Origin of the sequence: Streptomyces kronopolitis (assembly GCF_050953795.1) — a bacterium.
Classification (GTDB): domain Bacteria; phylum Actinomycetota; class Actinomycetes; order Streptomycetales; family Streptomycetaceae; genus Streptomyces; species Streptomyces kronopolitis_A.
Map to the genome: position 1 here is coordinate 6,728,781 of NZ_CP191850.1, position 56,627 is coordinate 6,785,407.

Sequence of the window (56,627 nt, forward strand, 5' to 3'; positions counted from 1 at the left end):
ACCCCGACTGGCTGACCGTGGTGACCGCGGCCGAACGCATCGTGGACGCCGCGACCGCCTGCGCGGTACGCCTCGACCACGGCGCCCACCGTCCGCCGACGGCCGAGGCCGAGCGGCTGTGCCTGGCGCTGTCGGCGATGGCGGACGCCCTGGAGGATCCGCGCCGCCCGTCCGGCACCGGTCTGCCGGGCGCGGCGCTGCGGCCGGTCCCGGACTGCGCCACGCTCACGGACGTGGCGGCGGAACTGGAGCGCATCCGCGGGTACGCCGGCGCCGGCTGAACCGTCGGCGTACGGCCCGGCAGCGGCGGGCACCCCCGCCGCTGCCGGTGAGCCTCAGCGGCCGCCGCGCTCCTTGCCCAGCAGCCCGGCCCGCCGCAGGGCGTCCGCCATCGCGTCGTTGGCGGGCGCGGCGTCCCGGCCGCCCCGCCGATCGCCGCCCCGCCGGTCGCCGCCGCGCCGGCCGTCGCCGCCCTGCCGCTGCCGCGGGGCACCGCCCCGGCCGCTTTCCCGGCCGCCGTCGCGCGGTCCGCGGCCGCCGCCCGTGCCGCCGCCGCGGCGCTCGCCGCCACCGGCCGGCTTGCCGTCCTTGCCGTGCTCGTCCTCCAGCCGCAGCGTCAGCGAGATCCGCTTGCGGGGAATGTCGACATCGAGCACCTTGACGCGCACGATGTCGCCCGGCTTCACCACGTCCCGCGGGTCCTTGACGAAGGTCTTCGACATCGCAGAGACGTGGACCAGGCCGTCCTGGTGGACACCGACGTCCACGAACGCCCCGAAGGCGGCGACATTGGTCACCACGCCCTCCAGGATCATCCCCGGCTGCAGATCGCCGATCTTCTCCACGCCCTCCTTGAAGGCCGCGGTCTTGAACCCCGGACGCGGGTCGCGGCCCGGCTTCTCCAGCTCCTGGAGGATGTCGCCGACCGTCGGCAGACCGAAGGAGTCGTCGACGAAGTCGGCGGCCTTCAGGCCGCGCAGCACCGTGGTGTTGCCGATCAGCGAGCCGACCTCGGTGCCCGCCGACTTCACCATCCGCCGCACCACCGGGTACGCCTCCGGGTGCACGCTGGACGCGTCCAGCGGGTCGTCGCCGCCCCGGATCCGCAGGAAACCCGCGCACTGCTCGTACGCCTTCGGGCCGAGCCGCGCCACGTCCTTGAGGGCCTTGCGGGAGCGGAACGGGCCGTTGCCGTCCCGGTGCGCGACGATGTTCTCGGCGAGCCCGGAGCCGATGCCCGACACGCGGGACAACAACGGCGCGGAGGCGGTGTTGACGTCCACCCCGACGCCGTTGACACAGTCCTCGACGACCGCGTCGAGCGAGCGCGACAGCTTCACCTCGGACAGGTCGTGCTGGTATTGGCCCACCCCGATCGACTTCGGGTCGATCTTGACCAGCTCGGCCAGCGGGTCCTGGAGGCGCCGGGCGATGGACACCGCGCCGCGCAGCGAGACATCCAGCTCGGGCAGCTCCTGGGAGGCGAACGCCGAGGCGGAGTACACCGAGGCACCCGCCTCGGAGACCATCACCTTCGTCAGCTTCAGTTCCGGCTGCGCGGCGATCAGATCGGCCGCCAGCTTGTCGGTCTCGCGCGAGGCGGTGCCGTTGCCGATCGCGATCAGCTCGACGTCGTGCGCGCGGGCCAGCTTCGCCAGCGTGGCCAGCGAGGCGTCCCACTTCTGCTGCGGCACATGGGGGTAGATGGTCTCCGTGGCGGCCACCTTGCCGGTCGCGTCCACCACGGCGACCTTCACGCCCGTACGGAAACCGGGGTCCAGGCCCATCGTGGCGCGCGTCCCGGCGGGCGCCGCCAGCAGCAGATCGCGCAGGTTCGACGCGAAGACCCGCACCGCCTCGTCCTCGGCGGCCTGCCGCAGCCGCAGCCGCAGATCGATCCCCAGGTGCACCTGCACCCGGGTGCGCCAGGCCCAGCGGACGGTGTCCTGCAGCCACTTGTCACCGGGCCGGCCCCGGTCGGTGATCCCGAAGCGGTGCGCGATGGACTGCTCGTAGGAGCTGGGGCCTTCGGTGACCACCGCCGGGTCCTCCGGCTCCAGGGTGAGGTCGAGGACCTCCTCCTTCTCGCCGCGGAACATCGCCAGCACCCGGTGCGAGGGCAGCGCGGTGAACGGCTCGGCGAAGTCGAAGTAGTCGGCGAACTTCGCGCCGGCCTCCTCCTTGCCCGCACGCACCTTCGCCGCGACCCGCCCGCGCGACCACATCCGCTCGCGCAGCTCGCCGATCAGATCCGCGTCCTCGCCGAACCGCTCGGTCAGGACGGCCCGCGCGCCCTCCAGGGCGGCGGCCGCGTCGGCGACGCCCTTGTCCGCGTCCACGAACGCCGCGGCGGCCGCGGCCGGTTCCGCCGACGGATCGGCCAGCAGCCCGTCGGCGAGCGGCTCCAGGCCCGCCTCCCGGGCGATCTGCGCCTTGGTACGCCGCTTGGGCTTGAACGGGAGGTAGATGTCCTCCAGGCGCGCCTTGGAATCGGCGCCGCGGATCTGCGCCTCCAGGGCCTCGTCCAGCTTGCCCTGGGACCGTACGGACTCCAGGATCGCGGCCCGCCGCTCCTCCAGCTCCCGCAGATAGCGCAGCCGTTCCTCGAGCGCGCGCAGCTGCGCGTCGTCGAGCATCTCGGTGGCTTCCTTGCGGTAGCGCGCGATGAACGGGACGGTCGAGCCGCCGTCGAGCAGTTCGACCGCGGACCTCACCTGCCGCTCCTTGACGCCGAGCTCCCCGGCGATCCTCGCTTCGATGGACCCGAGGGCCCCGATGGGCTCAGTGGATGCCGTCACGTTGATCCTGACCTGCCTTCCAGCGCTTGCATGAGCCTGCATTGTGCCGGGTGGCGGGCCGCACTGTCGTGCCGCCCAGCCGACGGGGAGTGTCCCCGGAGTTCCCCGGCCGCCCGCGGCCCGCGGGCGGCGTCGCGGCCGCTCACCGGGGCCGGGGGTGTGCGTGCGGCCGCGCACACCCCCGCCCGGAAGGCCGGATCCGCCACCTCCCAGGGGCCGTTGCTCCCCGGAGCGCCCCCGGTCGCCGGCTACTTGCCGAACAGCGCGGCCGGGAACGCCCCGGCCTCCATGACGGCGGTGGTGAAGCCGGTGGCGAGCTCGGTGAGCCGGGCCACGCCCTCGGCGCCCAGGTGCGCGTACGGTGCCTGGTCCAGCCGGTCCGTCGCGCGCTCCAGGTCCTTGCGCAGCTGCACCCCGGCCCCGGTCAACTCGCCCTCGGCGTCCAGCAGCCCGCGGTCGCGCAGCCGCTCCTGCGCGGCCCGCCAGTCCTCCTCCGACCAGCCACGGGTCGCCATGACGCCCTGGTAGCTCATCCCGCGGCCGCTGGCGGTGTGCGTGACCAGCGCCTCCAGGCCGTCGAGCCCGGCGTCCAGCAGCGCGGACAGATGGCCGTCGCCGCGGTGTTCGCGCAGCAGCGTCGCGGCGTGCCAGTAGGCCAGGTGTGGGGCGTCGGGCACCGGCAGGTCGGCGTGCGCGGCGTACAGCGGCCGGGCCTGCCGGGAGCAGCCCTCGGCGGCGCGCAGCGCAAGCTCCGCGGCCTCGGCCATCTCCGGGGAGGCGACGGCCTCCGGGCCGAGCAGCCGGCGCAGCGCGGCGTCCGCGGCGCGCAGCCGGGCGTCCAGCACCGCCTGCGGCGTGGTGACCGTCCAGACCTGCGGGACGTGCGTGGCGACGAGGTCGTGCTTGAAGTTGTAGAAGGTCGCCGTGACGGTGCCGGGGCCCACCGCGCCCATGGCCGCGCCACGACAGGCGAAGTAGCCGGCGCTGCGGTTCTCGACGCCGGCCTTCGCCAGCTCCTCGCCGAGCTCCGGCGCGAAGTAGTGCGTGGAGTGGAACGGGTTGACGGCGTTGTGGCAGGTACGGCCGGCCTGCTCGGGCAGTGCGCTGGAAGTGGTCATGGAGGCAGGCTACCGACCGGTGGGTATGGAGCAAGAGCCCGGGGGGCCAGAACCGGCCGCACCCTCCGGTTCCGGTCCGGTGGTGGCAGGAAAGGTGGGAAATCCGTCATTGCTGCCGTCCGCCGGGCCGGCCAGGATGGAGGCATGGAACAGCGCGAGGTACTCGTGATCCTCTTCGACGGTGTCCAGGCGCTCGACGTCTGCGGGCCCGTCGAGGTCTTCCACGGGGCGTCCCCGGGAGAGCCGGCCGCCTACCGGATCCGCACCGCCGCACTCGACGCCGCCCCGGTCCGCACCACCAGCGGGCTCACGCTCGTCCCCGACCGCACGCTCGACGAAGCCGGGGTGCCGCACACCCTGCTGGTACCCGGCGGCCAGGGCACCCGCGACCCCGACCCGCGGCTGATCGACTGGCTGCGCCGCAACGCCCCCCGCGCCCGGCGGAAGGTCTCGGTGTGCAGCGGAGCGCTGCTGCTGGCCGAGGCCGGGCTGCTGGACGGCCGCCGCGCGACCACCCACTGGATGCTCTGCGACACCCTCGCCCGCCGGTACCCCGCCGTGCACGTCGAACCGGAGCCGATCTACGTACGGGACGGCGACGTGGCCACCTCCGCCGGCGTGACGGCGGGCATCGACCTCGCGCTGGCACTGGTGGAGGAGGACCTCGGCCGGGACCTCGCGCTGGCCGTCGCCCGGCAGCTGGTCGTCTTCCTGCGCCGGCCGGGCAACCAGACCCAGTTCAGCGCCCAGCTCGGCGTCCAGCTCGCCGAGCGGCGGCCGCTGCGCGACCTCCAGCAGTGGATCACCGAGCACCCGGCGGCGGATCTCTCCGTCGAGGCCCTCGCTGACCGCGCGAGCCTGTCCCCGCGGCACTTCGCCCGCGCGTTCCGCGACGAGGTCGGGATGCCGCCGGGGCGCTATGTCGACCGGGTCCGGCTGGAGGCCGCCCGCCGGCGCCTGGAGGACTCCGCCGACGGCATCGCGCAGGTCTCCCGCCACTGCGGCTACGGCACCCCCGAAGCCATGCGCCGAGCCTTCCTCCGCGCCCTGGACACCTCCCCGGCCGAATACCGCCGCCGGTTCCGGCCGTCCGCGCCGCCGGTGGCCGCGGTCTGACCCCCGCCGGCCCCGGGACCCACCGGGCCGGCGCCGCCCCTACCGACAGGACCCCGCCATGCAGCTCGCGATCCTCCTCTTCGACCGGTTCACCTCCCTGGACGCCGTCGGCCCCTACGACACCCTCAGCCGGCTGCCCGGCGCCGAGGCGGTCTTCGTCGGCGAACGCACCGGCCCCTACCGCAACGAGACCGGCTCGCTGGCGCTGGTCGCCGACGCCGCGCTGGAGGAGGTCACCGCGCCGGACATCCTCGTCGTGCCCGGCGGACCGGGGCAGACCGCGCAGATGGCCGACGGCCCGCTGCACGAGTGGATCCGTGCCGTGGACGCCACCACCACCTGGACCACCTCGGTGTGCACCGGCTCGCTGATCCTCGGTGCCGCGGGCCTGCTCAGGGGGCGCCGGGCCACCTCGCACTGGCTCGCGCTGGACCAGCTCCCGGCGCTGGGCGCCGAGCCGACCGGGGAGCGGGTGGTCTTCGACGGCAAGTACGTGACGGCCGCCGGTGTCTCCTCCGGCATCGACATGGGGCTGGCGCTGGCCGGCCGGATCGCCGGGGACGCCGTGGCCCAGATGATCCAGCTCGGCATCGAGTACGACCCGCAGCCGCCCTACGACGCGGGCTCCCCGGACAAGGCCCCGGCCGAGGTCACCGCGGCGCTGCGGGAGCGCAGCCGGTTCCTGCTGGCGGGGGAGGGGTGAGGGTCCCCACCCCGGCCCCGGCCCCCGTCGCTCCCGGCCCGCTCAGCCCGCGGGCCAGGTGAAGCGCGGCGCCCGGCGCTCCAGGAAAGCGGCGGCTCCCTCCGTGATGTCGCCGCTCGCCCGGGCCTGCGCGGCCCAGTGGGCACCGCGCTCCTCGGCCTCGGCCGGCGGCACGTCCCAGGTGCCGTTGGCCAGCTCCTTCGCCGCGGTCTGCGTCAGCAGCGACCGGCTCGCCAGGACGGCCGAGAACTCCGCCACCCGCTTGCCCAGCTCGCCCTCGGCCAGCACCTCGTCCACCAGCCCGGTGCGCAGCGCCCGCGCACAGTCGATCAACTCCCCGGAGAACAGCAGGTACTTGGCGGTCGAGAGCCCGACCAGCCGGACCAGCCGCCGGGTGGCGGACGCCGGATAGGCCACCCCCAGCTTGGCCGGCGTCACCCCGAACTGCGCGCCCTCCTCCGCGAAGCGCAGATCGCAGGCGGCCGCCAACTGGGCGCCGCCGCCCACGCAGTAGCCGCGTATCGCCGCCAGCGTCGGACCGGGGAACGCCGCGAGCGCCTCCTCCGCCGCCACCGCCAGCCCCTGCGACTCACCGGCCGCCTCCCGCAGCGCCCCGATGTCCGCCCCCGCGCAGAACGTCCCGCCCTCCCCGGTCAGCACCAGTGACCGTACGGAGCTGTCGCCCGCCAGCCGCTCCAGCAGCGGCGGCAGCTCCCGCCACATCGCCACCGTCATGGCATTCCGCTTGCCGGTGTTGCTGATCGTGACGGTCGCGGTGCCGTCGCTGACATGCGTCTTCAGAGCGGGTTCCATGCCTGGATGGTAGAGCGCCCGCCGCGGGCCCGGTTGGATAGCATCGGCGGCCTGATGTCAGCCACTCTCGTCGCCAAAGACCTCGCCGCCGGCCACGGCGAGCGCGTCCTGTTCTCCGGTCTCGACCTGGTCATCGCCCCCGGCGATGTGGTCGGCCTCGTCGGCGCCAACGGCGCGGGCAAGTCCACCCTGCTGCGCCTGCTGGCCGGCCTGGACACCCCGGAGGACGGCAAGCTCGCACTCAGCCCGCCCGCCGCCACCGTCGGCCACCTCCCGCAGGAACCCGACCGCCGCCCCGGGGAGACCGTACGGGCCTTCCTCGCCCGGCGCACGGGCGTGGCCGCCGCCCAGCTCGCCCTGGACACCGCCACCGAGGCGCTGGTCGAGGAGCGGCCCGGCGCGGACGACGCCTACGCCACGGCGCTGGAGCGCTGGCTCGCGCTGGGCGCCGCCGACCTCGACGAGCGTGCCGAGGAGACCGCCGCCCAGCTGGGCCTCTCGGTCGGCCTCGACCAGCCGATGACCACGCTCTCCGGCGGCCAGGCCGCCCGCGCCTCCCTGGCCTCGCTCCTGCTCTCCCGCTACGACATCTTCCTGCTCGACGAGCCCACCAACGATCTCGATCTGGACGGCCTGCACCGGCTGGAGTCCTTCGTCACCGGGCTGCGCGCCGGCACCGTCCTGGTCAGCCACGACCGCGAGTTCCTGACCCGCACGGTCAGCCGCGTCGTCGAACTCGACCTCGCCCAGCAGCAGGTCAACACCTACGGCGGCGGTTACGACTCCTACCTGGAGGAGCGCGAGCGGGCCCGGCGGCACGCCCGTGAGCAGTACGAGGAGTACGCCGACACCAGGTCCGCCCTGGAGACCCGCGCGCACACCCAGCGCAACTGGATGGAGAAGGGCGTCAAGAACGCCCGCCGCAAGGCCCCCGACAACGACAAGGTCGGCCGCAACGCCCGGGTCGAGGCCACCGAGAAGCAGGCGGCGAAGGCCAAGCAGACCCAGCGCATGATCGAGCGGCTGGAGGTGGTGGAGGAGCCGCGCAAGGAGTGGGAGCTGCGGATGGAGATCGCCGCCGCACCGCGGGCCGGCGCGGTGGTGGCCACCCTCCGCGGCGCCGGGGTACGGCGCGGCACCTTCCGCTTCGGACCGGTGGACCTCCAGATCGACTGGGCGGACCGGGTCGCCATCACGGGCCCCAACGGCGCCGGCAAGTCCACCCTGCTCGCCGCCCTCCTCGGCCGCTTGCCCCTGGACGAGGGGCACGCCGCGCTGGGCCCCGGCGTGGTCGTCGGCGAGGTCGACCAGGCACGCGGCCAGCTCTTCGGCGACGACGACGGGAGCGACGCGGCGCCGCTGATGGAGGCCTTCCGGGCCCATGTCCCCGAGCTGTCACCGGCCGAGGTCCGCACCCTGCTCGCCAAGTTCGGGCTGAAGGCGGCGCACGTGCTGCGCCCGGCCCGCACGCTGTCACCGGGCGAGCGGACCCGCGCCGCGCTCGCGCTGCTCCAGGGCCGCGGGGTCAACCTCCTCGTCCTCGACGAGCCGACAAACCACCTCGATCTGCCGGCCATCGAACAGCTGGAGTCGGCACTCGCCACGTACCCCGGCACCCTGCTGCTGGTCACCCACGACCGGCGGATGCTCCAGGCGGTGCACACCACCCGCCGGATCGAGGTCGACGCGGGACGGATCACCGACCGCACGGTGTGAGCACGGCCGGGCCGGGGGTCTGCGGGACCCGTGCGGATTATCGATTTGGCCCACCGGCCACCGCCCCGTAGGGTGGTGTGCACCGACGCGGGGTGGAGCAGCTCGGTAGCTCGCTGGGCTCATAACCCAGAGGTCGCAGGTTCAAATCCTGTCCCCGCTACTGCACAGATACAGCCGGTCCGGTGCTCAGGCACCGGACCGGCTGTGCTGTAGGGCCCGGACGGTCCCGTGGGCGGGACGATGCTCCCGGGGAGTTCGCACGCGAAGCGCGCGAGGGACAGCACCGGTCATCGGGTCCGTCGAAACGCTCGGATGTGGCCAAAAGGCGTCGATAGGCGCCGACTTGTGGTCAGCGGCCCGGTCCGGACCAGCGCATTCCCAAGACTCTTCCTGTGAGGATGCCTTCCGGACCCCCCGCAGAGCCCCCCGAAGAGCTGACCTCCCCGTTCGCGTACGAAGGTGTCTGGCGGTTCACCGCCCCGGCACTGGATGCCTCGGTGCCGCAGGCACGGCACGCGGTCCGGGATCTGCTCGCCGAACAGCGTGTGCCCGTGGCCGCCGAGATCATGGACGGCCTGCTGCTCATCGTCTCCGAACTCGTCACCAACGCCGTACGGCACGCGGCCCTGCTCTCGCCGCAGATCGCCGTCCAGCTCACCATCGGCGCCAACTGGCTGCAGATCGCGATCGAGGACAGTCACCCCTACCGCCCCAAGGCTCTTGAGGCGGATCAGGGTGACGTCGGCGGACGCGGACTGTGGCTGGTCAAGTCGCTCACCGCGGAGGCGGGCGGCAAATGCGGGGTGGAGCTCACGGCGAACGGAGGCAAGGCCATCTGGGCCGAGCTTCCGTTCGCCCCGCTCGCTACCAGCCCGCCGCGTGTCCCGTGAGTTCGCGCACCGCCGGGCGCGCCGCGTCCAGCACGGTCATGAACCACGAGGAGAACGGCGCCTCTGCGTGCCGGTCGGCCAGCTCCTGCGGCGTCACGAACGCGATCTCGCCGATCTCCTCCGGGTCCGGCGCCGGTTCGGCCCGCACCAGCCCGACGAACAGGTGGTTGTACTCCTGCTCCACGAGGCCGGAGTCCGGATCGGGGTGGTTGTAGCGCACCGTGCCCGCCTCGGCCAGCAGCGAGGGCGCCAGGCCCAGCTCCTCGGCCGTGCGGCGCGCGGCGGCCGCGAACGGCGCCTCACCGGGATACGGGTGACCGCAGCAGGTGTTGGACCACACACCGGGGGAGTGGTACTTCCCCAGGGCCCGGCGCTGGAGCAGCAGCCGGCCCTTCTCGTCGAAGAGGAAGACCGAGAACGCGCGGTGCAGTTGCCCGGGAGGCTGATGGGCGGCGAGCTTCTCCGCGGTGCCGATCGTCGTACCGTCCTCGTCGACCAGCTCCAGCATGATCGGTTCGGCGGCGCCGCCCGGTGTGCTCACCGCCGGGTCCCCGGCGGTCTGTCCGTTGGCAGGTGTGATCGGCATGCCCATCCTTGTCGTCGGTCTTCGACGCAAGTCTGCCCTAGCCGGGTCCGCATCAGCGGCACAGCGGGTGCGCGGCGCCACGTGCCCGCGCGCCGGAGCGAAAGTGCGCCGGCCGTGAGAGGGGCCACATCCGCCGTCGCGTACGGTGCCCCCGGGACCGCGATCCCGGCCGCCCGGCCGGTGGCGGCGGCGCGCGGCCACCGCCCGCCGGAGAGGGGATGGCACGCACCACACCTGCCCCGGCACAACCCGCCCGCCCCGTGACCAGCCCGCTCATAAGGGGCACCGGGGCGGCCACCGGGGGCGCAGCGCAGTTGTTCATGCGCCGTCCGATCCACCATGATGATCGCGGCAGGCGCAGCCGTCGGTCACTCGATCGGGCGGTGAATGCGCGGTGAACGGCCGCATCCGGCGATCCGATAACCTCTGCCGACGTGCCACCCGGCCCCTCCGGGGGCGAGGTGTGCCACGCCCGCTGCCCGGGTAGTTCGTGTCGAATGCGGAATCGACGGCGGACCGCCCGAGCTGCCTTGTCAGCTTCCAAGGAGTGAGTTCGTCTGTCGACCGCCATCCTCACCGGTCCGCCGGTCGCCGGGTCGCCGCTCGAAGCCGACCTGCGCACGCTGGGCTTTGACGTCCGCACGGCGAACGATCCCGCTGCCGCCGCCGAGCTGCTCGCCGCGGTGCCCGCACAGGAGCGGGTCGCCGTCGTCGACCCCCGCTTCGTCGGACATCTGCACGCCCTGCGGCTGGCGCTGACCGACCCCCGCTTCCCGGCCGCGGCCGTACCGGGCGCGCTCACCGTGCAGCCCGCGGCCCGCGGCGCGCTGGCCCGTGCCGTCGGCCGGATCCCGGCCGGCGCCGGCACCGCCCACCTCACGGACGTCCTCACGGACACGCTCACCGAGAGCCTCGACCGCGACGGCGCCGGCCTGCAACGCGTCGAGCTGGGCAGCTTGGTCGCCACCGTCGCGCTCACTCCCGCCCGGCGTGAGGAGGCACAGGAAGCCGTCGCCGCCGTCGACGACGAGGCGGTCCGGCTGCGCACCGCTGTGAAGTCCCGCGACGGCTTCTTCACCACGCACTGCATCAGCCCGTACTCCCGCTACCTCGCGCGCTGGTGCGCGCGGCGCGGGCTGACCCCCAACCAGGTCACCACCGCGTCCCTGCTCACCGCGCTGATCGCGGCCGGCTGCGCGGCCACCGGAACCCGCGGCGGCTTCGTCGCCGCCGGCCTGCTGCTGCTCTTCTCCTTCGTCCTGGACTGCACCGACGGGCAGCTCGCCCGCTACTCCCTGCAGTACTCGACGATGGGCGCCTGGCTGGACGCCACCTTCGACCGGGCCAAGGAGTACGCGTACTACGCGGGTCTTGCCCTGGGCGCGGCCCGCGGAGGGGATGACGTCTGGGCGCTGGCGCTCGGCGCGATGGTGCTGCAGACCTGCCGCCATGTCGTCGACTTCTCCTTCAACGAGGCGAACCACGACGCAACGGGTGCGGGCGCCAACACGAGCCCGACCGCGGCGCTCTCCGACAAGCTCGACAGCGTCGGCTGGACGGTCTGGGCGCGGCGCATGATCGTGCTGCCGATCGGCGAGCGCTGGGCCATGATCGCGGTGCTCACCGCGGTGACCACCCCGCGCATCGTCTTCTACGCCCTGCTCATCGGCTGCGCCCTGGCCGCCTGCTACACCACGGCGGGCCGGGTGCTGCGCTCGCTGACCCGGCGGGCTCGGCGCACCGACCGCGCAGCCCGGGCACTGGCCGACCTCGCCGACTCCGGACCGCTGGCCGAGCTGATCGCCGCCGGGGCCCGCGGCCGCGGCCGCACCGGTTCCTTCCTGGCGCCCGTCATGGCATTTCTCTCAGCCGCCGTGCTGCTGGTCTGGGTGCTCTTCCAGGACGACCCCGCGTCCTGGCTCACCGTCGGTGTCGCCCTCTGCTCCGCGCTGCTGGCCGGCGCGGCCGTCTCCCGCCCGCTCAAGGGCGCCCTGGACTGGCTGGTGCCGCCCTTCTTCCGGGCCGGTGAATACGTCACGATCCTGGTGCTGGCCGCCCGCGCGGACGTCCCCGGAGCGCTGCCCGCGGCGTACGGGCTGGTCGCGGCGGTCGCCTACCATCACTACGACACCGTCTACCGCATCCGCGGTGGCACCGGGGCTCCGCCGCGGTGGCTGGTGCGGGCAACCGGCGGGCACGAGGGACGCGTCCTTGTGGTCACCGTCCTCGCCGCCGCGCTGTCCCCCCAAGGTTTCACAATCGCGCTCACGGCCCTTGCCGTGGTCCTGGCGCTGCTGGTGCTCGTCGAGAGCATCCGTTTCTGGGTGTCCTCCCAAGCACCCGCCGTACACGATGAAGGAGAACCCGCATGATCGGCCTCGTGCTGGCTGCCGGCGCCGGACGGCGTCTGCGCCCCTACACCGACACCCTGCCCAAGGCTCTGGTGCCGGTCGATGGGGACACGACCATCCTCGACCTGACCCTCGGCAACTTCGCCGAGATCGGCCTGACCGAGGTCGCCATCATCGTCGGCTACCGCAAGGAAGCCGTCTACGAGCGCAAGGCCGCCCTGGAGCAGAAGTACGGCCTCAAGCTCACCCTCATCGACAACGACAAGGCCGAGGAGTGGAACAACGCCTACTCCCTGTGGTGCGGTCGTGACTCCATCAAGCACACGGTGATCCTCGCCAACGGCGACACCGTGCACCCGGTCTCCGTCGAGAAGACCCTGCTCGCCGCCCGCGGCAACGGCCAGAAGATCATCCTTGCCCTCGACACGGTCAAGCAGCTGGCCGACGAGGAGATGAAGGTCGTCGTGGACCCCGCCAAGGGCGTCCAGAAGATCACCAAGCTGATGGACCCGGCCGAGGCCACCGGCGAGTACATCGGTGTCACCCTCATCGAGGGCGAGGCCGCCGAGGAGCTGGCCGACGCCCTGAAGACCACCTTCGAGCGGGACCCCGACCTCTACTACGAGGACGGCTACCAGGAGCTGGTCAACCGCGGCTTCAAGGTGGACGTGGCACCGATCGGCGACGTCAAGTGGGTCGAGATCGACAACCACGACGACCTGGCGAAGGGCCGTGACATCGCATGCCAGTACTGACCCGCCTCATTCCGTCCCCGGTCGTCGTCGACATCAACGCCGGCGCCCTGGACGACCTGGCGGGCCTGCTGGCCGATCAGCGCATCTCCGCGTCCGGCAAGCTCGCCATCGCGATCAGCGGCGGCTCGGGGGCGCGGCTGCGTGAGCGGCTGTCGCCCCAGCTGCCGGGCGCCGAGTGGTACGAGGTCGGCGGCGGCACCCTGGACGACGCGATCAAGCTTGCCGACGCCATGAAGAAGGGGCACTACGACGCGGTCGTGGGCCTGGGCGGCGGCAAGATCATCGACTGTGCCAAGTTCGCCGCGGCGCGCATCGGCCTCCCGCTGGTCGCCGTCGCGACGAACCTGTCGCACGACGGCCTGTGCTCGCCGGTCGCCACCCTCGACAACGACGCGGGCCGCGGCTCCTACGGGGTGCCGAACCCGATCGCCGTGGTGATCGACCTCGACATCATCCGTGAGGCCCCGGTCCGGTTCGTCCGCTCCGGCATCGGCGACGCGATCTCCAACATCTCCGCGGTCGCGGACTGGGAGCTCGCCCACCGCGAGACCGGCGAGGACATCGACGGCCTGGCCGCCGCCATGGCCCGCCAGGCCGGCGAGGCCGTGCTGCGCCACCCCGGAGGCGTCGGCGACGACAACTTCCTCCAGGTGCTGGCCGAGGGCCTGGTCCTGACCGGTATCTCGATGTCGGTCGCCGGCGACAGCCGTCCGGCCTCCGGCGCCTGCCACGAGATCAACCACGCCTTCGACCTCCTCTTCCCCAAGCGCGCCGCGAGCCACGGCGAGCAGTGCGGCCTCGGCGCCGCGTTCGCCACGCATCTGCGCGGGGACAAGGAGACCCGTGACCTGATGGTCGAGGTGCTGCGCCGGCACGGTCTGCCGGTCACGCCGGGTGAGATCGGCTTCAGCGACGAGGAATTCGTCCAGGTCGTCGCGTACGCACCCAAGACCCGCCCCGGGCGCTACACCATCCTGGAGCACCTCGACCTGTCCACCGACCAGATCAGGGACGCTTACGCCGACTATGCAGAAGCCATCGGTAGCTGAGCTCCGCCCGGTCGTTCACCCTCCGGGGGTGAAGGACCGGCGGAGCGGCGAGCACTGGGCCGGCCGGCTCTACATGCGCGAGCTCTCGCTGCGCATCGACCGCCACCTGGTGAACACGCGGATCACGCCCAACCAGCTGACCTACGTGATGACCGTCGCCGGCGTCCTCGCCGCCCCGGCCCTCCTGGTGCCGGGGATCACGGGGGCCCTGCTCGGCGTGCTGATGGTCCAGCTCTACCTGCTGCTCGACTGTGTCGACGGCGAGGTCGCCCGCTGGAAGAAGCAGTTCTCGCTGGGCGGTGTGTACCTGGACCGGGTCGGCGCCTACCTGTGCGACGCCGCGGTGCTGGTCGGCTTCGGCCTGCGCGCCGCCGACCTGTGGGGTTCGGGGCGGATCGACTGGCTGTGGGCCTTCCTCGGCACGCTCGCCGCGCTCGGCGCCATCCTGATCAAGGCCGAGACCGACCTCGTCGGTGTGGCCCGTCATCAGGGCGGTCTGCCGCCGGTCAAGGAGACGGCGTCCGAGCCGCGCTCGTCCGGCATGGCGCTGGCCCGCAAGGCGGCCGCGGCGCTGAAGTTCCACCGCCTCGTCCTCGGCGTCGAGGCCTCCCTGCTGATCCTGGCTCTGGCGGTCCTGGACTCGGTGCGGGGCGACCTGTTCTTCTCCCGGCTCGGGGTCGCCGTACTGGCCGGCATCGCGCTCCTGCAGACGCTGCTGCACCTGGTGTCCATCCTGGCGTCGAGCAGGCTGAAGTGAGGAGCACGATGAAGGTCGGCGCGGTCATCATCACGATGGGCAACCGCCCCGAGGAGCTGCGCGCGCTCCTGGACTCGGTCGCCAAGCAGGACGGCGACCGGGTCGAGGTCGCGGTGGTCGGCAACGGTTCGCCGCTGCCCGAGCTGCCCGAGGGCATACGGACGGTCGAGCTGCCGGAGAACGTCGGCATCCCGGCCGGCCGCAATGCCGGTATCGAGGCGTTCGGGCCCGGCGGCCGCGACGTCGAGGTGCTGCTCTTCCTCGACGACGACGGGCTGCTCGCCCACGAGGACACCGCCGAGCTGTGCCGCCAGGCCTTCGCCGCGGACCCCCGGCTGGGCATCATCAGCTTCCGGATCGCCGACCCGGACACCGGCGAGACCCAGCGCCGGCACGTCCCGCGGCTGCGCGCCGCCGACCCGATGCGCTCGTCGCGGGTGACCACCTTCCTCGGCGGCGCGAACGCGGTCCGCACGGCGGTCTTCGCGGAGGTCGGCGGGCTGCCCGACGACTTCTTCTACGCCCACGAGGAGACGGACCTGGCCTGGCGGGCGCTGGACGCGGGCTGGCAGATCGACTACCGGTCGGACATGGTCCTCTTCCACCCGACGACGGCCCCGGCCCGGCACGCGGTCTACCACCGCATGGTGGCCCGCAACCGCGTCTGGCTGGCCCGCCGCAACCTCCCCGCCCCGCTGGTGCCGGTCTACCTCGGCGTCTGGCTCCTGCTCACCCTGGCCCGCCGGCCGTCGCGGCCGGCGCTGCGGGCCTGGCTGGGCGGCTTCAAGGAGGGCTGGGCCTCGCCGTGCGGTCCCAGGCGCCCCATGAAGTGGGCTACCGTTTGGCGACTGACCCGACTGGGCCGCCCTCCCGTCATCTGACAAGCTCGTATCCGTGAGCATCAGGCGCGAGCCGGGGCGTGGCCCCGGCAGCGCACCTTGAGGACGAAAGTGTCAACTGTGAGCGAGACCACGCACGACAGTGCGGTCGCCATGAGTGCCCCGTCATCTTCCGACGAGGGGCTCACCCCTGCCCAGCGGGCCCAGAAGTACGAGCTCTCGCAGAGCGGCGCCCGTCCCGGCCTGCTGGAGTACATCGGGCAGCTGTGGCACCGCCGGCATTTCATCTCCGCGTTCGCCAGCGCCAAGCTGACGGCGCAGTACAGCCAGGCCAAGCTGGGCCAGGTCTGGCAGGTGGCGACGCCGCTGCTCAACGCGGCCGTCTACTACTTGATCTTCGGTGTGCTGATCGGCACCAGCCGGGGTGTCCCCAATTACATCCCCTTCCTGGTGACCGGCGTCTTCATCTTCACCTTCACCCAGAGCTCGGTGATGGCCGGCACCCGGGCGATCTCCGGCAGCCTGGGCCTGGTGCGGGCGCTGCACTTCCCGCGGGCCTGTCTGCCGATCTCGTTCTGCCTGATGCAGTTGCAGCAGCTGCTGTTCTCCATGGGCGTGCTGGTGATCATCCTGCTCAGCTTCGGGCAGGTGCCGACGTGGTCGTGGCTACTGGTGCTCCCGGCCCTGACGCTGCAGTTCGTCTTCAACACGGGCCTGGCGATGGTGATGGCGCGGCTGGGGGCGAAGACGCCGGACCTGGCGCAGCTGATGCCCTTCATCATGCGGACCTGGATGTACGCCTCCGGCGTCATGTTCAGCATGAGCGTGATCCTTCAGGGCAAGGACGTCCCGAAGTTCGTGGAGGTCATCCTCAACGCGAATCCGGCCGTCGTCTACATCGACCTGATGCGGTTCGCGCTGATCGACACCTTCAAGGCGAGCCAGCTGCCGCCGCATGTGTGGGCGCTCGCCGGCGGCTGGGCGCTGCTGATGGGCGTCGTGGGCTTTGTGTATTTCTGGAAGGCTGAGGAGCGGTACGGACGTGGCTGAGCAGACGAACGGCGTCCAGCCGACCGAGGCGGCACAGGAGCGGGTCCCCACCGTGATCGCGGACGATCTGCACATCGTCTACCGGGTCTACGGCACGGGCGCGGGCAAGGGCAGCGCCACCGCGGCGCTCAACCGCATCATCCGCCGCAAGCCCTCCAACGGCGTGCGGGAGGTGCACGCCGTCAAGGGCGTGTCCTTCACCGCCTACCGCGGCGAGTCGATCGGCCTGATCGGCTCCAACGGCTCGGGCAAGTCCACCCTGCTCAAGGCCGTCGCCGGCCTGCTGCCCGCCGAGCGCGGCAAGGTCTACACCCACGGCCAGCCCTCCCTGCTGGGCGTCAACGCCGCCCTGATGAACGACCTGACCGGCGAGAAGAACGTCCTGCTCGGCGGCCTGGCCATGGGCATGTCCCGCGAACAGGTCCGCGAACGCTACGACGGCATCGTCGACTTCTCCGGCATCAACGAGAAGGGCGACTTCATCTCCCTGCCGATGCGCACCTACTCCTCCGGCATGGCCGCCCGCCTGCGGTTCTCCATCGCCGCCGCCAAGGACCACGACGTGCTGATGATCGACGAGGCCCTGGCCACCGGCGACCGCAGCTTCCAAAAGCGCTCCGAGGCCCGCATCCGCGAACTGCGCAAGGAAGCCGGCACCGTCTTCCTCGTCAGCCACAACAACAAGTCCATCCGCGACACCTGCGACCGCGTCCTGTGGCTGGAGCGCGGCGAACTGCTCATGGACGGCCCCACCGACGAGGTCATCAAGGCGTACGAGAAGGAAACGGGCAAGTAGCCCCCGTTCCGCACCCGAAGGCCTCCGCGAGTCCGCCTCGCGGAGGCCTTCGGATGTGAAGGAATCGTCAACTCTCCGGTCATCGGGAACAGTTCGGATGGCCGGAAAGTTGACCGGAAGAGGGGTGGAGCCCCGGGTACCCCCTCGGAGGCGGGCGAGACGTACGGCGTAAGCTGTACGGGTACTGAACAGCATCAAGTGGTACATGTCGGGCAATGCTCACCCGAGCGGGCGATATGGACTCGATCGGGCGCGTCGCCTGCTGCGGCGTGTCCGAAATAGGATGTTTTAGCTTGGCGGTGTAGAACGGGAGACGTGACGGCAATGGCTACTGGTTCGCTCCGGCACCGAAATGCGCCGGGCAGCCCCCGGTGAGCCGAGACAACGAGCAGGCGCGTCGCGCCTTCCCCCGAATGGGGGCGGCGGGCGACGGACGGGAGCAGACGCGCACCGTGCTCGATCAGGCCGCACACGAGAATTTCCCGGTCGCGCCGTTCTTCCTCCCCCGTGTCTGGCGGGCCGACCTGATGGCCGTCTACGGCTTCGCCCGGCTCGTCGACGACATCGGTGACGGCGATCTCGCACCCGGTGGCGGGGACGCCGTGCTCCTCGGGCTCGACCGCGCGCAGGCCGGGGACCGCGCCGCGCTGCTGACGGCCCTGGAGGCGGACCTGCACCGTGTCTTCAGCAGCCGCGCCCCGGGCCCCAGCCACCCCCTCATGCGCCGGCTCGGCCCGACCGTCCGCCGCTGCGGTCTGACCCCCGAGCCGTTCCTCGACCTGATCGCGGCCAACCGGCAGGACCAGCGGGTCAGCCGCTACGGCACCTACGACGATCTGGCCGCCTACTGCGAGCTGTCCGCCAACCCCGTCGGCCGGCTCGTCCTCGGCATCACCGGCACCGCGAGCCCCGAGCGCATCCGCCGCTCGGACGCCGTCTGCACCGCGCTCCAGATCGTCGAACACCTCCAGGACGTGGCCGAGGACCTCGGGCGCGACCGCATCTACCTCCCCGCCGAGGACATGAAACGCTTCGGCGTCACCGAGTCCGATCTGGCCGCGCCCAGCGGGGGCGCATCGGTGCGCGCGCTGATCGCCTACGAGGCGGAACGCGCCCGTGACCTGCTGCGTGAAGGCACCCCGCTGGTGGGTAGCGTCCACGGCAGACTCAAGCTGTTGCTGGCCGGTTTCGTGGCCGGCGGCCGTGCCGCGCTCCAGGCGGTCGCGGCCGCCGATCATGACGTACTCCCTGGACCGCCCAAGCCGACCAAGCTCAGCCTGCTGCGCGAGGTAGCGGCGACATTGCGAAGAGAGGGGTGAGTCGGACCGTGGAGGACACTGCACACGCGTCCGCGCCGGTGCTCGCTGCGTACCGCTACTGCGAGGCCATCACCGGGCAGCAGGCACGGAACTTCGCCTATGGCATCCGGCTGCTGCCGACCGACAAGCGACAGGCCATGTCGGCGCTCTACGCCTTCTCCCGCCGGATCGACGACATCGGTGACGGCACCCTGGAGCCCGCCGCCAAGCAGGGGCGCCTGGAGGACACCCGGGCGCTGCTGGACCGCGTCAAGGACGGCCGGATCGACGACGACGACACCGACCCGGTGGCCGTCGCGCTCGCCGACGCAGCCCGCCGCTTTCCGCTGCCCCTGGACGGTCTCGACGAGCTGATCGACGGCGTGCTGATGGACGTGCGCGGCGAGACCTACGAGACGTGGGACGAGCTGAAGGTCTACTGCCGTTGTGTGGCCGGTGCGATCGGCCGGCTCTCGCTCGGCGTGTTCGGCACGGTGCCGGGCGCGCAGGACACCGAGCGCGCCCCGGAGTACGCCGACACGCTCGGCCTCGCCCTGCAACTGACCAACATTCTCCGGGACGTTCGCGAGGACGCCGGCAACGGCCGCACCTACCTCCCCGCCGAGGACCTCGCCAAGTTCGGCTGCGTGGACGGCTTCGACCGCCCCGTGCCGCCGCCCGGCTCCGACTTCACCGGCCTGGTGCACTTCGAGGTCAACCGCGCCCGGGCGCTGTTCGCCGAGGGCTTCCAGCTGCTGCCGATGCTCGACCGGCGCAGCGGCGCCTGCGTGGCCGCGATGGCCGGCATCTACCACCGCCTGCTGTCCCGGATCGCCGCCGACCCCGGCGCTGTGCTGCGCGGCCGGGTCTCGCTGCCCGGCCGGGAGAAGGCGTTCGTCGCGGTGCGCGGGCTGTCCGGGCTCGACGCGCGGGCGATCGGCCGGCGGCAGTCCGTCAGGAGGCGCGGATGATGCGCCGGACGGCGAAGGACGGCGGTGACCCCGCGTCAGCGCGGCGGGCAACCCTCCCCGGGGTGGCTGCGTCCCTGACAGCAGTACGGGGGGAGAGCACATGACACCGGGAGCCACACGGCTCGGTCACGACTCCGCGCTGCCGTCCGGCCGTCCACAGGGGGCGGCCGCGGTGGTCATCGGCGGTGGTCTCGCGGGCACGACCGCGGCGCTCGCGCTGGCCGACGCCGGGATGCGGGTGACCCTGATCGAGGGCCGGCCCCGGCTCGGCGGGCTGGTCTTCTCCTTCCGGCGCGAGTCCGCGGCCGGCGAGCTGAGCGTCGACAACGGCCAGCACGTCTACCTGCGCTGCTGCACCGCCTACCGCACCCTCCTGGAGCGGATCGGCGCCACGGACCTGGTGCCCCTCCAGGAGCGCATGGACGTACCGGTCCTGGACCCCGCCGGCGGCGGCCGCGCCGGGATGCGGCTGGGCCGGCTGCGCCGCACCGCCCTGCCCGTCCCCCTGCACCTCGCCGGCAGCCTGGCCGGCTATCCGCATCTGTCCCCCGCCGAGCGGGCCCGCGTCGTCCGCGCCACCCTCGCGCTCAAGGGGCTCGACCCGGCCGACCCCGCGCTGGACGGGATCGACTTCGGCAGCTGGCTGCGCCGCCACGGCCAGTCGGACCGGGCCGTCGAGGCGCTGTGGGACCTGGTCGGCATCGCCACCCTCAACGCCCGTGCCGAGGACGCCTCGATGGGCCTGGCCGCCAAGGTCTTCCGGACCGGGCTGCTCTCCGCGCCGGGCGCCGCCGACATCGGCTGGTCCCGCGTCCCGCTCGGCGACGTCCATGACACCCTCGCCCGCACCGCGCTGGAGAAGGCCGGGGTGCGCCTGGCCCTGCGTACCCGCGCCGGGGCCGTCACACCCAGCGGGGACGGCTGGCAGGTCGCGGTGGAGAACGGCCCGCACGGCGGCGAGCGGCTGACCGCCGACACCGTCGTCCTCGCCGTACCGCAGCGCGAGGCCCACGGCCTGCTGCCCGACGGGGCGCTGGAGGGCAAGGACCGGCTGCTGGAGATCGGCACCGCGCCGATCCTCAACCTCCATGTCGTCTACGACCGCAAGGTGCTGCGCCGCCCCTTCTTCGCCGCGATCGGCTCCCCGGTCCAGTGGGTCTTCGACCGTACCGACGCCTCGGGGCTCACCCGCGTGCCCGGCAACGAGCGCTGCCAGTATCTGGCGGTCTCGCAGTCCGCCGCGCAGGAGGAGATCGACGAGCCGGTCGCCAAGCTCCGCGCCCGTTACCTGCCGGAGCTGGAGCGGCTGCTGCCCGCCGCCCGGGGCGCCAGGGTCCACGACTTCTTCGTCACCCGCGAGCGCACCGCGACCTTCGCGCCCGCACCGGGCGTCGGCAGGCTCCGCCCCGCCGCCCGCACCCAAGCTCCCGGCCTGTTCCTGGCCGGCGCGTGGACCGCCACCGGGTGGCCCGCGACCATGGAAAGCGCTGTTCGCAGCGGCACTGCCGCCGCTCGCGAGGCACTCACAGAACTCGGCTTCCCCCAGGGCCAGTTGCCTCAGGAGGCGGCATGACCACGAGTACGAGCGCTCCCACGAGCACGAGCATCGGAAACAGAGGAGAAACCGTGAATCCGGCTTCCCCAGCTATCGACACCGAGAGCGTCACCGCGCTGCTGGAGCGCGGGCGGACACTCGCCACTCCCGTGCTGCGTGCTGCCGTGGGCCGGCTCGCTCCTCCCATGGACACCGTCGCCGCGTACCACTTCGGCTGGATCGACGCGGAGGGGCACCCCACCGCGGGCGACAGCGGCAAGGCGGTACGGCCCGCGCTCGCCCTGCTGTCGGCCGAGGCCGCGGGTGCGGCCCCCGAGGTCGGCATCCCCGGCGCGGTCGCCGTCGAGCTGGTGCACAACTTCTCGCTGCTGCACGACGACCTCATGGACGGCGACGAGCAGCGCCGGCACCGCGACACCGTCTGGAAGGTGCACGGCCCGGCGCAGGCCATCCTGGTCGGCGACGCGCTGTTCGCCCTGGCCAACGAAATACTGCTGGAGCTCGGCACGGTCGACGCCGGCCGCGCCACCCGCCGCCTGACCCAGGCCTCCCGCAAGCTGATCGACGGCCAGGCCCAGGACATCTCCTACGAGCACCGCGAGCGGGTCACCGTCGAGGAGTGCCTGGAGATGGAGGGCAACAAGACCGGCGCGCTGCTGGCCTGCGCCGTCTCCATCGGCGCGGTGCTCGGTGGCGCCGACGACCGCATGGCGGACACCCTGGAGCGGTACGGCTACCACCTCGGCCTCGCCTTCCAGGCCGTCGACGACCTGCTCGGTATCTGGGGCGACCCGGACGCCACCGGCAAGCAGACCTGGAGCGACCTGCGCCAGCGCAAGAAGTCGCTGCCGGTCGTCGCGGCCCTGGCCGCCGGCGGCGAGGCCTCCGAGCGGCTGGCCCGGATCCTGGCCGCGGACGCCAAGAAGAGCGAGAGCGAGATCGCCGACTTCACCGAGGAGGAGTTCGCCTCCCGCGCGGCCCTCATCGAGGAGGCCGGCGGCCGTGAGTGGACCTCCCAGGAGGCCCGCCGCCAGCACACCACCGCCATCGCCGCGCTCGACGAGGTCGAGATGCCGCAGAAGGTCCGTGCCGAGCTGGTCGCGCTCGCCGACTTCGTCGTCGTGCGGCAGAGATGAGCGCCCTGGACACCGCATAGTTCGCAGTCGCCGGCCGGCGCCAGCCGGGCGCCGGCCGACGGAATCCCTGAGCACGCTTTTCACAGTTCACTGCCGAAGGGGAAGCCATGACAGCGACGACCGACGGAAGCGCCGGGGCCCTGCCGCCCCGGGCCCCTTCGGCCGGCGACGCCACCGCCGGGAACATCACGGCATCCATCCGTACGCGCACCGCCTTACGGGAGGACACGGCGGATGCCGCCCGCCGCGCGACCGCCCGTGCCACCGATCATCTGCTGTCCGCACAGGACCCCGCCGGATGGTGGAAGGGCGACCTCGAGACCAACGTCACGATGGATGCAGAGGATCTGCTGCTCCGTCAGTTCCTGGGCATCCAGGACCCCGAACTCACCGAGGCCGCGGCCCGCTACATCCGCGGCGAGCAGGGCACGGACGGCACCTGGGCCACCTTCTACGGCGGGCCCGGCGAGCTTTCCACCACCGTCGAGGCCTATGTCGCCCTGCGGCTCGCCGGGGACGCCCCCGACGCACCGCACATGGCCCGGGCTTCCGCCTGGGTCCGCGAGCAGGGCGGCATCGCCGCGGCCCGGGTCTTCACCCGCATCTGGCTGGCCCTGTTCGGCTGGTGGAAGTGGGACGACCTGCCCGAACTGCCCCCGGAACTCCTCTACTTCCCCAGATGGTTCCCGCTCAACATCTATGACTTCGGGTGCTGGGCACGGCAGACGATCGTGCCGCTGACCATCGTCTCGGCCAAGCGCCCGGTACGCCCGGCGCCGTTCGCCCTCGACGAGCTGCACACCGATCCGCGCCGCCCCAACCCGCCGCGGCCGCTCGCCCCCGCGGTCAGCTGGGACGGCCTGTTCCAGCGCCTCGACAAGGCGCTGCACCTCTACCGCAAGGTCGCCCTGCGCAGGCTGCGCCGCGCCGCGATGCGCTCCGCCGCCCGCTGGATCATCGAGCGCCAGGAGAACGACGGCTGCTGGGGCGGCATCCAGCCGCCCGCCGTCTACTCCGTCATCGCCCTGCACCTCCTGGGCTACGACCTCGACCACCCCGTGCTGCGCACCGGCCTGGCCTCCCTCGACCGGTTCGCGGTGCGGCGCGAGGACGGCGCCCGGATGATCGAGGCCTGCCAGTCCCCGGTCTGGGACACCTGCCTGGCCACCATCGCGCTCGCCGACGCCGGAGTGCCCGCCGATCACCCGCAGCTGGTCAAGGCTGTCGACTGGATGCTCGCCGAGCAGATCGACCGCCCCGGCGACTGGAGTGTGAAGCGGCCCCAACTCCCCTGCGGGGGCTGGGCGTTCGAGTTCGACAACGACAACTACCCGGACATCGACGACACCGCCGAGGTGGTGATCGCCCTGCGCCGGGTCCGCCACCCCGATCCGCAGCGGGTCGACGCCGCGGTGCGCCGCGCGGTGCGCTGGAACTTCGGCATGCAGTCCAAGGACGGCGGCTGGGGCGCCTTCGACGTCGACAACACCAGCACGCTGCCCAACCGGCTGCCGTTCTGCGACTTCGGGGAGGTCATCGACCCGCCGTCGGCCGATGTCACCGCCCATGTCGTCGAGATGCTCGCCGACGTGGGCCGCACCCACGATCCGCGCACCCGCCGCGGCATCGCCTGGCTGCTGGCCGAACAGGACCCCTGCGGCGCCTGGTTCGGCCGCTGGGGTACCAACTACCTCTACGGCACCGGCTCGGTGCTCCCGGCGCTGGCCGCGGCCGGCATCCCGCGCTCGCACCCCGCCGTGCGCCGCGCGGTGCTGTGGCTGGAGCGGGTGCAGAACGACGACGGCGGCTGGGGCGAGGACCAGCGCTCCTACCAGGACAAGGAGCAGTGGGCCGGGCGCGGCGCCTCGACCGCCTCCCAGACCGCCTGGGCGCTGATGGCGCTGCTCGCGGCCGGCGAGCGCGACAGCGAGGCGGTACGGCGCGGGGTGCGCTGGCTGGCCGCGACCCAGCGCGAGGACGGCACCTGGGACGAGCCGTACTTCACCGGCACGGGCTTCCCCTGGGACTTCTCCATCAATTACCACCTCTACCGCCAGGTCTTCCCCCTGACGGCGCTGGGCCGCTATCTGGGCGGGGGACCGGCCGCCGCACCGGTGGGGGCCTGATGTCCGGCCGGCACCCGGCGGACGCGGATCCGCCGCTGCTGGTCGCCTGCGCACTCGGGATCGAGCGCTTCGCACTGCGCGGCGGCGACCGCCGGGATGCGGGGGAGCGGGCCCGGCCGTGGCCGGTCGTGCTCCGTACGGGCATGGGCCCCCAGGCGGCCGAACGCACCCTGGCCGCGGCGCTGGGTGAGGGCGCGGTCACCGAGCGTTCGCCGGTGGTCGCCAGTGGCTTCTGCGCCGGCCTCGCCCCCGGCATGCGGCCCGGGGACGTGATCGTCGCCTCGGCGACCCGCGGTCACCACCCGGACGCCCCGGAGACGCCCTGCCGGGACAACGCTGCGCTGCTGAGGGCCCTCGGGGAGCGTGGTCTGCGGGTGCACAGCGGGCTGCTGTGGGGCTCCGACCACGTGGTGCGCGGCGCCGAGCGGGCCGAGCTGCACGCCGCCGGGGCGGTCGCGGTGGACATGGAGTCCGCCGCCACGCTCCGGGCGGCGCGGCGGGCCGGTCCCCGTCCGGTTGCGGCCGTCCGGGTGGTCGTGGACGCTCCAGAACATGAACTCGTGCGTATCGGCACCGTGCGCGGTGGAATATCAGCCTTCCGAGTCCTGCGTTCCATCCTGCCTGTTTTCTACGAATGGCACCGTTCTTTGCTGCTCCCCTGGAGGTGAGTCAGATGGTCATGCCGCTTCGTCAGTCCATCCGGGTCGGTACCTATCTTTTTGAGCAGAAAATGATCCGGCGGCGGGAGAAGTTCCCGCTCATTGTCGAGCTGGAACCGCTCTTCGCCTGCAATCTGAAATGTGAGGGCTGCGGCAAGATCCAGCATCCTGCGGGCGTGCTGAAGCAGCGCATGCCGGTGGCGCAGGCGGTCGGCGCGGTGCTGGAGTCGGGCGCCCCGATGGTCTCCATCGCCGGCGGCGAGCCCCTGATGCACCCGCAGATCGACGAAATCGTGCGGCAGCTGGTGGCCAAGCGGAAATATGTCTTCCTGTGCACCAACGCCATGCTGCTGCGCAAGAAGCTGGAGAATTTCACGCCCTCCCAGTATTTCGCGTTCGCCGTGCACATCGACGGCATGCGCGAGCGGCATGACGAATCGGTCGCCAAGGAAGGTGTTTTCGACGAGGCGGTGGAGGCGATCAAGGAGGCCAAGCGGCGCGGCTTCCGGGTCACCACCAACTCCACCTTCTTCAACACCGACACCCCACAGACCATCATCGAGGTCCTCAATTTCCTCAACGACGACCTCCAGGTCGACGAGATGATGCTCTCGCCCGCCTACGCCTACGAGAAGGCCCCCGACCAGGAGCACTTCCTGGGCGTCGAGCAGACCCGCGAGCTGTTCAAGAAGGCCTTCGCCGGCGGCAACCGGCGCCGCTGGCGGCTCAACCACAGTCCGCTCTTCCTGGACTTCCTGGAGGGCAAGGCGGACTTCCCCTGCACGGCCTGGGCGATCCCCAACTACTCGCTCTTCGGCTGGCAGCGCCCCTGCTACCTGATGAGCGACGGCTACGTCCCGACCTACCGGGAACTCATCGAGGAGACCGACTGGGAGAAGTACGGCCGCGGCAAGGACCCGCGGTGCGCCAACTGCATGGCGCACTGCGGCTACGAGCCGACCGCCGTCCTCGCCACCATGGGCTCGCTGAAGGAGTCCCTGCGGGCGGCCAGGGAGACCATCGCGGGAAACCGCGGATGACCCGCTGAGCACAGGGGAGCCCGCCTGTCCGGGCTCCCCGCGTCACGGCCCGGCCCGCCGCCGCACCGCCCGCGGCAACGGACCGGACCGGCAGCACCGGCAGGGACGACTGGACCGAGCAGTGGGGGACCGTACATGACCATGCTGGAACACCTCCGGGAGCCGGGCGACCTCAAGGCGCTCCCGGCGGCCCGACTGCCCGAACTCGCCGAAGAGATCCGGCACTTCCTCGTCCGCGCCGTCACCCGCACCGGCGGCCATTTGGGCCCCAACCTCGGCGTGGTCGAGCTGACCATCGCCCTCCACCGGGTCTTCGTCTCACCCACCGACCGCATCCTGTGGGACACCGGCCACCAGACCTATGTGCACAAGCTGCTGACCGGCCGGCAGGACTTCTCCAAGCTGCGGGCCAAGGGCGGGCTGTCCGGATACCCCTCGCGCGCCGAGTCGGCACACGACGTCATCGAGAACAGTCACGCCTCGACGGTGCTGGGCTGGGCCGACGGTCTGGCCAAGGCCCACCGCATCCGCGGCACCCGCGACCACGTGGTGGCCGTGATCGGCGACGGCGCGCTGACCGGCGGGATGGCCTGGGAGGCGCTGAACAACATCGCCGTCGCCAAGGACCGTCCGCTGATCATCGTCGTCAACGACAACACCCGCTCCTACGCGCCCACCATCGGCGGCCTCGCCGACCACCTCGCCATCCTGCGCACCACCGACGGCTACGAGAAGTTCCTCGCCTGGGGCAAGGACGTCCTCCAGCGCACCCCGGTCCTGGGCACCCCGCTCTACGACTCGCTGCACGGCGCCAAGAAGGGCCTGAAGGACTTCATCGCCCCGCAGGGCATGTTCGAGGACCTGGGACTGAAGTACGTCGGGCCGGTCGACGGCCATGACATCGCGGCCGTCGAATCGGCGCTGCGCCGGGCGGCGGGCTTCCACGGACCGGTGCTGGTGCACTGCCTGACCGAGAAGGGCCGCGGCTACCCGCCCGCCCTGGAGGACGAGGCGGACCACTTCCACACCGTCGGCGTGATGGACCCGCTGACCTGCGCACCGGCCGCCGCGCCCGGTGCCCCCTCCTGGACGTCCGTCTTCGGCGACGAGATGCTGCGCATCGGCGCCGAACGCGAGGACGTGGTCGCCCTCACGGCGGCGATGCTGCAACCGGTCGGTCTGGAGAAGTTCGCCCGGGCCTACCCGGACCGGGTGTGGGACGTGGGCATCGCCGAGCAGCACGCGGCCGTGTCGGCGGCGGGCCTGGCGACCGGCGGCCTGCACCCGGTCTTCGCGGTCTACGCCACCTTCCTCAACCGCGCCTTCGACCAGGTGCTGATGGACGTGGCGCTGCACAGGTGCGGGGTCACCTTCGTGCTGGACCGGGCCGGGGTCACCGGCACCGACGGCGCCTCCCACAACGGCATGTGGGACATGTCGATCCTCCAGGTCGTCCCCGGCCTGCGGATCGCCGCACCGCGCGACGCCGAGCAGCTCCGCGCCCAGCTGCGCGAGGCGCTCGACGTGGACGACGCACCGACCGTCGTCCGCTTCCCCAAGGCGACCGTGGACGACCCGGTCCCGGCTGTCGACCGGATCGGCGGCGTCGACGTCCTCCACCGCGCACCGCACCCGGACGTCCTGCTGGTCGCCGTCGGGGTGATGGCCCCGGTCTGTCTGCGGGTCGCCGAACTCCTCGCCGCCCGCGGCGTCGACGCCACCGTCATCGATCCGCGCTGGGTCAAGCCGGTCGACGAGGCCATCGGGCAGCTCGCCGCACGGCACGCCATGGTGGCCGTCGTCGAGGACAACAGCCGCACCGGCGGCGTCGGCTGGGCGGTCGGCCAAGCCCTGCGGGACGCGGACGTGGACGTGCCGCTGCGCACCTTCGGCATCCCCGAGCAGTTCCTGCCGCACGCCCGGCGCGGTGAACTGCTGGCCGACATCGGACTCACCCCGGCCGAGATCGCCGGACAGATCAGCGCCGCGCTGGGCCGCACCGCGACGGGCCGTAAGGAGAGCACACCGTGACCGGATTCGATCTGCGAGGGCTCCTCGCCGAGCGCGGCGGTGAACGCTACGAGCTGCACGCCCGCCACCTCAACCACCAGCTCCCGCGGATGCTGCACACCCTCGGCTTCGACCGGGTCTACGAGCGGGCCGAGGGCGCCTACTTCTGGGACGCCGACGGCCAGGAGTACCTCGACATGCTCGCCGGGTTCGGGGTGATGGGCCTGGGCCGCCACCATCCCGTCGTCCGGCAGGCGCTGCACGACGTCCTCGACGCCCAGCTGGCCGACCTCACCCGCTTCGACTGCCCGCCGCTGCCGGGGCTGCTCGCCGAGAAGCTGCTGAGCCACGCACCCCACCTCGACCGGGTCTTCTTCGGCAACAGCGGCACCGAGGCCGTCGAGACCGCCCTGAAGTTCGCCCGCTACGCCACCGGCAGACCGCGCGTCCTGTACTGCACCCACGCCTTCCACGGCCTGACCACCGGCGCGCTCTCCGTCAACGGCGAGGACGGCTTCCGCGACGGCTTCGCCCCGCTGCTGCCGGACACCGCCGTCGAAATGGGCGACCTGGCCGCACTGGAGCGGGAGCTGAAGCGCGGCGACGTGGCCGCGTTCGTGGTCGAACCCGTCCAGGGCAAGGGCGTCCACCCCGTCCCGCCCGGCTTCCTGCGCGCCGCCCAGGAGCTGCTGCACCGCCACAAGGCGCTGCTGATCGCCGACGAGGTGCAGACGGGTCTGGGCCGCACCGGCGACTTCTTCGCCTACCAGCACGAGGACGGCGTCGAACCGGACCTGGTGTGCGTGGCGAAGGCGCTCTCCGGCGGCTATGTCCCCATCGGAGCGACCCTCGGCAAGGACTGGATCTTCAAGAAGGTCTACTCGTCCATGGACCGGGTCCTGGTGCACTCCGCGAGCTTCGGCTCCAACGCCCAGGCGATGGCGGCCGGTCTCGCGGTGCTCACGGTGATGGAGGACGAGCAGCTCGTCGCGCACGCCCGGCACCTCGGTGACCTGCTGCGCTCCCGGCTCGCCGCGCTCGTCGACGACTACGAGCTGCTGCACGACGTACGGGGCCGCGGCCTGATGATCGGCATCGAGTTCGGCCGCCCCAGGTCCCTGGGCCTGCGCGGCCGCTGGACCATGCTGCAGGCCGCCCGCAAGGGCCTGTTCGCGCAGATGGTCGTGGTCCCGCTGCTGCAACGGCACCACATCCTGACCCAGGTCTCCGGCGACCACCTGGAGGTCATCAAGCTGATCCCGCCGCTGATCATCACCGAGCGGGACGTCGACCGGTTCGTCACGGCCTTCACCGCCGTCATGGACGACGCCCACCACGGTGGCGGCCTGATGTGGGACTTCGGCCGGACCCTGGTCAAACAGTCCTTGCAGACGGGACGGGGCTGACCGGCGGCCTCAAACGGGCGCGAACGGCACCGGGCACCGGCGCCTGCCTGCCCGCCCCTACTGCCGTCCGTACGCCATCCACTTCCCGGGTTCCGCCAGGGGGCGGAACCCGGCCTTGCCGTAGACCTCATGGGCGTCGGCGGTGGCGAGGAGAATACGGCGGACCTCGTAGGGGGCCAGCTCGTCGCGGACCGCGGTCACCAGTGCCGTGCCTATGCCCTTGCCGCGCGCCTCGCGGGCGACGTAGACATCGCAGAGCCAGGCGAAGGTGACCCGGTCGGTGACCACCCGGGCATAGGCGACCTGGGCGCCCGAGCGGGTGTCGTAGGCGCCGAAGTTCAGCGAGCCGGCGATCGCCCGGTCCTGCTTCTCGCGCGAACGGCCGGCCGCCCAGTACGTGTCGGTGGACAGCCAGTGGTGCACCACGGCGGCGTCCAGCCGGGCCGGGTCGCTGGAGAACTCGTAGGTGTCGATCATGGCGGGCAGACTGCCACAGGGGCACCGCTCGCGGGAGTCAGTCCGTCAGCAGCCTGTCCCGCAGCCGTTCCCGGACGGCGGGGGTCAGCTTCAGCCCGTCGGCGAGGTAGGCCTCGGTCGTGCCCCAGGTGTGCTCGATCGCGTCGTAGGCGGCCGTGAGGTAGTCGGTGTGCGCGCCGAACAGCGGCGAGAGCAGCTCCATGACCTCCGGCGACATCCCCACCGCGGAGCTGTCGGAGCGGCGGATCTTGTAGCGGCGGTGCGGGTCGTTGGACTTGAGGTAGTCCGCCTCGATGGCGTCCCGCTCCACGCCGACCGCCAGCAGGGTCACGGCCACCGACAGGCCCGCCCGGTCCTTGCCCGCCGCGCAGTGCATCAGCGCCGGCACGCTGTCCTCGGCGAGCGCATGCAGCACCCGGCTGTGGTCCTCGGTGCGGGTGGTGATGATGTGGCGGTAGGTGGCGGCCATGCGGGCCGCGGCCTTCCCGTCGCCGAGCGCGGCGCGCAGCTGGTCCAGCTCGCCGTCGCGCACCATCGTCCAGAACTCCGCGCCGTCGGCCGGGTCGGTGAGCGGGATGTTCACATTGCGCACCCCGGGCAGGGCGACATCCGGCCCCTCCAGCTTGATGTCCGAGGCATTGCGGAAGTCGAAGACGGTGTGCAGTCCGAGGCCGGCCAGAAACGCCGCGTCCTCCTCCGTCGCATGGGCGAGGTGCCCACTGCGGAACAACCTGCCCTCCCGCACCCGACGCCCGTCCACGGTCGGCAGTCCACCCACGTCACGGAAGTTGCGGACCTCCGCGAGTTCGGTCTGGGCCGGTGGGACCTGCGGCGTCTGCGTCACGGGCGCTCCTCGGTGTCGGCCGCCGACGCTGCTCGTCGGCGAGGCGGGTCACCATCCGACGATACGACATTGATGCAAGGGGCAATCAGGCCGCAATCCAGGCGTGTCGGTGTGCGTCAGGGTGCGTCGAAGCGCCCGAAAAGCAAGCGGTGATCGTTCGTTATTCCCATTTGGGCAGAATTTGACCAGGTGGCATTTATCACCCGCCGTCAACCCCTGGTTACGTTGGCGTAGGTCACTTAGCGAGGTGAAGTATGTCCAGACGTGGCAGACGATTCGAAGAACATCAGCAGCAGCGGCGCCCACGGCGCCATCGGGTCGTACGCAGCCGTCGGGGACAGCTTCACGGAGGGGGTCGGGGATCCCGGCCCTGACGGGGTGTACATCGGTTGGGCGGACCGGCTCGCGGTTCTGCTCTCGGACCAGCGGGCGGAGGGGGACTTCCGCTACGCGAACCTCGCCGTCCGGGGGCGCCTCCTGGACCAGATCGTCGAGGAGCAGGTGCCGCGGGCCAAGGAGCTCGCCCCCGCTCTGGTGACGTTCTGTGCCGGCGGCAACGACATCCTGCGGCCGGGCTCGGACCCGGACGCGGTCGCGGAGCGCTACGAAGCGGCCGTCCGCGACCTGGCCGGATCGGTCGGCACGGTCCTGCTCTGCACGGGTTTCGACACCCGCGGCATCCCCGTGCTCAAGCATCTGCGCGGCAAGATCGCCACGTACACGGCGCACGTCCGGGCGATCGCGGACCGGCACGACTGCCCCGTCCTGGACCTGTGGTCGCTGAAGTCGGTGCAGGACCGGCGGGCCTGGAGCGAGGACCGGCTGCACCTGTCGGCCGACGGGCACACCCGGGTGGCGCTGCGCGCGGCCCAGGTGCTCGGGCTGGGGGTGCCGGCCGACCCGGACCAGCCGTGGCCCCCGGAGGCGGAGCGGTCGGCCGCCGACGCGCGGCGGGACAACATCCACTGGGCGCGGGAGCACCTCGTGCCGTGGATCGGCCGCCGGCTGCGCGGCGAGTCCTCCGGCGACCACGTCGAGGCGAAGCGGCCCGACCTGCTGCCGCTCTGAGGGATGACGGTGCGGACCGGCGCCGGGGTCCCCGGCGGCCGGCACCGGCCCGGGCATGACGGAGGCCCCGACCGCGCCGAGGGCGGAACGGGGCCTCAGAGTGCCGCGGTGCCGGTGTAGGGCAGGTCCGCCCAGACGACCCGGCCCGGTCCGCTGTCGGCGGGCCGGGATCCCCAGCTGTCGGACAGCGCGCCGACGAGGAACAGTCCCCGTCCGCACTCCTTGTCCACGCTGCCGGGCTGCACGTGCGGGGCGGAGTTCTCCCGGCCTCCCTGGTCGGTGATCTCTATGCGTATGTGCGCGCCGGACAGGGCGAGTTCGCAGAGGACCTTCTCGCTGTCGGTGTGCCGCAGCGCGTTGGTGAACAGCTCGGAGACCACCAACTCCACGTCGTCGCGAACTTGTTGATCCGCGCCCCACTCGCCCAGCAGCGCGCTGACGCGCCGCCGTGCCTCGGGCACGGACGTGCGTCGCGCCGGCAAGTGGAACGCGTCCTGCGGGTACTGGGCGACAGAGCTGCCACAGCGCCCTAACGAAGGAGCGTTGTTGGAGGAAGCCACTCCGTAACTATGTGCGATGCCGGTCACCGATGGCAAGGATCACTCTGCAATTTGCAGAATCGTAAGACGCAGTCTGTTGGCGCTCCTGACGGCATGACACACTGCTGCACACTGAAATCAGTGGGAGGCGATCGGACGTGGCGGACCCACGGTCGGCAGGTGCACCGACCGTCCTGCGGGTGGTGCTCGGCAAGCGGCTGCAGGACCTGCGCGAGAAGGCGGGGCTCTCCTTCGAACAGGCCGCAGCGGCGCTCGACGTGACCCACGCCACGATCCGGCGCATGGAGAAGGCCGAGGTCGGCCTCAAACTCCCTTACGTCGAGAAGCTGCTGGCCACCTATGGGGTGGTCGACGAGGGCGAGATCGAGGGTTTCCTCTCGCTCGCCCGCGAGGCCAACAAGCCCGGCTGGTGGCACCGCTTCCGCGACGTCCTGCCCGAGTGGTTCAGCGCCTACGTCAGCCTGGAGAGCGAGGCCAACCTCATCCGGGCCTACCAACCGCACTACGTCCCCGGGCTGTTGCAGACCGAGGACTACGCCGCCGCCGTGCTGCGGGCGGGGATGCCGCACGCCTCCCCGGCGGACATCGACCGGATCGTCGCCCTGCGGATGGAACGGCAGTCCCTGCTGACCCGCGACAACGCACCGATGCTGTGGGTCGTCATGGACGAGACCGTGCTGCGGCGGCCGATCGGCGGATCCCCGGTGATGCGGGACCAGATCTCCCGGCTCATGGAAGCCACCGCGCTGCCGAACGTCCGGCTCCAGATCATGCCCTTCGCCGCCGGCCCGCACCCGGCCATGTACGGCCCGTTCCACCTCTTCCGCTTCCCGATCCCGGAACTCCCGGACATCGCGTACGCGGAAAGCCTCGTCGGAGCCGTGTACTTCGACCAGCGCAACGACGTCTCGCAGTTCCTGGAGGCCCTCGACCGGATGTGTGCGCAGGCCGCGCCGGCACACCACACCGAGGCCATTCTGGGTGGCTTTCGCAAGGAGATCTGAACCATGGATCGCATACGCATCTACAACGGCATGCCCGCCAAAGAACTGGGCACGGACGGCTGGCACAAGCCGTGGAGCGGCGGCAACGGCGGCGAGTGCGTCGAGGCCATGCGGCTGGGGGACGGCCGGATCGCGCTGCGCCAGTCGACCGACCCCGACGGCCCGGCCCTCATCTACACGCACCGCGAAATGGTGAGCTTCATCGAGGGCGCGAAGGCGGGCCACGCCGACTTCCTCCTCGCGGGGGCACCGGCGCGGTGCACGGAGCGGAGGACGGCATGAGCGACCGGGACCTTACCCCGTCCGGCCCGGACGACGCGGTCACCCGCATCGCCCCGTACGTCCGGGGCCCGGAGCACTCCGGCTTCTCGGCCGAGGAGATCGACACCAGCCGGCCGCACCCGGCCCGGATGTACGACTACTACCTCGGCGGCTGGGACAACTACGAGGTCGACCGGGTGGCCGCGGAGCGCGTCATCGAGGTCCACCCGCAGGTGCGGCTCAGCGCCCGCGCCAACCGGGCCTTCATGCGGCGGGCGGTGCGCGCGCTCGCCGCCGACGGCATCCGGCAGATCATCGACATCGGCACCGGCATCCCCACTTCGCCCGCCACCCACGAGGTGGCCCGGGAGACCGCGCCCGACACCCGCGTCGTCTACGTCGACAACGACCCGATCGTCGCCACCCACGCCGGGGCCCGGCTGACCAACACCGAGGGCACCGCGTTCGTGCTCGGGGACGTCCGGGATCCCGAGGCCGTGCTGGACCACCCGGCCGTCCGGGAACTCATCGACTTCGACCGGCCGGTGGCGCTGCTGCTGGTCGCCGTCCTGCACTTCGTCCGGGACGACGAGGACCCCGCCGGGATCGTCGCCACCCTCGCCGAGGCGCTGCCCGCGGGCAGCGCGCTCGTGCTGTCGCACGCCACCGGCGAGCCCTACGAGGCCTACGCGCCGGGCCGCACCGACGAGCGGGCGCGCGACGGCGTGGTGAGCGTCTACCAGAGCTCCACCGCGAGCCTCAATCTGCGCGAGAAGGCGGACATCGAGCCGCTCTTCGGACCGTTCACCCTGCGGGAGCCGGGCGTCGTACGGGTGCCGCTGTGGCGGCCGGACGGCGCGGTGCCCGGCGCCGAGGAACTCAACAACACCATTTTCTACGGCGGTGTCGGCCGCAAGGACTGACCCGGACGGCCGGACGGGCGGGGCGCCCCCAACGGGGAGAGCGCCGCGCGGACCGTCCGGCCGGGAGCGGGCGGCTACGCCTCCGCGGGGGAGACCCGGTCGTCCGGCGGGCCCGCGAGGCCGGCGCCGGGCGGCGCGGCGGGGTGCGGTGAGGCCTGCGGCGGGGCGGCCTGCGGCGCGGTGGCCGGCGGCGTCGTGCCGGGTACGGCGCTCAGCACGTCCGGGCCGATGAGGGCGGTGTACGTGCCGGCCGAGGTGCACGCGTGGGCCCCGGCGACAGCGCCCAGCCGCGCGCAGTCCTCCAGGCTCCGGCCCAGATGCCGCCCGTAGAGGAACCCGCAGGTGAAGGCGTCGCCCGCGCCGTGGGTGTCCACGACCGGCCCGGGCGGCACCACGGCCGGCACCGGACGCGGGGAGCGGTCGTCAGCGGCCAGGAGATAGGCGCCGCCGGCCCCCGCCGTCGCGATCACGGCCTGGGCACGCCCCTCGTGCACGATCTCCCGCATCACGGATGCGATCCGTTCCCCCGCCCCGGAGGTGCTGAGGAACACCAGGTCCGAGCGGAGCGCGAACTCCCGGTGATGCTCCGTCAGCCCGTCCCAGTCGTGCAGGTCAGTGGAGACCGGGACGCCGAGTGCCTCGATGTCGTCGTACAGGAAACGGGCGAAGTGCGTGATCGACAGATGGACGTGTCGGGCCCGGCGCAGTGCCGGGAGGTAGTGCTCCGGCGGCATCCGCAGGTCGAGCGGGTCGCGGGCGTCGTAGAAGGACGTCCGGCGCCCGTCGGGGGAGACGAGGTTGACCCCGCGCCGGGTGCCCTGCGGTGAGATCAGTGGCCGGAAGTCGACGCCGCCGGCGGCCATCCGTGTGCGGACCAGGCTGCCGGGGTGGTCGTCGCCGACGAAGTCCACGAACCCGGTGGTGAGTCCGAGCGCCGCGCAGCCCAGCGCGACGCCGGTGCCGGTGTGTCCCACCTCTTCGCGAATGGGGGGCACCGCGGCGGAGTCGGTGGCCGGTAGGGGCAGCGCGCCGACCGGTACGACGGTGTCCACGCCCGATCCGCCGACGACGAGGACGTCATAGGCGTCATACGGCTCAGAAACCTGCTGGAATGTCACAAGCGTCCCTGGATCCCTTGCTGGTGAGACGAATCCCTTGCTGGTGAGACCGCTGCGGACGAGGTCCGTCCGCTGTCCGGAGTCTAGACGCAGGCACGCCTCATGACGGGATGTCAGCAAGGCCGGTGACGCGAGGGGGCAACGTCTCGCACGGGGCCAGGGGTGCGTCCGCGGTGGGCGCGGAGCCGGTGCGGACGGGGCCCGGCGGGAGCGCACCGCACATTCGTCCAGCAGGTGAGACGGCGGGCCGTCGACGCGGTCGTCGCGGACACTGAAGCCTGAACGGCCCCGGCGCTCGGCTACCGGGGGCGGCGCATGGATCCCCGGCACACGAGCCGTCCGGGGAACACCACGAGCCGGCGTACAGCGGCCGGACGGGCCGGTGAGGGGCGAGGCAGGGATGGCAGAGCACTCCAATGGCGGACGCACCGCGCTCGTCCTCGGCGGCGGGCTCGCCGGGATGCTGGCCGTCACGGCCCTGACCGGGCACGTCGACACGATCACCGTGGTCGAACGCGACCGCTATCCGCAGGGCCGGGCCTTCCGCAAGGGCGTCCCGCAGCCCGCCACCTGCACATCCTCCTCAGCGGCGGCGAACGGGCCCTGGAGGAGCTGTTGCCCGGCACGGTCGAGGCCCTCGGCGCAGCGGGCGCCCGCAGCCTGGAACTGCCGCGCGACCTGCTCACCCGGACCCCCACCGGCTGGCAGCGCCGCTTCGACGAGGGCCGGCACCGCACCCTGAGCGTCACCCGGCCGGTGCTGGACGCGGTCGTGCGCGAGCGGGTGCTGCGGGCCGCCGCCGGCTCGGGCACCCGCGTCGAGGTCCTCGAAGCGACCGAGGCCGTCGGACTCACCGGGGACGCGCGGCGGGTGACGGGGGTACGGGTGCGGTCGCGGGACGGCGCGCGATTCGGGCGGGACCTGACGGCCGGTCTGGTCGTGGACGCCTCGGGCCGCGCCTCCCGCACCCCGCAGTGGTACGCCGCACTCGGCCGCACCGCCCCGCACGAGGTGACCGTGGACGCCGGGATCGCCTACGCCACCCGGATGTACCGCCCCAAGGACGCGGCCGCGCCCGAGGTGGGCGTCAACGTCCCCGGCTGGCCCGAGTGTCCGCGCGGCGCGGCGTACGTTCCGGTCGAGGACGGCAACTGGCTGCTGACGCTGTCCGGGGTGCGCGGACACCACCCGCCCACGGACGCCGCGGAGTTCACCGCGTTCAGCGCGACGATCGGCGACCCGTACGTCCACGACCTGCTCAGCCGGGCCGAGCCGCTCACGCCCGTGTACGGCTTCCGCGACACCTGCAACCGCCGCCGGCACTTCGAACGCTCCGGCGCGCTGCCCGACGGGTTCCTCGTCCTGGGGGACGCCTGCTGCACCTTCAACCCCGTGTACGGGCAGGGCATGTCGGTGGCCGCCCTCGGCGCGCTGGCGGTGCGCGACACGCTCGCGGCCGGCGGGAGCACCGCCGAGGCGCAGCGGGCGGTGGCCCGCGCAGCGGAGCCCGCCTGGCTCGCCGCGGTCGGCGCGGACCGTCCCTATGCCGGCCGCTCGGACAGCAAGGCCGGTGCCGGCGAACGGCTGACCACGTGGTACCTCGAACGGCTCGCCGCCCGCGCCGCCATCGACCTGTCGTCGGCACGGCCTACCGGGACGTCTTCTGCCTCACCGCGCCGCCGGCGCGGCTGGTCGCCCCGCGCATCGCCCTGCGCACCGTCTTCCTGCCGCGCCGCCCCGGCCTCCCCGCACCGCCCACAGCCGTCGAGGGGGTGTCCGCCGGCCCCGGAAAACCGGCTGCGGCCGCGCGCAGGTCCACGCGAGGATGAGGCATGGCATGGACCACGACCCGGGATCCTGAGCAGTTCGAGACGGCCGCGGGGGCGTTCCTGCGCAGCCGGCCGGTACGGCACACGGTGCTGCTGTCGGTGGCGTCGTCGCTGCGTTCGCCCGGCGCGGCCGCGTACGGGGCGCGGGCGCCGGAGTTCGGCTGGTGGCGGCCGGACGGAGGGGCACCGGTCGGCGCCGCGTTCGTGTGGACCCCGCCGCGGAGCGCGCTGCTGTCACCGATGCCGGACGAGGCCGCGGACGCGCTCGTCGAGAGGCTGGTGGCGGAGCGGAGCGGGATCCCGGGGGTGACGGCCGGCCGGGCGGCGGCCGAGGCGGTCTCCGGTGCCTGGCGGCGGCGCCACGGCGGCACGGTGACCTGCGTCCGGCGCCTGCGGCTCCACCGGCTGGACCGGCTGATCGAGCCGTCCCCGGCACCGGCGGGCACGGCCCGGCGCGCCACGACCGCCGACCGGGATCTGCTGCACGCCTGGTTCACCGCCTTCGCCGCGGAGATCGGCGGCACGCCGCCGGCGGACACCCGCGCGGCCGACGACCGGATCGCCGGCGGCCGCTGCGTGCTGTGGGAGAGCGGCGGCCGGCCCGTCTCGATGGCCTGCCACACCGCCCCACTGGCCGGCGCGGCCCGTATCGCCCCCGTCCACACCCCGCCCGAGCTGCGCGGACGCGGTTATGCGGGAGCGGTGACGGCCGCCGTCTCCGCCGCCGTACGGGCCGGTGGCACGCGGGAGGTGCTGCTCTTCACCGACCTGGCCAATCCCACCAGCAATGCCCTCTACCGGAGGCTGGGCTACCGCCCGGTCGAGGATCAGCTCGCCCTGGAATTCGGGCCGGAGTAGGGCCCCGCCACAGATGAGGGCGACCGGCGTCCGCCGCCCTCCGGGCGCCGCGGTTCACCGCGACGGAGGCGTCCGGGATGCCGAAAAGTCCCGCATCGGGAGGCGTCGCGGCCCTCCGGCTCAAAATCACCTCCGATCCCCGGAATGTCACGGCCGGTCGCGCGGTTTTCCTCAGAGGGTGATGGTGTGGAGTCCGGGTGCCGTGGTGCGGAAGTCGCACGACGGTGCCGAGTGGCGCGGTGTGCCGGAACCTGCCGCCTGCGGGCGGTCCGCTCTCACTACGCGTTCGCCCTGACCATGGAGGTGCCGTGACCGGTTCCCGTCCCCGCCGCGCTGGCCTTTCCGCGCTGCGCCCCGCGAGCTTCGGCATCGAACCGTCCGGAGAGCGCCTGGCCAGAATGCGCAGATCGCCGCAGTTCGCGGACGGCCAGTTCCGTAACCCGGCGCCGACCGGACGGCCGCCCAAGGGCGCCGCGCTGGAGATGGCCCGGGCGCAGCTGAGCCGGGAGGGACGGCTGCGCCGGGCGCCGGTCGGCCCGATTCCGGTGCACCGCCCGACCGCCGAGGAGTGGGGCCGGCCGCCGGCATCCGGGCTGCGGCTCACCTGGATGGGGCATTCGAGCGTGCTGGCCGAGATCGACGGCCGGCGGGTGCTCTTCGACCCGGTCTGGGGCGAGCGCTGCTCGCCGTTCGACTGGGCCGGCCCCAAGCGGCTGCACCCGGTGCCCGTCGGCCTGGACGAACTGCCGCCGGTGGACGTCGTGGTGATCTCGCACGACCACTACGACCATCTGGACATGTCGACGGTCCAAGGGCTGACCGGCACCGGCGCGGCGTTCGTGGTACCCCTCGGCATCGGCGCCGACCTGGAGTTCTGGGGCGTACCGGCGGAGCGGATCACCGAACTCGACTGGCACGAGTCCACCCGTATCGACGGTCTGACGCTCACGGCCACCCCCGCGCAGCACTTCTGTGGCCGCGGGCTGCGCGGCCCGCAGCACACCCTGTGGTCGTCCTGGGTGGTCGCCGGCCCCGACCACCGGCTCTTCCACAGCGGCGACACGGGTTACTTCCCCGGGTTCGCGGAGATCGGCGCGGCGCACGGCCCGTTCGACGCCACGATGATCCAGATCGGCGCGTACAGCGATTTCTGGCCCCGGAACCACGCCTCCGACACCCGGCATCCCGGCATGTGGCCGGACATCCACATGAATCCCGAACAGGGCGTGCGGTCCCACCTCGACCTCCAGGGCGGTACGCCCGGCGGGGTGCTGCTGCCGATCCACTGGGGCACGTTCAACCTGGCGCTGCACCCCTGGGCGGAGCCCGCCGACTGGACGCTGACCGCGGCCCGCAAGGCCGGCGTGAGCACGGTGCACCCGAGGCCCGGCGAGCCCTTCGAGCCCGCGGAGCCGCCGGCCGTCTACCCGTGGTGGCGGGCGATCGCGGTGCCGCCCGCCCATGGCTGGCCCGCCTGGCCCCCGGTGGTGGCCCCTACGGACGTGGACCTCGCGGCGGACCGCTGAGACGGGGCGCCCGGCGGCCGGCCGACGCGGCCCTCCGCGGGCCGGCCGCCCCTTGCGCTTTCGCTGAGCGCCCGCTCCGCTCCCGTCCGCCCCGTGCTGGTCACGTCGCCTGGTCCGCGCCCCGGGTGCGGCCGGACCAGCCGTGTTCGAGGAGGGCGAAGGCCGCTTCGAGCGTGCTGCGGGGATCGTCCCGGTCGTGGGTGAGGGCGACCGACTCCAGGGCGAAGTGGGCGAGTGCGGCGCAGGCGGCGTCGTCCCGGGGGGCGCCGGTCTCGTCGGCGATCGCCTCCGCGAGGGCCGCCTCATGGCGCATCCACATGCGGTGGCCGTACTCGCGCAGCTCGGGCGTGCCGAGGACGAGCTGCCGGTAGCGGGGGAATCCCGGGTCGGCCGTCGTGGGGAGGTGGGTGCGCAGGAGGTGGTCGAGGAGGGTGGCGGGCAGGGAGCGCCCGGCGGGCCGTTCGCGGACCGCGGCGACGAGAGCGGCCTGCTGGTCGGTGTCCTCGTCGAAGACCAGCGCCTCCTTGCTGGGGAAGTGCTTGAACAGCGTCGTGGTGGACACGTCTGCGGCCTCGGCCACGTCCCTCACGCTGACCTGGCCATAGCCGTGTTCCAGAAACAGGTGCAGGGCCGCGTCGGCCAGCGCCTGACGGGTGGCGGCCTTCTTGCGCTCGCGGCGTCCCACGGGCTTCGGTGTATCGCTCACCACCGCACTGTACCCACTTATTGCCTCGTTCTGAAAGTTGAGTCGTTGCACTTTTTTAGTGAGTGTGCTCTTCTGGTCGAGCCGGCGGCGGGGTGCACCCCCGGCCGGCCGCACCCCTCGCCCTGACGTACCGAGCGAGGCGCATCCTCCCGACCCGACTCGACGGAGCCGCCATGAACGCCGTACCCGTACCCGCCCCCTCGTCCGCACCCCGCATCGCCGTCATCGGTGCCGGCCCCGGCGGCCTGATCTGCGCCCGTGTCCTGGAGCGGCACGGCATCGCCGTCACCGTCTACGAGCGCGACGCCTCCGCCGACTCCCGTGACCAGGGCGGCACCCTCGATATGCACGCCGACTCCGGGCAGATCGCCCTCGCGGAAGCCGGCCTGCTCGACACGTTCTTCGCCCGCGCCCGGCCGGAGGGTCAGGCTATGCGCGCCCTCAACCGTCAGGGCGAGGTCCTCGCCGACTACCGGCCCCCGGCGGGCGAGGACGCCGCTCCCGAGATCGACCGCGGACTGCTGCGCACGCTCCTGGCCGACTCCCTCGCCCCCGGCACCGTCCGGTGGGGCCACGGTCTGCGCTCCGCCGCCGCCCGCCCGGACGGCACCCACCGCCTCACCTTCGACAACGGCACGACCGCCGACGCCGACCTGGTCATCGGCGCGGACGGGGCCTGGTCGCGGGTGCGCCCGCTGGTCAGCGAGGCCGTGCCGGTCTACTCCGGAGTGACCTTCATCGAGGCCCACTTCGACCAGGTCGACACCGACCATCCTGCCGTCGCCGCGCTCGTCGGCGACGGGCACACCTTCGCCACCGGCGACCACAAGGGCCTGCTCGCGCAGCGCAACGGCAACGGGCATGTGCGCGCCTACATAGCCGTCCGCGAGGAGAGCGACGGGGGCGGCCCGGCCGGCCTCCCCGGCGACACCGAGGCCGTGCGCGCCGCCCTGCTGGAGAAGTTCACCGGCTGGGACGCCCGGCTCCGCCTCCTGATCACCGACAACGACGGCCCCTACGTCCACCGCCCGCTGTTCGTCCTGCCCGCCCCGCACACCTGGCCGCACACCCCCGGCGTCACCCTGCTCGGCGACGCCGCCCATCTGATGGCGCCCTTCGGCGGCAACGGCGCCAATCTCGCCATGCTCGACGGCTGTGAACTCGCGCTGGCCCTGGCCCGCCACGACACCGTCGACGCGGCGGTGACCGCGTACGAGGAGGTCATGCTGCCCCGGGCGGCCGCGGCCGGTGACGGCGCGGACGCCCTCGCCCGGGTCTTCGGCCCGGGCGACCGCACCGCCGCCGACGTGCCCGACTTCGGCCGGGAGAAGGAGGAGTACCGGCGCGCCGCCGCTGCCTACGGCAGCCGGTGATACCGCTCCGCCGGCTGCCGCACCCGGCGGCGCGAGGCTCGCGAGAGGCGAGGGCGGAGGGCGCCGGGGTCAGTCCGCGCGGCCGGTGACCGCCACCGTCACGCCCAGGCCGATCATGGCGAAGCCGCCGGCCCCGCCGATCATCGACAGCCGGCGCTCGGAGCGGGCGAACCAGCCGCGGGCCGCCGAGGCCGTCAGCCCCCACACGGTGTCGGTGATCAGGCCGATGCAGATCGGCACCAGGCCCAGGATCAGCATCTGGGCGGGCAGCCCGCCCGCCGACGGGTCCACGAACTGGGGGAGTACGGCGGCGAAGAAGACGATGCCCTTGGGGTTGGTGACGCCGACCAGGAGGCCGTCGGCGATCGTCCGCAGATCACCACGGGCCGTCGCCCCGGGCGCTTGCACGGCCCCCGGCTTCATGTCCTTACGGTGCCGGAAGGCCTGGACGCCGAGGAAGACCAGGTAGGCCGCGCCGGCCAGCTTCACGGCGAGGAGGATCGTGACGGACCGCTCCACCAGCGAGCCGAGGCCGAGCGCGACCGCGGCCACCAGGAGGTAGGAGCCCAGCACATTGCCCAGGACCGTCGCCAGGGCGGTCCGCCGGCCGTGGGCCAGCGCCCGGCCGATCACGAACAGCACGCTGGGCCCGGGGATCACGATCACCAGCAGCGACATCGCCGCGAACGCCAGGATCCGGTCGTAGCTCACCATGTCTCTCACCTCGTCTCTCGCCTCGGCGGCCATTGAATCAGCCGGATCGCGGGCAGCGTCAGTGGTGAGCGGCGTGCGGCAACGGATGCCTGGCGGCCCGGTCCGCCGCTCACCGGGCCGGGCCCGCCGTGCCGCGCGGCCGCGGACACCGTCGTGAGCCCCCGGAGGCGCGCTTCCTGAAGCGGTAACTCCGCCTTGCTGGACGGAAGTTCGGATTACGTCGTACGGATGTACGTGCATCGCCCACTCAAGGAGGTGGCGTGGGGTAGCGAAAGCCCGAAGTGGCTCCGGACACTCCCCCCGCAACAACTAGCGTGCGTGCTCCGCGAACTGCCAACGGCCGATCCGGAGGGCGCCGATGCCTACCGCATTCCCCCAGGGGACCCAGATGTCCCAGGAGCCTGAGAGGTCCCCGGGACCCCCCAGCTCCCCGGGGGCCGCTCCTGTCCCCAGCTCCACCCGGCGGCGGGAGCGTGACGGCGGACGGCACGGCCGGGCCCCGCACCGCGATCCTGCCACCGATGCGGCGATACGGTCACGGCTGGTCCGGCTCGCCGCCGTGCCCTGTCTCCTCGTCGCCGTCGTCTGCACCGCGGTCGCCGCGTTCGTGGTGCAGTCCGGCGGTGCCCGGCTGACCGGGCGCGAAGGGGTGGTGCTGGCCGGCGGGCTCGCCCTGGTCTGCGTCATCGTGCTGACCGCGGTCGCCGCCGCGCACGCCGAGTCCCGCGCCGCCGTGGCCCGCTACGACCGGCTCCGCGAGGTCTGCGCCCGCAGCCAGTCCGACCTCTACGCCCTGCTGGACCGGGTGCGGCAGGGCGAATGGCTCCAGCGCCGCGAGCCGGACACGGCCCCCGCGCCCACCGGCGACACCCTCGACCTGCTCGCCCATGAGGTCGCCGCCGCCGGCCGGGCCGCCGAGTCCGCCGTCATCGACGCGGTCGCCATCGCCCGCAGCAACGCCAGCGGCAGCGAACAGAAGGTCGAGGTCTTCGTGAACCTCGCCCGCCGGCTGCAGTCCCTGGTCCACCGCGAGATCGAGCTGCTGGACGAGCTGGAGAACCAGGTCGAGGACCCGGACCTGCTCAAGGGCCTCTTCCACGTCGATCATCTGGCCACCCGCATCCGCCGGCACGCCGAGAACCTCGCCGTGCTCGGCGGTGCCATCTCGCGCCGCCAGTGGAGCCGTCCGGTGTCCCTGACCGAGGTGCTGCGCTCCTCGATCGCCGAGGTCGAGCAGTACCCGAGGATCAAGCTGGTGCCGCCGATCGAGGGCACCCTGCGCGGCCATGCCGTCGCCGACGTGATCCACCTGCTCGCCGAACTCGTCGAGAACGCCTCGATCTACTCCGCCCCGCAGACCCCGGTCCTGCTGCGCGCCCAGCTCGTGACCGCCGGTCTCGCGGTCGAGGTCGAGGACCGCGGGCTGGGGATGTCGGCGGACGAGCAGCGCCGGATGAACGGGCTGCTGGCCGACCCCGAACACATCGATGTCGCCGAGCTGTTGAGCGACGGCCGCATCGGACTGTTCGTGGTCTCCTCGCTCGCCCGGCGGCATGGCATCGTTGTCCGGCTGCAGAGCAACATCTACGGCGGCGTGCAGGCCGTCCTGATCGTGCCCCAGGCGCTGCTCGGCGCCGAACCGGCCGCGGGGGAGGGCGACGAGGCGTCCGCCGCGGCCGCCGAATCCCCGGACGCCGGGCCGGCACCGGAGCCGGACGGGGGGTACGGCACCGCCTACCCCGACGACCGCGACACCGGCCCGGCCCGGCACGCCCGCCGAGACCACCACGAGCCGCACGACCGGCCCGACTTCCACGACCGGCCCGACCTCCACGACCCGTACCACCTCCGCGACCGGCACGACGTTCCCGACCGTGGTGACCGCAGTGAGCCAGCGGTCGACGGGGCGTGGACGGTGGCCGTCCCCCGCCCCGCCCCGGCCCCGGACCACGCGCTCGACCTGGCGGCGCGCGGTTACGACGACCGTACGGACGGGATCCCGGCACCCGCCCCCGTTCCCGCCGAGCCCGACCCCGGCGCCGCCCGTCGCCGACTCGTTCACGCCTCCGGCGTCCGCACCCCTGAAGTGCCCATGGCCGACGCCCAGTTGCCCGAGCCGCGAGCCCGCGAGCTCGCTCCCGCCGACTTCCCGGCCGATCCCGGCCCGGTCGTCCTGCCGCCCGCGCCGCCGGTGGTGGACAACAGCGCCCGCCCCCGGCTGCCCCGGCGGCGCAAGCAGACCCACCTCGTCCCCGAGCTGCGCGGCGAGCCGATCCTGCCGTCCGCCACCCGCCGCACGGGCCCGGAGCCCGAGCACGACCCCGGCCTGATGGCGGCCTTCCGGCGCGGATTCAGCCTCGGCGACGACTGCTACGCCGGTGACACCGGCGAGCACCACATCCCCCCGGCTCACGGCGGCGACACCGCCGTCCCGGCCGGCGACGACCTTCTCTACGACCGTGACCACGACGCCCCGATGGCCCGCCCCCGAGGAGACGACCGCAACCATGGTGAGTGACGTGCGTGCACAGGCGCATTCGCAACTGCAGGGAGGCCAGCACACCGACCTGTCCTGGCTGCTGACCGGGCTCGTACAGCGCGTGCCGCACGCCCGCAGCGCGCTCCTGCTGACCTCGGACGGCCTGGTCAAGGCCGCCCACGGCTTCGACCCGGACAGCGCCGACCACATGGCGGCCCTGTCCTCCGGCCTCTACTCCCTCGCCCGCAGCGCGGGGGTGCGCTTCGGGGAGGGCGATGACGTCCTCCAGGTCGTCGTCGAGCTGGAGTCCACCTTCCTGTTCGTCTCCACCGCCGGTTCCGGCGCCTGCCTGGCCGTGCTCGCCGGCCGGGAAGCCGATGTGGCGGTCCTGGGCTACGAGATGTCGATGCTGGTCAAGAGCGTCCGCCCGTACCTGTCCACGCCCGCCCGCCAACAGGCCCCCGCGGGTGGTCGATGACCATGGCCGTGCGTCGCCGACGGCGGCAGGGCGGGGAACCCTGGTACGACGACGCGGCGGGCCGGCTGGTCCGCCCGTACACCATCAGCAACGGCCGCACCCGCCCGACGGCGCACTTCGACCTGCTGACGATGGTGATGGCCACCGGCCGGCGGCCCGTCTCCTGCCAGGGCCCCGACTACGCCCAGGTGCTGGGGCTGTGCGGCGGGCCGGTCTCCGTGGCGGAGATCGCCGCCCACATACGGCTGCCCGCCGTGGTCACCAAGGTGCTCCTCGCCGACCTCGTCGACTGCGGGGCGCTCACCGCGCGGGCCCCCGCGGCCGTTTCGGCAGGGTCCGCGTCCCGTACCGACCGAGCCCTGCTGGAGGCGGTGTTGAATGGACTTCGCAAACGACTGTGACCTCCCGGCCCCGGGGGATCCCGCGGCCGATGTCTTCCCCACCGCGCTCAAGATCCTGATCGCGGGCGGCTTCGGCGTCGGCAAGACGACCTTCGTCGGCGCGGTCAGCGAGATCGAGCCGCTCAGCACGGAGGAGCTCCTCACCCAGATCAGCGTCGGCACCGACGACCTGGCGGGGGTCGAGGACAAGAGCACCACCACCGTCGCCATGGACTTCGGCCGGATCACCCTCAGCCCCGCGCATCTGCTCTACCTCTTCGGCACGCCGGGGCAGCAGCGCTTCTGGTTCATGTGGGACGAGCTGTCCAACGGCGCGCTCGGCGCGGTGATCCTCGCCGACACCCGGCGGCTGGACCAGTGCTTCGGCGCCGTCGACTTCTTCGAACGGCGCGGAATCCGCTTCATCGTCGCCGTCAACGAGTTCGACGGCGCCTACCACTACGCACCGGACGAGGTCCGCAGCGCGATAGACCTCTCCCCGGACGTCCCCGTCGTGCTCTGCGACGCCCGACGGAGCAGCTCGGCGACCCGCGTCCTGGTGGCACTCGTCCAGCACCTGCTCACCCCCGCCCTCGCCGCGACCCCGGAGCTGCCATGAACCACCCCGCCTCCCGCGTTCCCTACGTCTCCTACGACCCGACCCGGCATCTGCTGCTCACCCCGCAGGACGACGAGGCCCCCGCCCGCGTCGCCCGGCTGCGCGCCCTGGGCATCGGTGAATCGCCGCTGCCCGCGTTCGACGAGTTCGCCCGCAAGCTCGCCCGGACCACCCGCGCGCCGTACTCGATGGTCAACTTCATCGACGAGCGGCGGCAGTACTTCGCCGGTCTCTACACGCCCGACCAGGACCGGGCCGTCGAGCTGGGCCCGGCGCCGGCCAGCGCCCAGCCGGGCCGGGTGATGGACCGCGACCACGGCTACTGCCCGCATGTCATCGTCCGCCGCAAGGCCCTGGTGCTGGAGGACGTCTGTGACTATCCGCGGTTCGCCGGCAACCCCGTCGTCGACGAGATCGGCATCCGCTCCTACCTCGGCGCGCCGCTGATCGACCGTACGGGGATGGCGCTGGGCACCGTCTGTGTCGTGGACCTCGAACCGCGCCCCTGGGGGCGGGAGGGACTGGAGACCATCAAGGCGATGGCGGCCGAACTCGTCGAGCAGATCCACAGCATGGAGGCGCAGCACACCGACGCGCCCTGATCCGCCCGCTCCCGGCCCCGGAGCCCGGCGTACGGCCCCTGCTGGTGCCGGACGGCCGGCCCGGGGCCGCCGCATGGGCTCCGGGCCGGTGGCGGCCGCGACTCGGGGACGCGGCCGGCCGTTCACGTCCGTCCGGTGCACCACGGCCGCCGGGGCGACCCTCCCGTGCGCTGGACCGGCACCGTGGCCGCGGCATCCTCACCCGGCGCCGTCGCGGGCTCGTCCTCCGGCCATTCCGAGGGCTCCAGCCGCAGCAGGTCCGCCAGCCGGCGGGACCACTCGCCGTGCGTCCGGCCCAGGGCCAGCTCGCCCAGCCGCAGCAGCTGGATGTCGGAGGTGCCGGCCGGCGCGAAGATGTGGTGGGCGTCCCGCAGAAAGCGCTCGATCGGCCGGTCGGTGAACAGCCCGCACCCGGCATGGATGTCCATCGCGTCGCGCGCCGACTCCAGCGCGGACTCCACGTTCACCAGCTTGGCGTTCATCAACTCCGCGTCGCACGGCTGCCCCTGGTCGAGCAGGTGCACCGCGTGATACGCCGACAGCCGGGCCAGCAGCAGCCGCGACTGGATCCGTCCGAGCTTGAGCTTGACGGTGCTCAGATCGGCCAGTGGCTTGCCGTAGCGTTGCCGCTCGGCGCAGAACGCGGTCGTCTCGTCCAGCACCGCCTGGTGGATCCCCAGGGAGACGGCGGTGAGGTTCGGGCGTCCGTAGAGCACGCTGGAGGAGTAGGCGACCGAGAGTCCGTCGCCCTCCCGGCCCAGCAGATTCGCCGCCGGGACCCGGCAGTTGTCGAAGAACAGCTCACCGAAGCTGAAGCCGTGCAGCCCCATCGCGGGCCGCTGCTCGCCGACCCGGAAGCCGGGGCTGTCGGACTCGACGAGGAAGGCCGACAGGCCCCTGGAGCCCTCACCGGTGCGCACCACCACGCCGTGCAGATCGCCGACGTGGCTGTTGCCGACGTAGATCTTGCGGCCGTTGAGGAGGTAGTCGTCGCCGTCGCGGACCGCGGTGGAGGCCATGCCCAGCACATGGCTGCCGGACTGCGGCTCGGTGACCGCGATGGTCGGCAGGCAGTCGCCGGAGGCTATCGCGGGCAGCCAGGTCTTCTTCTGCTCCTCGCTGCCGAAGTGGACGATCTTCGCCACGCCCAGCTGGGAGGCCTGCACCATGGCGCCCATCGCGGCGCTGACCCGGGACAGCTCCTCGATGATGAGGGTCTTGGCGACGTGACCGGCGCCCATGCCGCCGTAGGCGCGGTGCACGGTGGCGCCTATCCATCCCTGACGGGCGATCAGGCGCGAGAGATCGCGGCACACGGAACGGTTCTCCTCCATCTCCGCAATCCGGGGGCGGACCTCCCTTTCGGCGAAATCCCGCACCCGGCTGCGGAGTGCCTCGTGTCTCTGGTCCGTGAAATAGCCATGCAAGACGAGCCCCTCCTCCGCGATCTTCTCCGTGCCGGCCGCGCACCCGCCTCGGGACGGCGCCGGCGGCGCCGTCTGCAGTGAACGTTCCGGAACGTGAGCTATCGCTTACCCCGTGCAATACCCGTTGGCATACCTACTCCGGGCCGCATGAAACATCAACTGGTGAGGTGAGGGTGAAGAGTTGAAGCGCGCAGGAGAGCCGCACCACCCCTGGTTCGACGATGCCCCGGGTACGGCTCCGAGGGCTCCGGAATCGCGCCACCCCACGCCTCCCCGGCCGCCCGCCCCCGGGGCCGGGCCGGTCCGTCGCGCGCGTCCCATGGCGTGCCCGCGCCCGGCGCGGAAGAGTGGGCGCCGAGACCCGTCAGCCACCACCCCGTCAGTCAGGAGACGACGCCATGCAGGCCATGCAGCCAGCTGTCCACGAGGCCCCGGACGACGCCCGGATCGCCACCTATACCTGGCTCCCGGAGTCCGGCCACCCGCGTGCCCTCGTCCAGATCGCCCACGGCGCCGCCGAACACGGCAGGCGCTACGACCGCTTCGCCCGTTTCCTGGCCGGCCACGGCTATGGCGTGGTCGCCTCCGACCACCGGGGGCACGGCGCCACCGCCCCCTCCACCGGCGGCCGCGGGGTGGTCGGCGAGGACTCCTGGCGGGCGATCGTCAGTGACCTCAAGGGCATCGGCGACCACGCGGCCGCCGCCCACCCCGGCGTCCCGCTGGTCCTGCTCGGCCACAGCATGGGCTCGCTGCTGGCTCGTGACTACGCCCAGGAGTACGGGGCCGACCTCGCCGGGCTGATCCTCACCGGCACCTTCCGGACGCTGCCCGGCCTCGACATCGAGGGGGCCGTCGCCGAACTGGAGGCGGAGGCCGCCGAGCACGGCCGCGGTGCGCTGTCGTCCTTCATCCCGCGCACCTTCCGCTCCTTCAACGACGCCTTCACCCACCGCACCGGCTACGAATGGCTCTCCCGCGACACCGCCGAGGTGGACGCCTACGTCGCCGACGAGGACTGCGGCTTCCCGTTCTGCGCCGGGCTGGCCCTCGACTGGGTGCGCGCCATCCGCAAGATCAACGACCCGGGCCACCTCGTCCGCATCCCGCGCGGACTGCCCGTCCACGTCGCCGTCGGCGCGCTGGATCCCTGCCACCAGGGGATGACCCTGGTCCATGAACTCCTGGAGGACTTCCGCTACCTGGGCACCCGCGATCTGACCTGGCGGTCCTACCCGGACGCGCGCCACGAGATCCTGAACGAGACCCATCGCGACGAGGTCCAGGACGACCTGCTGGCCTGGCTCGACAAGCGCATCTGAGCCCGATGTCAGGGGCGGGGCCCGGGTGAGGGGCCCGGTCCCCGTCGCCCCGCCCGTCGCCGGGGTGTGTCATCCGGCGGGGCCGGGCCCTCCTCCGCCGGTCAGACCTTCCCCGGGTGGAAGACGTCCTGCTCGATGAGGATCTTGTCGATCCGGGCCTTGTCCACCCGGTTCGTCACCTCCGCGACCTCCTGGCGGTCGCGCACGCACTTGGCCAGCGTGAAGGCCGAGGACACCACGAAAACCAGCCCGAGGGCGAGAAACCCGCGCTCCCAGGGCCCCACAGGCAGTCGGGTGATCCCGATCATCAGCGCCACCAGGGAGAGCCCGAAGGAGATCGCGGACTGCACGAAGAAGGCCGTGGTCGTCGGCCGCTGAATCGATGGAGTGGTCATGTGCGTAGCGTGCGGGCGCCGTGACAGCGGCGCATGAGTACGGGTACTCATCTCGCCGACCGGCCAGGTGGGGCCGCGCGCCACGAAATGGCAGCACCCACCCTCTGACATGCGGTATTGTTCTCGTGCGCGGTCAGCCGGGACATCCCGGCCGGAACGGGCATCGGGACGTGGCGCAGCTTGGTAGCGCACTTGACTGGGGGTCAAGGGGTCGCAGGTTCAAATCCTGTCGTCCCGACTTGTTTTTTGCAGGTCGGAGGTCGTTTCCCTGAGAAGGGAGCGGCCTCTTTTGCATGCCTGCCGGGCGTCTGTCCGCCCGTTGCGGCGCGGGGAGGGGAGCCGGGCCCCGCGCGCGGTTCCCCGGGGCATCTGTCCGGTTCGTCCATAGGGCGCGGGGTCGTCGGGGTCGCGTGTCGTCGTGGGCGGAGTCGTCGCCCGTCCCGGTGTCCGCTTCTGCGAGGTGGGGAGGAACGTCGTTCTCCGCGGGGTCGGTTGGGGTGCGGTGCCGGTCGCCTTCCGTCGGGGCCTGGTTGTTCACGCTCTGTATGACTGCCCCGCCACTCAACTCCCGGTTAAGTCGGTCGGCCCCTACTGTCTGTAAGTGGACTGGTGCACGGTGTTCCCGGCGTGCCACTATGGGGCCGATAATTCCGGTGCCTTAACTGTTCGTTGGGCTCGATCGATGGGGGGACGGTGGGCATGAGCGTGGGGGGCGACAGCCGATCCAAGGGGGCGGGCAGCGCGCTCGCGGAGCGGCTCAACCATCTCTTCGCGAACATGCACCCGCCCGGCGCCCCGTACACCAATGCCTTCGTGGCCGAGGAGATCAGCGGGGGAGCGGAGGAGTACGGCGGGGTCAAGGTGACCGAGCAGTATCTGTCGATGCTGCGCAACAGCAGGCGCACGAACCCGAGCCCGGAACTGCTGCGCGCGCTGGCCAAGTTCTTCGCGGTGCCGGTGGGTTATCTGCTGGGGGACCTCTCGCAGCCGCAGGCCGCGCGGGTGGAGGAGGAGGTGCGCTTCCTCGCCGCCATGCGCGATCAGCGGGTGCGCGCCATCGCCCTGCGCTCCGTCGGGCTGCCGCCGGAGGTGCAGGACAGCCTGACGACGATCATCGGCCAGTTCCGGGAGCAGATGAATCTGCCGGCCGACCCGCCGGAGCAGGGCGGTGACCGGCGCGGTGAGTGAGTCGACACGGACCGCTGAGCGCGGCCAGATCTTCGCCACCTGGCAGCGGTCCGGACACGAGGACGGGACGAGCATGCGAGTGGGGCAGATACGCAGGCGGTGCAAGCAGCTGATCAAGGAGCTGGCGCTGCCTGCCGCAATCGATCTGCGCGGGATGTGTGACGTCGTCGCCGCGCGGGTGGCGCGGCCCGTCCATCTGGTGCCGATGAGCCTGGGTGGTGTGGTCTCCGGCATGACGGCCGTCACCGACGACGGCTACTGGGTGTTCTACGAGCTCAAGACCTCGCCGTGGCACCAGGCGCACATCGTGCTGCACGAGCTGAGCCACCTCCTGTTGGGACACGACCAGGACCCCTCGGTCACCGAGGACGCGCTGAAGCTGTGGACACCGTCCGTCGATGTCGCCACCGCCATGCGCCGGATGGGCCTGACGATGGGCTTCGCCCGGCATCACGGCTATGACAACCTCGCCGAGCGGGAGACCGAGGTGCTCGGCACGCTGCTGATGGAGCGGGTGGCGCCGTCCGCCGCCGAGCGTGAACTGCCGCTGGAGGGACAGGCGGCCGAGCTGGCGGCGGCGCTCGGGCCCGCGCTCCAGCACATCCGCCGCCAGCAGGGTGTTCCGGCCGGCGGCGCGGGACCCGAAGGTGCCGGTGCGGACGCGGCCGGGGACGGGGGCTCGCGTGTTTGACGCCCTCTATCTGTCGTTCGGACTGGCCGCGTGGGCCATCGTCGGATACAAGTCCGTCGCCTGGTTCCGTGACCGCAGCAACGCGGATCTGGGACTGGCCTGTGTGATGACCGGCGGGGTGGCCACGGTCTTCCTCTTCTCCGCGCCGAGCCTCTACCGCGCGTTCGACCGGCTGGCCGGGGTGGCGAACCTCGCCATGGTCTTCCTCTACTCCTCCGTCGTGGTGTTCGCGGCCGGAGCCCTGGTGTTGCTGTTGCGCTGGACGGCGGGGGAGGGGGCGGCCGGGAAGGCCCGTGCGCGGGTCAGGGCGCGGGTCGCCGTCGGGGGCGTGGCCGCGCTCTGGGCGGTGGCGGTCGCCGGATTCCTGGTGGGCCGGCCGGACGCCGTCGAGCATCCCCGTGACTTCAGCACCGCGTACACCGACTCTCCGGGCGTGATGCTGTTCCTGGTGCTGTACCTGGCCATCTTCGGCTTCGCCTCGGCGGCCCTGGGGACGCTGTGCCCGCGCTACGCCGCCCGGCTCGGCGGCACGCATCTGGCGCGCGGACTGCGGGTGTTGGCCGCGGGCTGCTGGCTGGGCCTGGTCTACTGCGCGTGCAAGGTCATCGGCTTCGGCCTGTCCTGGGCCGGCCATCCGGCGCTGTGGCTCTCCAACGGCGTGGCGCCGCTGAGCGCTTCGGTCGCGGCGCTCATGGTCCTCGCCGGGTTCGCGCTGCCGGCGGCCGGTCCCCGGGTCGCGGCCTGGCGGCGGCTGCGCCGGCTCTCCCCGCTCTGGCGGACCGTCACCGCGCAGACCCCCGAGGTCACGATGGAGACCTCGACCTGGTCCGTGCGATGGCCGTTCGCCGATCTGGAGTGGCGGGCCAACCGGCAGATGGCGGAGATCCGTGACGTGCAGCGCGGCATCCGGCGGCATGTGGAGTCCGACGCGGTCGATGTCGCCCGGGAGCGGGCCCGCGCGGTCGCGCTGGACGACCGGCAGCTGGCGGCCGTCGCGGAGGCCGCCGCACTCCGCCGCGGTCTGGAGAACCGTGCGGTGGGTCATGTGCCCCAGCACGGCGCGGACAGCGTGGTCGTGGCCCAGGGCAGCGCACCGGTCGAACTCACCGCGGAGTACGAACACTTGGCCCTGGTGGCGGATGTCTACCACTCGCCGCTGATCGACACCGTGCTCACCGAACTGCGGCAGCGCAGCGCGGTGGTGCGCGGTTGAGCACCACCCCCTGAGACGGGGTGGCCCGGGACGGGGGTCCGGGCCGCCCGTACCACCGAGGCGGCACCGGTTCTCGAACCGGTGCCGTCCTCGCCGGTATTGGGGACCGCGGACGGCGGGCGGCTGAGGACGACGGCGAGGTGCCGTGCCAGGCGTAGCGGCCCCGGGGTGATCCGAAAGACACGGCCTAGAGTCGGGCCCATGCAGAACACCGCCGAGACCGGCCCCGACGCCCCCATCGACGTGACGCCCCTCCTCGACGATCCGTACGCCGCCTATGCCGCGTTGCGCGAGGCCGGCCCGGTGCACCGGATCACCGGCGCCGACGGAAGTCCCGCCTGGCTGGTCACCCGCTACGACGACGTCCGCAGCGCCCTGGCCGACCCCCGGCTCTCCCTGGACAAGCGCCATGCCGGGCCCGGCGGATACCGGGGGTTCGCGCTGCCGCCCGCGCTGGACGCCAATCTGCTGAACATGGACCCGCCGGACCACACCCGGGTCCGCCGCCTGGTGGTCAAGGCGTTCACCCCGGGCCGGGTCGAGACGCTGCGGGCACCCGTGCGGCGGGTCGCCGACGAGCTGCTGGACGCGATGGCCGAGCGCGGCCGCGCGGACCTGATCGCCGACTACGCGGGGCCGCTGCCGATCACCGTGATCTGTGATCTGCTCGGCATCCCGCAGCGCGACCGCCGGGACTTCCTGGCCTGGTCGGACGCGCTGATCACCCCCGACCCGAGCCGGCCGGAGGCGATGAAGCACGCGATCGGGGCGATGCTGGAGTTCTACACCGGGCTGATCGCGGCCAAGCGCGCCGAGCCGGGCGACGACCTGCTCTCGGACCTGATCGCGGTCCGCGACGACGAGCCCGGGGACGACGGGGGCGACCGGCTCACCGAGGACGAGCTGACCTCGCTCGCCTTCCTCATCCTCTTCGCCGGATACGAGAACACCGTCCACCTCATCGGCAACGCCGTGCTCGGTCTGCTGGACCGGCCCGAACTACTGCGTCAGTTGCAGCACAATCCAGCCGAACTGCCGACCACCGTGGAGGAGTTCCTGCGCTTCGACAGCCCCGGTCCACTGGCGATCCGCCGCTTCCCCCGCCAGGACCTGGAGATCGGCGGCGTACGGATCCCGGCCGGGGACAGCGTGCTGCTGTCGATCGCGTCCGCGAACCGCGACCCCGCGCGCTTCCCCGCCCCGGATGTGCTGGACCGCGGCAGGGACCTCTCCGGCCACCTCGCCATGGGGCACGGCATCCACTACTGCCTCGGCGCGCCGCTCGCCCGGATGGAGGCCGTCACCGCGATCGGGGCGCTCCTCGCCCGTTTCCCGGGGCTGCGACTGGACGTCCCGCGTGGTGAATTGCGGCATCGCAGGTCCCTGCGCTCGCGTGGCCTGATTTCGCTGCCCGTCGCGTGGTAGACGGCAAGCGAACAAGTTTTTGAGGCATAACCGTTCGCTCATGCGGTAAAAAGGTGTCTGAGCCCGCCCGGTGTGCATCCCCCGTCGCACCGGGCGGGCCTTTCCTTTGGGCGTTTGCGCCGTTTGCAGTCGCGACACGCCGAACGAACGGCACTCTCGTGGCCCGTCTGGCTCAACTGTGCTGCGCGTGTCCGCTCCACTCCATAGCGTGACGTCATGGCACTTCACTCGCGGATGTCCAAGAAGGCGGCGTCGACGGTACTGCTCGCCGCCGCCGGGGTCTCACTGGCGTGCATACCGGCCGCGGCGGACGGGGCGACGACCCGTCAGTCCGGTGCGGGCGAGGCCGGGGTGCGGGCCGTCACCGCGCCCGGCATACCGAGGCTGCCCGACGGACTGTCCGCACTGTCCTGGATGGTGGCCGACGCGGACACCGGCAATGTGCTGGCCACCAAGAGCCCGCACCGGAAGCTGGCCCCGGCCAGCACCCTCAAGACGCTCTTCGCGGTGACCGTCCTGCCCAAGTTCCCCTCCGGCACCGTGCGCCAGGTCAGCTCGGCGGACCTCGCGGGCGTCGGGGCCGGCAGCAGCGTCGTCGGCGTCCGGCAGGGCCGCAGCTACACCGTCGCCGATCTGTGGCGCGGGGTCTTCCTGCGCTCCGGCAACGACGCGGTGCACGTGCTGGCCTCGATGAACGGCGGCTGGCGGACCACCGCGCGGGAGATGCAGCAGACCGCCCGCAGGCTCGGCGGGCGCGACACCACCGTCAAGTCCCCGGACGGGTATGACGCGCCCGGTCAGGTGTCCTCTGCGTACGACCTGACGGTCTTCGCCCGTGCCGGGCTCGCCAACGCCGACTTCGCCCGTTACTGCTCCACCCCCAGCGCCCTGTTCCCCGGCGCCGGTGGTGCCACCCGGATCGAGAACACCAACCGCATGCTGGTGGGCTCGCACGGGCTGTCCCGCTACCCCGGCATCATCGGCGTGAAGAACGGCTACACCTCCCGGGCCGGCAACACCCTGATCGCCGCCGCCCGCCGCAACGGCCGCACTCTGCTGGTCACGGTGATGAATCCGCAGTCGAAGCAGGCCAACGGCGTCTACAAGGAAGCCGGTTCGCTGCTGGACTGGGGCTTTGACGCCGAGGGCAAGGCCCAGCCGGTGGGCACCCTGCACGCGGTGAACGCCTCCTACGACGGTGGCGCCCGGCCGGGTCCGGTGGCAGCGGGTGTCACCGGGTCGGATGTCCGCGGTGGTGCGCCCTGGCGCTCGGCCGTGGTCCTGGGGGCGGGCGGTGCGGGCGTCGCGGCGATCGGCCTGGGCGCGCTGCTGACCGGCCGGCGTCAGCCGCGCGGTCGCGCTGGCGAACGGCGCGGCACGGCGTAGGACCCCACCGCCGGCGGTCGCTCGCCGTACGACCCGAAGAGTCGCTCGCCGTACGACCCGAAGAAGGGGCTCCGCATGTCCCCGCGGAGCCCCTTCCTCATCTGCCGTCGGTCCGGAGCCGGGGCGCGGTCTCCGCGGCCGGTACGGGCCCGGAGCCGGCCAGGCGTCCGGTCAGCTCCCGGGACCAGGCCAGGAGCCCCGCGATGTCGATCCCGTAGGGGGG

The 56,627-nt window shown here is 72.6% G+C and carries 52 protein-coding genes, 2 tRNA genes and 1 pseudogene (2 of these 55 cut by a window edge); 42 read left to right on the forward strand and 13 right to left on the reverse strand.

Features of this window, described 5'->3' with window-relative positions:
• On the forward strand, positions 1-281 hold the 3' end of the coding sequence (locus ACQP17_RS29675) for an FUSC family protein (RefSeq protein WP_433859032.1). 1,723 nt of this gene lie to the left of the window's left edge; only the last 281 of its 2,004 coding nucleotides appear in the window; the start codon falls outside the window, past its left edge; its stop codon occupies positions 279-281.
• Between the two features lie 54 nt (positions 282-335).
• Here the strand turns inward: ACQP17_RS29675 and ACQP17_RS29680 are convergent, their stop codons facing one another.
• Positions 336-2,798, reverse strand: coding sequence for a Tex family protein (locus tag ACQP17_RS29680; RefSeq protein ID WP_433859033.1), 2,463 nt, complete (start codon positions 2,796-2,798; stop codon positions 336-338).
• Positions 2,799-3,046: 248 nt separating this feature from the next.
• A complete protein-coding gene (locus tag ACQP17_RS29685; RefSeq protein ID WP_433859034.1) occupies positions 3,047-3,916 on the reverse strand; it encodes an SCO6745 family protein in 870 nt (289 codons plus the stop codon).
• Positions 3,917-4,060: 144 nt separating this feature from the next.
• Between ACQP17_RS29685 and ACQP17_RS29690 the strand changes: the two genes are divergently transcribed.
• Both ACQP17_RS29690 and ACQP17_RS29695 read left to right on the forward strand, forming a co-directional pair.
• Positions 4,061-5,032 (forward strand): GlxA family transcriptional regulator, encoded by a 972-nt coding sequence (locus tag ACQP17_RS29690; RefSeq protein WP_433859035.1) that lies wholly within the window; start codon positions 4,061-4,063, stop codon positions 5,030-5,032.
• Between the two features lie 58 nt (positions 5,033-5,090).
• Complete coding sequence (locus ACQP17_RS29695; protein WP_433859036.1) at positions 5,091-5,735, forward strand: DJ-1/PfpI family protein; 645 nt, start codon at positions 5,091-5,093, stop codon at positions 5,733-5,735.
• Between the two features lie 42 nt (positions 5,736-5,777).
• Here ACQP17_RS29695 and ACQP17_RS29700 read toward each other — a convergent pair whose 3' ends face one another.
• Positions 5,778-6,548 carry an enoyl-CoA hydratase/isomerase family protein gene (locus ACQP17_RS29700; RefSeq protein ID WP_433859037.1) on the reverse strand — a complete coding sequence of 257 codons (771 nt, stop codon included), beginning with the start codon at positions 6,546-6,548 and terminating at the stop codon, positions 5,778-5,780.
• A 54-nt stretch (positions 6,549-6,602) separates the two neighbouring features.
• On the opposite strand from ACQP17_RS29700, the gene ACQP17_RS29705 reads away from it, so the two are divergent.
• The 3 genes from ACQP17_RS29705 to ACQP17_RS29715 all read left to right on the forward strand — a co-directional run bounded on the left by ACQP17_RS29705 (position 6,603) and on the right by ACQP17_RS29715 (position 9,154).
• Positions 6,603-8,264, forward strand: a complete 1,662-nt coding sequence (locus ACQP17_RS29705; protein ID WP_433859038.1) for an ABC-F family ATP-binding cassette domain-containing protein — start codon at positions 6,603-6,605, stop codon at positions 8,262-8,264.
• Between the two features lie 86 nt (positions 8,265-8,350).
• Positions 8,351-8,424, forward strand: a tRNA-Met gene (locus ACQP17_RS29710).
• 238 nt (positions 8,425-8,662) lie between these two features.
• The gene (locus ACQP17_RS29715) at positions 8,663-9,154 is read left to right on the forward strand and encodes an ATP-binding protein (protein WP_433859039.1); all 492 of its coding nucleotides are present in this window, start codon (positions 8,663-8,665) and stop codon (positions 9,152-9,154) included.
• Here the strand turns inward: ACQP17_RS29715 and idi are convergent.
• Positions 9,129-9,740, reverse strand: coding sequence for an isopentenyl-diphosphate Delta-isomerase (gene idi / locus ACQP17_RS29720; protein WP_433859040.1), 612 nt, complete (start codon positions 9,738-9,740; stop codon positions 9,129-9,131). The genes ACQP17_RS29715 and idi overlap by 26 nt on opposite strands.
• A gap of 557 nt (positions 9,741-10,297) precedes the next feature.
• On the opposite strand from idi, the gene ACQP17_RS29725 reads away from it, so the two are divergent.
• The 16 genes from ACQP17_RS29725 to ACQP17_RS29800 all read left to right on the forward strand — a co-directional run bounded on the left by ACQP17_RS29725 (position 10,298) and on the right by ACQP17_RS29800 (position 29,538).
• Positions 10,298-12,112: a DUF5941 domain-containing protein gene (locus ACQP17_RS29725; RefSeq protein ID WP_433860040.1), complete on the forward strand. Its 1,815-nt coding sequence runs from the start codon at positions 10,298-10,300 to the stop codon at positions 12,110-12,112.
• Positions 12,109-12,846: a sugar phosphate nucleotidyltransferase gene (locus ACQP17_RS29730; RefSeq protein ID WP_189097795.1), complete on the forward strand. Its 738-nt coding sequence runs from the start codon at positions 12,109-12,111 to the stop codon at positions 12,844-12,846. Before ACQP17_RS29725 ends, ACQP17_RS29730 begins: the two co-directional genes overlap by 4 nt.
• A complete protein-coding gene (locus ACQP17_RS29735) occupies positions 12,834-13,895 on the forward strand; it encodes an iron-containing alcohol dehydrogenase family protein (RefSeq protein ID WP_433859041.1) in 1,062 nt (353 codons plus the stop codon). The genes ACQP17_RS29730 and ACQP17_RS29735 overlap by 13 nt, the downstream gene beginning before the upstream one ends.
• Positions 13,873-14,652, forward strand: a complete 780-nt coding sequence (locus ACQP17_RS29740) for a CDP-alcohol phosphatidyltransferase family protein (RefSeq protein WP_433859042.1) — start codon at positions 13,873-13,875, stop codon at positions 14,650-14,652. Before ACQP17_RS29735 ends, ACQP17_RS29740 begins: the two co-directional genes overlap by 23 nt.
• Before the next feature lie 8 nt (positions 14,653-14,660).
• Entirely contained in the window at positions 14,661-15,533 is an 873-nt protein-coding gene (locus ACQP17_RS29745) for a glycosyltransferase family 2 protein (RefSeq protein ID WP_433860041.1), read from the forward strand.
• Positions 15,534-15,611: 78 nt separating this feature from the next.
• Positions 15,612-16,541, forward strand: coding sequence for an ABC transporter permease (locus tag ACQP17_RS29750; protein ID WP_433859043.1), 930 nt, complete (start codon positions 15,612-15,614; stop codon positions 16,539-16,541).
• Positions 16,534-17,337 carry an ABC transporter ATP-binding protein gene (locus ACQP17_RS29755; RefSeq protein WP_433859044.1) on the forward strand — a complete coding sequence of 268 codons (804 nt, stop codon included), beginning with the start codon at positions 16,534-16,536 and terminating at the stop codon, positions 17,335-17,337. Before ACQP17_RS29750 ends, ACQP17_RS29755 begins: the two co-directional genes overlap by 8 nt.
• 413 nt (positions 17,338-17,750) lie before the next feature.
• Positions 17,751-18,656, forward strand: coding sequence for a squalene synthase HpnC (hpnC, locus tag ACQP17_RS29760; protein ID WP_433860042.1), 906 nt, complete (start codon positions 17,751-17,753; stop codon positions 18,654-18,656).
• The gene (gene hpnD / locus ACQP17_RS29765) at positions 18,653-19,606 is read left to right on the forward strand and encodes a presqualene diphosphate synthase HpnD (protein WP_433859045.1); all 954 of its coding nucleotides are present in this window, start codon (positions 18,653-18,655) and stop codon (positions 19,604-19,606) included. The genes hpnC and hpnD overlap by 4 nt, the downstream gene beginning before the upstream one ends.
• 100 nt (positions 19,607-19,706) lie before the next feature.
• Entirely contained in the window at positions 19,707-21,179 is a 1,473-nt protein-coding gene (gene hpnE, locus ACQP17_RS29770) for a hydroxysqualene dehydroxylase HpnE (protein WP_433859046.1), read from the forward strand.
• A 53-nt stretch (positions 21,180-21,232) separates the two neighbouring features.
• A complete protein-coding gene (locus ACQP17_RS29775; protein WP_364875770.1) occupies positions 21,233-22,297 on the forward strand; it encodes a polyprenyl synthetase family protein in 1,065 nt (354 codons plus the stop codon).
• A gap of 107 nt (positions 22,298-22,404) precedes the next feature.
• On the forward strand, positions 22,405-24,423 hold the full coding sequence (gene shc / locus ACQP17_RS29780) for a squalene--hopene cyclase (RefSeq protein ID WP_433859047.1): 2,019 nt from the start codon (positions 22,405-22,407) through the stop codon (positions 24,421-24,423).
• Entirely contained in the window at positions 24,423-25,091 is a 669-nt protein-coding gene (locus tag ACQP17_RS29785) for a 1-hydroxy-2-methyl-2-butenyl 4-diphosphate reductase (protein WP_433859048.1), read from the forward strand. Before shc ends, ACQP17_RS29785 begins: the two co-directional genes overlap by 1 nt.
• Before the next feature lie 5 nt (positions 25,092-25,096).
• Entirely contained in the window at positions 25,097-26,122 is a 1,026-nt protein-coding gene (gene hpnH / locus ACQP17_RS29790; protein ID WP_433859049.1) for an adenosyl-hopene transferase HpnH, read from the forward strand.
• Between the two features lie 135 nt (positions 26,123-26,257).
• The gene (gene dxs / locus ACQP17_RS29795) at positions 26,258-28,153 is read left to right on the forward strand and encodes a 1-deoxy-D-xylulose-5-phosphate synthase (RefSeq protein WP_433859050.1); all 1,896 of its coding nucleotides are present in this window, start codon (positions 26,258-26,260) and stop codon (positions 28,151-28,153) included.
• Positions 28,150-29,538: an aspartate aminotransferase family protein gene (locus ACQP17_RS29800; RefSeq protein WP_433859051.1), complete on the forward strand. Its 1,389-nt coding sequence runs from the start codon at positions 28,150-28,152 to the stop codon at positions 29,536-29,538. The genes dxs and ACQP17_RS29800 overlap by 4 nt, the downstream gene beginning before the upstream one ends.
• Before the next feature lie 57 nt (positions 29,539-29,595).
• On the opposite strand, the gene ACQP17_RS29805 is transcribed toward ACQP17_RS29800, so the two are convergent.
• Positions 29,596-30,015, reverse strand: coding sequence for a GNAT family N-acetyltransferase (locus ACQP17_RS29805; protein WP_433859052.1), 420 nt, complete (start codon positions 30,013-30,015; stop codon positions 29,596-29,598).
• Positions 30,016-30,052: 37 nt separating this feature from the next.
• Positions 30,053-30,859: a tyrosine-protein phosphatase gene (locus tag ACQP17_RS29810; protein WP_433859053.1), complete on the reverse strand. Its 807-nt coding sequence runs from the start codon at positions 30,857-30,859 to the stop codon at positions 30,053-30,055.
• 264 nt (positions 30,860-31,123) lie between these two features.
• On the opposite strand from ACQP17_RS29810, the gene ACQP17_RS29815 reads away from it, so the two are divergent.
• Positions 31,124-31,927: an SGNH/GDSL hydrolase family protein gene (locus ACQP17_RS29815; RefSeq protein ID WP_433859054.1), complete on the forward strand. Its 804-nt coding sequence runs from the start codon at positions 31,124-31,126 to the stop codon at positions 31,925-31,927.
• 95 nt (positions 31,928-32,022) lie between these two features.
• On the opposite strand, the gene ACQP17_RS29820 is transcribed toward ACQP17_RS29815, so the two are convergent.
• Positions 32,023-32,409, reverse strand: coding sequence for an ATP-binding protein (locus ACQP17_RS29820; protein WP_433859055.1), 387 nt, complete (start codon positions 32,407-32,409; stop codon positions 32,023-32,025).
• A gap of 215 nt (positions 32,410-32,624) precedes the next feature.
• Between ACQP17_RS29820 and ACQP17_RS29825 the strand changes: the two genes are divergently transcribed.
• From ACQP17_RS29825 to ACQP17_RS29835, 3 genes are read left to right on the forward strand one after another with little or no spacing between them, the layout of a single operon-like run.
• Positions 32,625-33,491: a helix-turn-helix domain-containing protein gene (locus tag ACQP17_RS29825; protein ID WP_433859056.1), complete on the forward strand. Its 867-nt coding sequence runs from the start codon at positions 32,625-32,627 to the stop codon at positions 33,489-33,491.
• Between the two features lie 3 nt (positions 33,492-33,494).
• Positions 33,495-33,773, forward strand: a complete 279-nt coding sequence (locus tag ACQP17_RS29830) for a DUF397 domain-containing protein (RefSeq protein WP_433859057.1) — start codon at positions 33,495-33,497, stop codon at positions 33,771-33,773.
• Positions 33,770-34,675 carry an SAM-dependent methyltransferase gene (locus ACQP17_RS29835; RefSeq protein WP_433859058.1) on the forward strand — a complete coding sequence of 302 codons (906 nt, stop codon included), beginning with the start codon at positions 33,770-33,772 and terminating at the stop codon, positions 34,673-34,675. Before ACQP17_RS29830 ends, ACQP17_RS29835 begins: the two co-directional genes overlap by 4 nt.
• A 74-nt stretch (positions 34,676-34,749) precedes the next feature.
• On the opposite strand, the gene ACQP17_RS29840 is transcribed toward ACQP17_RS29835, so the two are convergent.
• Positions 34,750-35,793, reverse strand: coding sequence for a carbohydrate kinase family protein (locus tag ACQP17_RS29840; RefSeq protein WP_433859059.1), 1,044 nt, complete (start codon positions 35,791-35,793; stop codon positions 34,750-34,752).
• A 400-nt stretch (positions 35,794-36,193) separates the two neighbouring features.
• Here ACQP17_RS29840 and ACQP17_RS29845 point away from each other — a divergent pair.
• The 3 genes and pseudogenes from ACQP17_RS29845 to ACQP17_RS29855 all read left to right on the forward strand — a co-directional run bounded on the left by ACQP17_RS29845 (position 36,194) and on the right by ACQP17_RS29855 (position 40,006).
• A pseudogene (locus ACQP17_RS29845) lies at positions 36,194-37,622 on the forward strand (NAD(P)/FAD-dependent oxidoreductase).
• Between the two features lie 240 nt (positions 37,623-37,862).
• Entirely contained in the window at positions 37,863-38,480 is a 618-nt protein-coding gene (locus ACQP17_RS29850; RefSeq protein ID WP_433860043.1) for a GNAT family N-acetyltransferase, read from the forward strand.
• A 308-nt stretch (positions 38,481-38,788) separates the two neighbouring features.
• The gene (locus ACQP17_RS29855) at positions 38,789-40,006 is read left to right on the forward strand and encodes an MBL fold metallo-hydrolase (RefSeq protein WP_433859060.1); all 1,218 of its coding nucleotides are present in this window, start codon (positions 38,789-38,791) and stop codon (positions 40,004-40,006) included.
• 100 nt (positions 40,007-40,106) lie between these two features.
• Here ACQP17_RS29855 and ACQP17_RS29860 read toward each other — a convergent pair whose 3' ends face one another.
• Positions 40,107-40,712: a TetR/AcrR family transcriptional regulator gene (locus ACQP17_RS29860; protein WP_433859061.1), complete on the reverse strand. Its 606-nt coding sequence runs from the start codon at positions 40,710-40,712 to the stop codon at positions 40,107-40,109.
• 173 nt (positions 40,713-40,885) lie between these two features.
• Here ACQP17_RS29860 and ACQP17_RS29865 point away from each other — a divergent pair, with 173 nt between their 5' ends.
• Entirely contained in the window at positions 40,886-42,085 is a 1,200-nt protein-coding gene (locus ACQP17_RS29865) for an FAD-dependent oxidoreductase (protein ID WP_433859062.1), read from the forward strand.
• Between the two features lie 69 nt (positions 42,086-42,154).
• Here ACQP17_RS29865 and ACQP17_RS29870 read toward each other — a convergent pair whose 3' ends face one another.
• The gene (locus ACQP17_RS29870) at positions 42,155-42,799 is read right to left on the reverse strand and encodes a LysE family translocator (RefSeq protein WP_433859063.1); all 645 of its coding nucleotides are present in this window, start codon (positions 42,797-42,799) and stop codon (positions 42,155-42,157) included.
• 388 nt (positions 42,800-43,187) lie between these two features.
• Here ACQP17_RS29870 and ACQP17_RS29875 point away from each other — a divergent pair, with 388 nt between their 5' ends.
• The 5 genes from ACQP17_RS29875 to ACQP17_RS29895 are packed head-to-tail and all read left to right on the forward strand — an operon-like array spanning position 43,188 to position 47,357.
• The gene (locus ACQP17_RS29875) at positions 43,188-45,317 is read left to right on the forward strand and encodes a sensor histidine kinase (RefSeq protein ID WP_433859064.1); all 2,130 of its coding nucleotides are present in this window, start codon (positions 43,188-43,190) and stop codon (positions 45,315-45,317) included.
• Positions 45,307-45,756, forward strand: a complete 450-nt coding sequence (locus ACQP17_RS29880) for a roadblock/LC7 domain-containing protein (protein WP_364875811.1) — start codon at positions 45,307-45,309, stop codon at positions 45,754-45,756. Before ACQP17_RS29875 ends, ACQP17_RS29880 begins: the two co-directional genes overlap by 11 nt.
• 2 nt (positions 45,757-45,758) lie before the next feature.
• Entirely contained in the window at positions 45,759-46,157 is a 399-nt protein-coding gene (locus ACQP17_RS29885; RefSeq protein ID WP_433859065.1) for a DUF742 domain-containing protein, read from the forward strand.
• Positions 46,135-46,755: a GTP-binding protein gene (locus tag ACQP17_RS29890; protein WP_249636287.1), complete on the forward strand. Its 621-nt coding sequence runs from the start codon at positions 46,135-46,137 to the stop codon at positions 46,753-46,755. The genes ACQP17_RS29885 and ACQP17_RS29890 overlap by 23 nt, the downstream gene beginning before the upstream one ends.
• Complete coding sequence (locus ACQP17_RS29895) at positions 46,752-47,357, forward strand: GAF domain-containing protein (RefSeq protein WP_364875816.1); 606 nt, start codon at positions 46,752-46,754, stop codon at positions 47,355-47,357. The genes ACQP17_RS29890 and ACQP17_RS29895 overlap by 4 nt, the downstream gene beginning before the upstream one ends.
• 122 nt (positions 47,358-47,479) lie before the next feature.
• Here the strand turns inward: ACQP17_RS29895 and ACQP17_RS29900 are convergent, their stop codons facing one another.
• Complete coding sequence (locus tag ACQP17_RS29900; RefSeq protein WP_433859066.1) at positions 47,480-48,784, reverse strand: acyl-CoA dehydrogenase family protein; 1,305 nt, start codon at positions 48,782-48,784, stop codon at positions 47,480-47,482.
• 398 nt (positions 48,785-49,182) lie between these two features.
• On the opposite strand from ACQP17_RS29900, the gene ACQP17_RS29905 reads away from it, so the two are divergent.
• Positions 49,183-50,106, forward strand: a complete 924-nt coding sequence (locus ACQP17_RS29905) for an alpha/beta fold hydrolase (RefSeq protein ID WP_433859067.1) — start codon at positions 49,183-49,185, stop codon at positions 50,104-50,106.
• Between the two features lie 101 nt (positions 50,107-50,207).
• On the opposite strand, the gene ACQP17_RS29910 is transcribed toward ACQP17_RS29905, so the two are convergent.
• The gene (locus tag ACQP17_RS29910) at positions 50,208-50,501 is read right to left on the reverse strand and encodes a YiaA/YiaB family inner membrane protein (protein ID WP_189095771.1); all 294 of its coding nucleotides are present in this window, start codon (positions 50,499-50,501) and stop codon (positions 50,208-50,210) included.
• Between the two features lie 164 nt (positions 50,502-50,665).
• On the opposite strand from ACQP17_RS29910, the gene ACQP17_RS29915 reads away from it, so the two are divergent.
• The 6 genes from ACQP17_RS29915 (at position 50,666) to ACQP17_RS29940 (ending at position 56,404) form a co-directional block, all read left to right on the forward strand.
• A tRNA-Pro gene (locus ACQP17_RS29915) sits at positions 50,666-50,739 on the forward strand.
• A 461-nt stretch (positions 50,740-51,200) separates the two neighbouring features.
• Positions 51,201-51,689 (forward strand): helix-turn-helix domain-containing protein, encoded by a 489-nt coding sequence (locus ACQP17_RS29920; protein WP_249636284.1) that lies wholly within the window; start codon positions 51,201-51,203, stop codon positions 51,687-51,689.
• A gap of 79 nt (positions 51,690-51,768) precedes the next feature.
• The gene (locus ACQP17_RS29925; RefSeq protein WP_433860044.1) at positions 51,769-52,380 is read left to right on the forward strand and encodes a hypothetical protein; all 612 of its coding nucleotides are present in this window, start codon (positions 51,769-51,771) and stop codon (positions 52,378-52,380) included.
• Entirely contained in the window at positions 52,373-53,593 is a 1,221-nt protein-coding gene (locus tag ACQP17_RS29930; protein ID WP_433859068.1) for an MAB_1171c family putative transporter, read from the forward strand. Before ACQP17_RS29925 ends, ACQP17_RS29930 begins: the two co-directional genes overlap by 8 nt.
• 201 nt (positions 53,594-53,794) lie before the next feature.
• Complete coding sequence (locus tag ACQP17_RS29935; RefSeq protein WP_433859069.1) at positions 53,795-55,018, forward strand: cytochrome P450 family protein; 1,224 nt, start codon at positions 53,795-53,797, stop codon at positions 55,016-55,018.
• A gap of 216 nt (positions 55,019-55,234) precedes the next feature.
• Positions 55,235-56,404, forward strand: a complete 1,170-nt coding sequence (locus ACQP17_RS29940) for a D-alanyl-D-alanine carboxypeptidase family protein (RefSeq protein ID WP_433859070.1) — start codon at positions 55,235-55,237, stop codon at positions 56,402-56,404.
• A gap of 97 nt (positions 56,405-56,501) precedes the next feature.
• Here the strand turns inward: ACQP17_RS29940 and ACQP17_RS29945 are convergent, their stop codons facing one another.
• A protein-coding gene (locus ACQP17_RS29945; RefSeq protein ID WP_433859071.1) for a DUF309 domain-containing protein crosses the window boundary here: on the reverse strand, positions 56,502-56,627 show its 3' portion. Its footprint extends 636 nt past the window's final position; the window shows 126 of its 762 coding nt (coding positions 637-762); its start codon lies beyond the right edge, outside the window — the gene reads right to left on this strand; its stop codon occupies positions 56,502-56,504.

Coding starts and splice junctions, on each gene's coding strand:
- ACQP17_RS29850 (WP_433860043.1), top strand. CDS start 37,863: ATGCCGGACGAGGCCGCGGACGCGCTCGTCGAGAGGCTGGTGGCGGAG.
- ACQP17_RS29700 (WP_433859037.1), bottom strand. CDS start 6,548: ATGGAACCCGCTCTGAAGACGCATGTCAGCGACGGCACCGCGACCGTC.
- ACQP17_RS29745 (WP_433860041.1), top strand. CDS start 14,661: ATGAAGGTCGGCGCGGTCATCATCACGATGGGCAACCGCCCCGAGGAG.
- ACQP17_RS29910 (WP_189095771.1), bottom strand. CDS start 50,501: ATGACCACTCCATCGATTCAGCGGCCGACGACCACGGCCTTCTTCGTG.
- ACQP17_RS29920 (WP_249636284.1), top strand. CDS start 51,201: ATGAGCGTGGGGGGCGACAGCCGATCCAAGGGGGCGGGCAGCGCGCTC.
- ACQP17_RS29690 (WP_433859035.1), top strand. CDS start 4,061: ATGGAACAGCGCGAGGTACTCGTGATCCTCTTCGACGGTGTCCAGGCG.
- hpnC (WP_433860042.1), top strand. CDS start 17,751: ATGGGGGCGGCGGGCGACGGACGGGAGCAGACGCGCACCGTGCTCGAT.
- ACQP17_RS29740 (WP_433859042.1), top strand. CDS start 13,873: ATGCAGAAGCCATCGGTAGCTGAGCTCCGCCCGGTCGTTCACCCTCCG.
- ACQP17_RS29940 (WP_433859070.1), top strand. CDS start 55,235: ATGGCACTTCACTCGCGGATGTCCAAGAAGGCGGCGTCGACGGTACTG.
- hpnH (WP_433859049.1), top strand. CDS start 25,097: ATGGTCATGCCGCTTCGTCAGTCCATCCGGGTCGGTACCTATCTTTTT.
- ACQP17_RS29885 (WP_433859065.1), top strand. CDS start 45,759: ATGGCCGTGCGTCGCCGACGGCGGCAGGGCGGGGAACCCTGGTACGAC.
- ACQP17_RS29695 (WP_433859036.1), top strand. CDS start 5,091: ATGCAGCTCGCGATCCTCCTCTTCGACCGGTTCACCTCCCTGGACGCC.
- ACQP17_RS29890 (WP_249636287.1), top strand. CDS start 46,135: ATGGACTTCGCAAACGACTGTGACCTCCCGGCCCCGGGGGATCCCGCG.
- shc (WP_433859047.1), top strand. CDS start 22,405: ATGACAGCGACGACCGACGGAAGCGCCGGGGCCCTGCCGCCCCGGGCC.
- ACQP17_RS29935 (WP_433859069.1), top strand. CDS start 53,795: ATGCAGAACACCGCCGAGACCGGCCCCGACGCCCCCATCGACGTGACG.
- ACQP17_RS29875 (WP_433859064.1), top strand. CDS start 43,188: ATGTCCCAGGAGCCTGAGAGGTCCCCGGGACCCCCCAGCTCCCCGGGG.
- ACQP17_RS29805 (WP_433859052.1), bottom strand. CDS start 30,015: ATGATCGACACCTACGAGTTCTCCAGCGACCCGGCCCGGCTGGACGCC.
- dxs (WP_433859050.1), top strand. CDS start 26,258: ATGACCATGCTGGAACACCTCCGGGAGCCGGGCGACCTCAAGGCGCTC.
- ACQP17_RS29685 (WP_433859034.1), bottom strand. CDS start 3,916: ATGACCACTTCCAGCGCACTGCCCGAGCAGGCCGGCCGTACCTGCCAC.
- ACQP17_RS29830 (WP_433859057.1), top strand. CDS start 33,495: ATGGATCGCATACGCATCTACAACGGCATGCCCGCCAAAGAACTGGGC.
- ACQP17_RS29870 (WP_433859063.1), bottom strand. CDS start 42,799: ATGGTGAGCTACGACCGGATCCTGGCGTTCGCGGCGATGTCGCTGCTG.
- ACQP17_RS29705 (WP_433859038.1), top strand. CDS start 6,603: ATGTCAGCCACTCTCGTCGCCAAAGACCTCGCCGCCGGCCACGGCGAG.
- hpnE (WP_433859046.1), top strand. CDS start 19,707: ATGACACCGGGAGCCACACGGCTCGGTCACGACTCCGCGCTGCCGTCC.
- ACQP17_RS29715 (WP_433859039.1), top strand. CDS start 8,663: ATGCCTTCCGGACCCCCCGCAGAGCCCCCCGAAGAGCTGACCTCCCCG.
- ACQP17_RS29880 (WP_364875811.1), top strand. CDS start 45,307: ATGGTGAGTGACGTGCGTGCACAGGCGCATTCGCAACTGCAGGGAGGC.
- ACQP17_RS29905 (WP_433859067.1), top strand. CDS start 49,183: ATGCAGGCCATGCAGCCAGCTGTCCACGAGGCCCCGGACGACGCCCGG.
- ACQP17_RS29865 (WP_433859062.1), top strand. CDS start 40,886: ATGAACGCCGTACCCGTACCCGCCCCCTCGTCCGCACCCCGCATCGCC.
- ACQP17_RS29735 (WP_433859041.1), top strand. CDS start 12,834: ATGCCAGTACTGACCCGCCTCATTCCGTCCCCGGTCGTCGTCGACATC.
- idi (WP_433859040.1), bottom strand. CDS start 9,740: ATGCCGATCACACCTGCCAACGGACAGACCGCCGGGGACCCGGCGGTG.
- ACQP17_RS29785 (WP_433859048.1), top strand. CDS start 24,423: ATGTCCGGCCGGCACCCGGCGGACGCGGATCCGCCGCTGCTGGTCGCC.
- ACQP17_RS29730 (WP_189097795.1), top strand. CDS start 12,109: ATGATCGGCCTCGTGCTGGCTGCCGGCGCCGGACGGCGTCTGCGCCCC.
- ACQP17_RS29835 (WP_433859058.1), top strand. CDS start 33,770: ATGAGCGACCGGGACCTTACCCCGTCCGGCCCGGACGACGCGGTCACC.
- ACQP17_RS29895 (WP_364875816.1), top strand. CDS start 46,752: ATGAACCACCCCGCCTCCCGCGTTCCCTACGTCTCCTACGACCCGACC.